Source organism: Streptococcus sp. A12, from assembly GCF_905372335.1.
Lineage (GTDB): Bacteria > Bacillota > Bacilli > Lactobacillales > Streptococcaceae > Streptococcus.
The window spans coordinates 1-56,662 of record NZ_CAJPOU010000004.1; the positions used below are offsets into that span (position 1 = coordinate 1).

57 protein-coding genes and 4 pseudogenes are annotated in these 56,662 nt (G+C 42.3%); 19 read left to right on the forward strand and 42 right to left on the reverse strand.

Going from position 1 to position 56,662, the window contains the following annotated elements; translation table 11 throughout:
* From QZ158_RS00930 to QZ158_RS00980, 11 genes and pseudogenes are all read right to left on the reverse strand, one after another.
* Window positions 1–2,662: pseudogene (locus tag QZ158_RS00930) on the reverse strand (toprim domain-containing protein); the annotation flags it as partial.
* 11 nt (window positions 2,663–2,673) lie between these two features.
* The gene (locus tag QZ158_RS00935; RefSeq protein WP_293873344.1) at window positions 2,674–2,934 is read right to left on the reverse strand and encodes a hypothetical protein; all 261 of its coding nucleotides are present in this window, start codon (window positions 2,932–2,934) and stop codon (window positions 2,674–2,676) included.
* Between the two features lie 115 nt (window positions 2,935–3,049).
* Window positions 3,050–5,419: a MobP2 family relaxase gene (mobP2, locus tag QZ158_RS00940; RefSeq protein ID WP_293873348.1), complete on the reverse strand. Its 2,370-nt coding sequence runs from the start codon at window positions 5,417–5,419 to the stop codon at window positions 3,050–3,052.
* A gap of 18 nt (window positions 5,420–5,437) precedes the next feature.
* Window positions 5,438–5,641 (reverse strand): annotated as a pseudogene (locus tag QZ158_RS00945) (hypothetical protein); the annotation flags it as partial.
* Between the two features lie 17 nt (window positions 5,642–5,658).
* Entirely contained in the window at window positions 5,659–6,108 is a 450-nt protein-coding gene (locus QZ158_RS00950; protein ID WP_293873351.1) for a hypothetical protein, read from the reverse strand.
* A gap of 10 nt (window positions 6,109–6,118) precedes the next feature.
* A complete protein-coding gene (locus QZ158_RS00955) occupies window positions 6,119–6,907 on the reverse strand; it encodes a DNA/RNA non-specific endonuclease (RefSeq protein ID WP_293873354.1) in 789 nt (262 codons plus the stop codon).
* A 2-nt stretch (window positions 6,908–6,909) separates the two neighbouring features.
* Window positions 6,910–7,257: a hypothetical protein gene (locus tag QZ158_RS00960; RefSeq protein ID WP_293873357.1), complete on the reverse strand. Its 348-nt coding sequence runs from the start codon at window positions 7,255–7,257 to the stop codon at window positions 6,910–6,912.
* Window positions 7,250–7,585: a hypothetical protein gene (locus QZ158_RS00965; RefSeq protein ID WP_293873515.1), complete on the reverse strand. Its 336-nt coding sequence runs from the start codon at window positions 7,583–7,585 to the stop codon at window positions 7,250–7,252. Before QZ158_RS00965 ends, QZ158_RS00960 begins: the two co-directional genes overlap by 8 nt.
* A gap of 404 nt (window positions 7,586–7,989) precedes the next feature.
* The gene (locus QZ158_RS00970) at window positions 7,990–8,277 is read right to left on the reverse strand and encodes a hypothetical protein (RefSeq protein ID WP_049550500.1); all 288 of its coding nucleotides are present in this window, start codon (window positions 8,275–8,277) and stop codon (window positions 7,990–7,992) included.
* A gap of 121 nt (window positions 8,278–8,398) precedes the next feature.
* On the reverse strand, window positions 8,399–8,944 hold the full coding sequence (locus QZ158_RS00975) for a hypothetical protein (RefSeq protein ID WP_293873365.1): 546 nt from the start codon (window positions 8,942–8,944) through the stop codon (window positions 8,399–8,401).
* 52 nt (window positions 8,945–8,996) lie between these two features.
* Window positions 8,997–9,998 carry a hypothetical protein gene (locus tag QZ158_RS00980; protein WP_293873368.1) on the reverse strand — a complete coding sequence of 334 codons (1,002 nt, stop codon included), beginning with the start codon at window positions 9,996–9,998 and terminating at the stop codon, window positions 8,997–8,999.
* 65 nt (window positions 9,999–10,063) lie between these two features.
* Between QZ158_RS00980 and QZ158_RS00985 the strand changes: the two genes are divergently transcribed.
* Window positions 10,064–11,023 carry a hypothetical protein gene (locus QZ158_RS00985; protein ID WP_293873371.1) on the forward strand — a complete coding sequence of 320 codons (960 nt, stop codon included), beginning with the start codon at window positions 10,064–10,066 and terminating at the stop codon, window positions 11,021–11,023.
* On the opposite strand, the gene QZ158_RS00990 is transcribed toward QZ158_RS00985, so the two are convergent.
* From QZ158_RS00990 to QZ158_RS01050, 13 genes are all read right to left on the reverse strand, one after another.
* A complete protein-coding gene (locus QZ158_RS00990) occupies window positions 11,009–11,260 on the reverse strand; it encodes a hypothetical protein (protein ID WP_293873374.1) in 252 nt (83 codons plus the stop codon). The genes QZ158_RS00985 and QZ158_RS00990 overlap by 15 nt on opposite strands.
* Window positions 11,261–11,320: 60 nt before the next feature.
* Window positions 11,321–11,545 (reverse strand): multidrug transporter MATE, encoded by a 225-nt coding sequence (locus QZ158_RS00995; protein ID WP_293873377.1) that lies wholly within the window; start codon window positions 11,543–11,545, stop codon window positions 11,321–11,323.
* A 9-nt stretch (window positions 11,546–11,554) separates the two neighbouring features.
* The gene (locus QZ158_RS01000; RefSeq protein WP_293873380.1) at window positions 11,555–11,785 is read right to left on the reverse strand and encodes a hypothetical protein; all 231 of its coding nucleotides are present in this window, start codon (window positions 11,783–11,785) and stop codon (window positions 11,555–11,557) included.
* Window positions 11,778–12,224, reverse strand: a complete 447-nt coding sequence (locus QZ158_RS01005; protein ID WP_293873383.1) for a thioredoxin domain-containing protein — start codon at window positions 12,222–12,224, stop codon at window positions 11,778–11,780. The genes QZ158_RS01000 and QZ158_RS01005 overlap by 8 nt, the downstream gene beginning before the upstream one ends.
* Window positions 12,221–12,643: a hypothetical protein gene (locus QZ158_RS01010; protein WP_293873386.1), complete on the reverse strand. Its 423-nt coding sequence runs from the start codon at window positions 12,641–12,643 to the stop codon at window positions 12,221–12,223. Before QZ158_RS01010 ends, QZ158_RS01005 begins: the two co-directional genes overlap by 4 nt.
* A 15-nt stretch (window positions 12,644–12,658) precedes the next feature.
* Entirely contained in the window at window positions 12,659–12,862 is a 204-nt protein-coding gene (locus QZ158_RS01015; RefSeq protein WP_293873389.1) for a hypothetical protein, read from the reverse strand.
* Window positions 12,863–12,870: 8 nt separating this feature from the next.
* Window positions 12,871–13,032: a hypothetical protein gene (locus tag QZ158_RS01020; protein ID WP_293873392.1), complete on the reverse strand. Its 162-nt coding sequence runs from the start codon at window positions 13,030–13,032 to the stop codon at window positions 12,871–12,873.
* 88 nt (window positions 13,033–13,120) lie between these two features.
* Window positions 13,121–14,623, reverse strand: coding sequence for a primase C-terminal domain-containing protein (locus QZ158_RS01025; protein WP_293873395.1), 1,503 nt, complete (start codon window positions 14,621–14,623; stop codon window positions 13,121–13,123).
* A 97-nt stretch (window positions 14,624–14,720) separates the two neighbouring features.
* A complete protein-coding gene (locus QZ158_RS01030) occupies window positions 14,721–15,221 on the reverse strand; it encodes a modification methylase Sau96I (protein ID WP_293873398.1) in 501 nt (166 codons plus the stop codon).
* Between the two features lie 301 nt (window positions 15,222–15,522).
* On the reverse strand, window positions 15,523–16,941 hold the full coding sequence (locus tag QZ158_RS01035; RefSeq protein WP_293873401.1) for a C69 family dipeptidase: 1,419 nt from the start codon (window positions 16,939–16,941) through the stop codon (window positions 15,523–15,525).
* Window positions 16,942–17,021: 80 nt separating this feature from the next.
* A complete protein-coding gene (locus QZ158_RS01040) occupies window positions 17,022–19,358 on the reverse strand; it encodes an endonuclease MutS2 (protein WP_293873405.1) in 2,337 nt (778 codons plus the stop codon).
* A 96-nt stretch (window positions 19,359–19,454) separates the two neighbouring features.
* Window positions 19,455–20,009 (reverse strand): CvpA family protein, encoded by a 555-nt coding sequence (locus QZ158_RS01045; RefSeq protein WP_293873408.1) that lies wholly within the window; start codon window positions 20,007–20,009, stop codon window positions 19,455–19,457.
* A 10-nt stretch (window positions 20,010–20,019) separates the two neighbouring features.
* Complete coding sequence (locus QZ158_RS01050) at window positions 20,020–20,310, reverse strand: hypothetical protein (RefSeq protein WP_023024429.1); 291 nt, start codon at window positions 20,308–20,310, stop codon at window positions 20,020–20,022.
* Window positions 20,311–20,462: 152 nt separating this feature from the next.
* Between QZ158_RS01050 and QZ158_RS01055 the strand changes: the two genes are divergently transcribed.
* The 4 genes from QZ158_RS01055 to QZ158_RS01070 all read left to right on the forward strand — a co-directional run bounded on the left by QZ158_RS01055 (window position 20,463) and on the right by QZ158_RS01070 (window position 25,062).
* On the forward strand, window positions 20,463–20,942 hold the full coding sequence (locus QZ158_RS01055; RefSeq protein WP_293873419.1) for a glutathione peroxidase: 480 nt from the start codon (window positions 20,463–20,465) through the stop codon (window positions 20,940–20,942).
* 55 nt (window positions 20,943–20,997) lie between these two features.
* Window positions 20,998–21,888, forward strand: a complete 891-nt coding sequence (gene rnhC, locus QZ158_RS01060) for a ribonuclease HIII (protein ID WP_293873422.1) — start codon at window positions 20,998–21,000, stop codon at window positions 21,886–21,888.
* Window positions 21,889–21,891: 3 nt separating this feature from the next.
* Window positions 21,892–22,530, forward strand: coding sequence for a signal peptidase I (lepB, locus tag QZ158_RS01065; RefSeq protein WP_293873425.1), 639 nt, complete (start codon window positions 21,892–21,894; stop codon window positions 22,528–22,530).
* A 93-nt stretch (window positions 22,531–22,623) separates the two neighbouring features.
* Window positions 22,624–25,062, forward strand: a complete 2,439-nt coding sequence (locus QZ158_RS01070) for an ATP-dependent RecD-like DNA helicase (protein ID WP_293873428.1) — start codon at window positions 22,624–22,626, stop codon at window positions 25,060–25,062.
* A gap of 24 nt (window positions 25,063–25,086) precedes the next feature.
* Here QZ158_RS01070 and dinB read toward each other — a convergent pair whose 3' ends face one another.
* Entirely contained in the window at window positions 25,087–26,199 is a 1,113-nt protein-coding gene (gene dinB, locus QZ158_RS01075; RefSeq protein ID WP_293873431.1) for a DNA polymerase IV, read from the reverse strand.
* 225 nt (window positions 26,200–26,424) lie between these two features.
* On the opposite strand from dinB, the gene pflB reads away from it, so the two are divergent.
* The 6 genes from pflB (at window position 26,425) to QZ158_RS01105 (ending at window position 33,077) form a co-directional block, all read left to right on the forward strand.
* Window positions 26,425–28,740, forward strand: a complete 2,316-nt coding sequence (pflB, locus tag QZ158_RS01080; RefSeq protein WP_293873434.1) for a formate C-acetyltransferase — start codon at window positions 26,425–26,427, stop codon at window positions 28,738–28,740.
* Between the two features lie 140 nt (window positions 28,741–28,880).
* Entirely contained in the window at window positions 28,881–29,639 is a 759-nt protein-coding gene (locus tag QZ158_RS01085; RefSeq protein WP_156676985.1) for a threonine/serine exporter family protein, read from the forward strand.
* 4 nt (window positions 29,640–29,643) lie between these two features.
* Window positions 29,644–30,111: a threonine/serine exporter family protein gene (locus QZ158_RS01090; protein WP_293873441.1), complete on the forward strand. Its 468-nt coding sequence runs from the start codon at window positions 29,644–29,646 to the stop codon at window positions 30,109–30,111.
* Between the two features lie 106 nt (window positions 30,112–30,217).
* Window positions 30,218–30,448, forward strand: coding sequence for a hypothetical protein (locus QZ158_RS01095; RefSeq protein ID WP_061564813.1), 231 nt, complete (start codon window positions 30,218–30,220; stop codon window positions 30,446–30,448).
* A gap of 189 nt (window positions 30,449–30,637) precedes the next feature.
* Window positions 30,638–31,816, forward strand: a complete 1,179-nt coding sequence (locus tag QZ158_RS01100; protein WP_293873451.1) for a hydroxymethylglutaryl-CoA synthase — start codon at window positions 30,638–30,640, stop codon at window positions 31,814–31,816.
* Window positions 31,809–33,077: a hydroxymethylglutaryl-CoA reductase, degradative gene (locus QZ158_RS01105; protein WP_293873454.1), complete on the forward strand. Its 1,269-nt coding sequence runs from the start codon at window positions 31,809–31,811 to the stop codon at window positions 33,075–33,077. Before QZ158_RS01100 ends, QZ158_RS01105 begins: the two co-directional genes overlap by 8 nt.
* 46 nt (window positions 33,078–33,123) lie before the next feature.
* Here QZ158_RS01105 and fni read toward each other — a convergent pair whose 3' ends face one another.
* The 7 genes from fni to QZ158_RS01140 form a co-directional block, all read right to left on the reverse strand.
* Entirely contained in the window at window positions 33,124–34,140 is a 1,017-nt protein-coding gene (gene fni / locus QZ158_RS01110; protein WP_293873457.1) for a type 2 isopentenyl-diphosphate Delta-isomerase, read from the reverse strand.
* Complete coding sequence (locus QZ158_RS01115; RefSeq protein ID WP_293873460.1) at window positions 34,118–35,143, reverse strand: phosphomevalonate kinase; 1,026 nt, start codon at window positions 35,141–35,143, stop codon at window positions 34,118–34,120. The genes fni and QZ158_RS01115 overlap by 23 nt, the downstream gene beginning before the upstream one ends.
* Window positions 35,133–36,083, reverse strand: a complete 951-nt coding sequence (gene mvaD / locus QZ158_RS01120) for a diphosphomevalonate decarboxylase (protein WP_293873463.1) — start codon at window positions 36,081–36,083, stop codon at window positions 35,133–35,135. Before mvaD ends, QZ158_RS01115 begins: the two co-directional genes overlap by 11 nt.
* Window positions 36,065–36,943 carry a mevalonate kinase gene (mvk, locus tag QZ158_RS01125; RefSeq protein WP_293873466.1) on the reverse strand — a complete coding sequence of 293 codons (879 nt, stop codon included), beginning with the start codon at window positions 36,941–36,943 and terminating at the stop codon, window positions 36,065–36,067. The genes mvaD and mvk overlap by 19 nt, the downstream gene beginning before the upstream one ends.
* A gap of 119 nt (window positions 36,944–37,062) precedes the next feature.
* Complete coding sequence (locus tag QZ158_RS01130) at window positions 37,063–38,016, reverse strand: serine hydrolase domain-containing protein (RefSeq protein WP_023027285.1); 954 nt, start codon at window positions 38,014–38,016, stop codon at window positions 37,063–37,065.
* Between the two features lie 35 nt (window positions 38,017–38,051).
* Window positions 38,052–38,786, reverse strand: coding sequence for a CppA N-terminal domain-containing protein (locus tag QZ158_RS01135; RefSeq protein ID WP_125329221.1), 735 nt, complete (start codon window positions 38,784–38,786; stop codon window positions 38,052–38,054).
* 105 nt (window positions 38,787–38,891) lie between these two features.
* On the reverse strand, window positions 38,892–40,172 hold the full coding sequence (locus QZ158_RS01140) for a DUF308 domain-containing protein (protein WP_293873479.1): 1,281 nt from the start codon (window positions 40,170–40,172) through the stop codon (window positions 38,892–38,894).
* Window positions 40,173–40,273: 101 nt separating this feature from the next.
* Between QZ158_RS01140 and QZ158_RS01145 the strand changes: the two genes are divergently transcribed.
* The 3 genes from QZ158_RS01145 to QZ158_RS01155 all read left to right on the forward strand — a co-directional run bounded on the left by QZ158_RS01145 (window position 40,274) and on the right by QZ158_RS01155 (window position 43,863).
* On the forward strand, window positions 40,274–42,553 hold the full coding sequence (locus QZ158_RS01145) for a Xaa-Pro dipeptidyl-peptidase (protein WP_293873482.1): 2,280 nt from the start codon (window positions 40,274–40,276) through the stop codon (window positions 42,551–42,553).
* 112 nt (window positions 42,554–42,665) lie between these two features.
* On the forward strand, window positions 42,666–43,181 hold the full coding sequence (locus QZ158_RS01150; protein ID WP_048690819.1) for a DUF536 domain-containing protein: 516 nt from the start codon (window positions 42,666–42,668) through the stop codon (window positions 43,179–43,181).
* An 88-nt stretch (window positions 43,182–43,269) separates the two neighbouring features.
* Entirely contained in the window at window positions 43,270–43,863 is a 594-nt protein-coding gene (locus QZ158_RS01155; protein WP_293873486.1) for a 3'-5' exonuclease, read from the forward strand.
* Between the two features lie 477 nt (window positions 43,864–44,340).
* Here QZ158_RS01155 and QZ158_RS01160 read toward each other — a convergent pair whose 3' ends face one another.
* Window positions 44,341–44,640, reverse strand: coding sequence for a YbaB/EbfC family nucleoid-associated protein (locus tag QZ158_RS01160; RefSeq protein ID WP_293873488.1), 300 nt, complete (start codon window positions 44,638–44,640; stop codon window positions 44,341–44,343).
* A 140-nt stretch (window positions 44,641–44,780) separates the two neighbouring features.
* Window positions 44,781–46,126 (reverse strand): annotated as a pseudogene (locus QZ158_RS01165) (Nramp family divalent metal transporter).
* Window positions 46,127–46,410: 284 nt separating this feature from the next.
* Here QZ158_RS01165 and QZ158_RS01170 point away from each other — a divergent pair.
* The 3 genes from QZ158_RS01170 (at window position 46,411) to QZ158_RS01180 (ending at window position 49,736) form a co-directional block, all read left to right on the forward strand.
* On the forward strand, window positions 46,411–46,941 hold the full coding sequence (locus tag QZ158_RS01170) for a hypothetical protein (RefSeq protein ID WP_006595548.1): 531 nt from the start codon (window positions 46,411–46,413) through the stop codon (window positions 46,939–46,941).
* An 87-nt stretch (window positions 46,942–47,028) separates the two neighbouring features.
* Complete coding sequence (locus tag QZ158_RS01175; protein WP_293873493.1) at window positions 47,029–48,201, forward strand: NAD(P)/FAD-dependent oxidoreductase; 1,173 nt, start codon at window positions 47,029–47,031, stop codon at window positions 48,199–48,201.
* A gap of 197 nt (window positions 48,202–48,398) precedes the next feature.
* Window positions 48,399–49,736, forward strand: coding sequence for a sodium-dependent transporter (locus QZ158_RS01180; protein WP_293873495.1), 1,338 nt, complete (start codon window positions 48,399–48,401; stop codon window positions 49,734–49,736).
* Here the strand turns inward: QZ158_RS01180 and QZ158_RS01185 are convergent.
* The 7 genes from QZ158_RS01185 to tsaB form a co-directional block, all read right to left on the reverse strand.
* Window positions 49,729–49,902, reverse strand: coding sequence for a hypothetical protein (locus tag QZ158_RS01185; protein WP_293873497.1), 174 nt, complete (start codon window positions 49,900–49,902; stop codon window positions 49,729–49,731). The genes QZ158_RS01180 and QZ158_RS01185 overlap by 8 nt on opposite strands.
* 90 nt (window positions 49,903–49,992) lie before the next feature.
* On the reverse strand, window positions 49,993–50,445 hold the full coding sequence (locus QZ158_RS01190) for a hypothetical protein (protein WP_293873499.1): 453 nt from the start codon (window positions 50,443–50,445) through the stop codon (window positions 49,993–49,995).
* 124 nt (window positions 50,446–50,569) lie between these two features.
* Window positions 50,570–50,899, reverse strand: coding sequence for an AzlD domain-containing protein (locus tag QZ158_RS01195; protein ID WP_293873501.1), 330 nt, complete (start codon window positions 50,897–50,899; stop codon window positions 50,570–50,572).
* On the reverse strand, window positions 50,886–51,581 hold the full coding sequence (locus QZ158_RS01200; protein ID WP_293873503.1) for an AzlC family ABC transporter permease: 696 nt from the start codon (window positions 51,579–51,581) through the stop codon (window positions 50,886–50,888). Before QZ158_RS01200 ends, QZ158_RS01195 begins: the two co-directional genes overlap by 14 nt.
* 87 nt (window positions 51,582–51,668) lie before the next feature.
* Window positions 51,669–52,691, reverse strand: a complete 1,023-nt coding sequence (tsaD, locus tag QZ158_RS01205; RefSeq protein WP_293873505.1) for a tRNA (adenosine(37)-N6)-threonylcarbamoyltransferase complex transferase subunit TsaD — start codon at window positions 52,689–52,691, stop codon at window positions 51,669–51,671.
* Window positions 52,681–53,118, reverse strand: a complete 438-nt coding sequence (gene rimI, locus QZ158_RS01210; protein WP_293873507.1) for a ribosomal protein S18-alanine N-acetyltransferase — start codon at window positions 53,116–53,118, stop codon at window positions 52,681–52,683. The genes tsaD and rimI overlap by 11 nt, the downstream gene beginning before the upstream one ends.
* Window positions 53,115–53,798, reverse strand: coding sequence for a tRNA (adenosine(37)-N6)-threonylcarbamoyltransferase complex dimerization subunit type 1 TsaB (gene tsaB / locus QZ158_RS01215; protein ID WP_293873509.1), 684 nt, complete (start codon window positions 53,796–53,798; stop codon window positions 53,115–53,117). Before tsaB ends, rimI begins: the two co-directional genes overlap by 4 nt.
* A gap of 282 nt (window positions 53,799–54,080) precedes the next feature.
* Here tsaB and QZ158_RS01220 point away from each other — a divergent pair, with 282 nt between their 5' ends.
* Together QZ158_RS01220 and QZ158_RS01225 are read left to right on the forward strand one after the other, a co-directional pair.
* The gene (locus tag QZ158_RS01220; protein ID WP_006595537.1) at window positions 54,081–54,311 is read left to right on the forward strand and encodes a DNA-dependent RNA polymerase subunit epsilon; all 231 of its coding nucleotides are present in this window, start codon (window positions 54,081–54,083) and stop codon (window positions 54,309–54,311) included.
* Between the two features lie 3 nt (window positions 54,312–54,314).
* A complete protein-coding gene (locus QZ158_RS01225) occupies window positions 54,315–55,997 on the forward strand; it encodes a ribonuclease J (protein WP_293873513.1) in 1,683 nt (560 codons plus the stop codon).
* A gap of 96 nt (window positions 55,998–56,093) precedes the next feature.
* Here QZ158_RS01225 and QZ158_RS01230 read toward each other — a convergent pair.
* Window positions 56,094–56,662, reverse strand: a pseudogene (locus tag QZ158_RS01230) (type I glutamate--ammonia ligase); the annotation flags it as partial.

The following is a 56,662-nucleotide window of genomic DNA, read 5'->3' on the forward strand; positions in this document are numbered from 1 at the left end:
TGGAATTGCGATTCAATAGTTCGCCCCCAGTGTTAGTCTCTTGATAATTATCAAGGGACTTTTCTTTTTCTTCTGGGACTTCAATTATCTTAATGGGGTGAGTATCAAGACGTGATATTAAGTTATCCAATAATTCTCGATTTAAAATCACTTCTCCCTCTTGTTCTTCCAGATAGTGGAACAATGTGTTTGGTGTTGTCACAAAACCATGGGTAAAGTCTCTTGTTCCTGATTCAATCAATGGATACTCCAGCATTCGCTCAACCGATTGTGATAGATTATCAAGGGTTCTTTTACCAAAATAGGCACCAAAACTGTCACTTGAAAGGCTTTCTATCTGCTTGTTGGTACTGTAGGCTGCTATTGCAAGTTCACCAATAAATCGGGTTGAAATATCTACTCCCAAAGTTCTCTGATGAGGTTTCAATGCTTGATACAAGGAATCTTGCTCAGGAGTCCCTTTTTTCTTGTATAAATCAATCGTTTGATCATCAATAGAGGTCAAAAGTGAATGAATGGGAGACAACACTTCCATTTTTTTATCGCTGAGATATTTTGTAGGATGGCTATTTCCTAACTTTGCAAAGACATCATACAGATAGAAATCTGGTGCAAATTCGATTGATAATTCTCCAGATTGAATCCGATTATTTAAACTCTTTGTTAATGCTTCATTTTCCCGTTTTACCTCTTCATAGCTCATCAATCTTCCAGCATTCTCCTCTGTAGTGGTAATAGATTCTTGATTATCTGGAGTTTGTTTTTCTTCAACCATCTTATCTATACCAGTTGGATCAATGACGACTGTTTTTTTATTTTCTATCGAAAACGTGAGATTGTCCCAATTTTTTTCTAACCACCCTGCTTCGCCTTGATTTTTTTCAATAGGCTCTGGTTGTGGTGAGATTGATTTTTCCTGATTCGAGGGCGTTAATCCTACATTTTCTTGCCTTTGTTTGGCAAGCAATTCATCCACCTTCAGTCTTTCCTCATCTGTTTTCGGATGATACTTGGTTTGTGAAGATAATTGAAACTCTCCTTCTTCAGTCAACTCCAGGGCAACTCTTCGTAATCCTTTTACAAAATACGTATTTGGTTGTTTTTGCCACTGGTTCACTTGCCCCTCATCAATTAAGGATTGAGTTGCTGGTTTAATCCTCGTTTTACCCATTTGTTCAGATATGGCCTCAAGTCTAGTCAACTCTTCTTGATAGCGTTTGAGAGTAGCTTTGGTAAAGAACGACTCCCCACGTTTAGCTTTTTCTAACTCTTCACGGATTCTAGGTATATTTTGAACACTCATCTCCAGACCACTTCCCTGACGATTCAACCCCATTTCTTTCAAATGTTGTTGATGCTCCAGGCGCTCTACTCGCTCTTCCTGTTGCCTAATCTCATCCATCTTTGAGAAGACTTGACCTTCTATTTGTTCTTGCTTACGCATAAAGCTAGCACCGCCTCGCTTATCATTTATGGGTTGCCCATTTGTTAGCGCTTGGTGGGAATACGCTCTTGAAATAGCCTCATCTTGTTCACCTTTAAGTCGTTCCAATTTTCGACGTGCCTGGGCAAGACGACTGTTATCAGATTTTTCTTCCTGTTGATTCTTTAGAGCATCATTCCAGTCCGTTTTATCTTGCCCTGGTCTTAGTTCTGGTAGATCTGAATTGATAACAGCTCCTTTTGCTTCCAATTCTTGAATGAATGTTCTACCTGCTTTATCATTATCTAAAGCTAGGGTGATTAAATCCGCATTTCTCCCATCTTCAAAAAAGTGATGATCAATAGCCACTTGAAGTCCGTCTGCCATTTGTTCAGGTGTCCATCTTAGTGGTTTTCCTGAAATTTCAGCTTGAATTTGAGATAGATGACGGCCAATAGTAGATTCTTTCAAACCATCCATAGAAACTAATCTAACGTCCTGAAGACTATCCTTGTGCAATTCATAGTAGGACATTAAATCAATTGGACTCTCAGTAAAAATCAATCGTTTTGGACTGCCAATATCAACATGAATACCAGTCATAGGATCGGAGTTTTTCATAATCACTTTAGCATATCCATGTTTTGGCCACTTCTCCCAATTCTCCTGGATTCCCTGTAAAGAGGCTCCAACAACTTCACCTGAAGAAGAAAGGGACTTGAATACAATAACTGGCTCAATCGCATTTGTTGAATTTCCGCCATTATCCTCCGCAAAGTAGTCAAGTTTGGCATTAGCCTGGGCTAAAACACCCTGTTCCAAAAAATAATCAATCGTTTCATCGGATAACCCACGTTGATTTCGTAAGTAGTCTCGTCCAGCTGATAATGGTTGCTCGTATTTCTCAAGATAGTATTTAAAATCTTCTTGAGGCCTTTCAACCAGTTGAAACTCTTTAAAATTTCCATCATTTAAAAAATCTACCGATTGGTTAAAATCTACTTCCTTTATTGTCTCAACCAAAGAAATCGCATCACCACCTGTATTTCTAGAAAACCATTTCCATAAATTTTTATCAGGTGAAATAACTAGGCTATCATGTTCTTTCCATCGATAGTCTCGTCCAGATCGAACCAGCTCCATCTGAAGCTCGTTTGCAACATCCAAAATATCTCTAGAACGTGCAAATTCAACACGTTCTCTACGACTTTTCCCACGTCTTGATTCTTGTTCTGTCATATAAAATCTCCTTAAAATCCTTCATACTGTGGTTTGTACGGCTCTTTCTCTGCTTGTAGAAACGTTTCTGGATCTAAGTGAACCAATTCCCCTACTGAAAAAGATTCAAATAGCTCAGGATTTTCCTTAAAGTCTAGAACCATTTCTAAATCAGAATTTCTTCCTTGACCTTCAAAATGCACTTGTTTGTTATCGGCATTCATTGCCGTAATTAACCATTCAGCTGAAAAGTCAAAGGCTTCAACTGCTACATCTGGAAATACTAGCTCCATTTTTCTTCTCCTATCTCTTTTATCCTTCTATTCTATGTAATAATCGAAAAATCACAGTTAAAGGGACAATATAATTCCATTTTCAACAAAAAAGTCATTGCTTTTACAATGACTCTTATATACTTTGTCCTTTTTCCTCAAGTTCTTGCCTCTCATCACTTCTCTCACGTTCCATAAGGGCTTTTTTATTTGCACGTTGGGCCCTTTGAAGAGAATTGGTCAAATTTCTCATAAAATCTGTATTGATGATTGCTTTGCCTTGGGATTGTTGGACGTTTTTTCTTTGCAAGTTCTTCCTTTCTTGCATTTTATGTGAAACAGCTTGAGCTAACTGACTTTTCTGATTGCTTTCTTCCTCTGGCAATATTTTTTGATAGAGTGATTTGAGTTCAGAAAATTCTTTCGCATTCTCCCGTTTTAATTTTTGAATAGTCGTTTGATCAGTCGTTTGTGAAATTTCCTTGTTTCGACTGTAAATCTTATGTTTCAGCTGAAAAATTGAAATATGGGTCTGTAGCTCTTCTATATAGCTATCTTTCGTAACAGGATAGCCCTTTAGAATAGTCAGCACTCCTTCATCTTGAAGAGGTTGAACTGCCGCTAATTCTCCCTTCAGACGTTTAATAGGTGCTTGAATTGCTAATGAATCAGCCTTTTCTACTGAAAAAGAAACACTATCTTCAAATTGGTTAGCAAGAGATTGTTTTAAAGATTGGTCTGCTTCACCTAGTTTATAATTTGGAGTCAGTTGCAATTCAGTCAGCTTCAGTCTTTGTTGAATTTCTTTCTTTTTCAATTCAACAAATGACTTATCGGTTTCAAGTGGTTGAATTTGATCAAAAAGAGTTTTACGAACTAATAAACTACTCTGTTTTTCCTCCAATAAACTCAATTTTAAAGCATAGCGAAATGTTCCTAACTCCTGGCGCTCTTTTAATGATCGATCACTTTTCTTTTTAGCTGCTTCTACAAGATCTTTCAAATCATCTGAAGAAAATAGCGACAAGTCTCTTAAAGTAAGTTGCTTCTCCAGTAAGTCTTCTTTCAGCTGAGTCACATCATAAACTAATTCCGTAACATATTCAGGACGTCCCAAACCTGTTCCGTGTTTATCATAAGCAGCATAGACTGGTTTTGTGATTTCAAGAGGTTTTGCCCCATCTTTCAATTCATAACCCAGTTTTTTCCAAGCATCTAGTGTTTTGATAACACTTGCATTGGGATCCTGTTCTAAAATCATTTGTTGATTCTTTACTGAGAAATTGGCCAAATTTTTTTCCAGCCGAACATCAGCTATCTCAGGGGCATTCTCACGAAATAGGTGCAAGATTCTATTTGCTAATCGTTCTCTCAACTCCTTCTCTCGATTCGCTATTAATTGCTGCAGATGATAGCCTGCAGCTTCCTGTTGTGTTTTCTCAAAACGACCATCAACTTTCCGAATCTTTTCGTAGGTTGATTTTTTTTCAGCTGAATAAGCTCCTCTATAGGTTTCTAGGAAGTCCTTCGTTTCTTTCAGAAATTCTTGATAGAGCTCTTTCCCATCATTTTCTAAATAGGAGTCCAGATAGCGGTCAAGGAAGAATTTACTGACTGCAAAATCTCTTGCATTTGATCCATAGCGCCATTTTTTATCCATAGGCAAATGATTATAAGCCTGCTCCAAAAAATTTTTTTCAGCTGAAGAACGCACCATCTGATCTCTAAATACAGAATTGATCAACTCACTTCTGATATTGGCCAAAATTTGTTCTCTTCTAACAATCATTCCTCTAGTCTGTTCATTTAACAGGCCATGAAAAACATCACTTTTAAAACGCTCAATGGTTTTTTGGGAGAAGTTCCCTCTGTACTCCATTCGTCCACGAGGTCGATAGAAAATTTTTTCTCTTGCAGACTCGACTTCTGATAAACCAAAATGCACATGAATATTATCCGTGTTCAAGTGAATGTTAGCCCACCAAAATGATGAGTCGGATAATCCTTCTTTTTCAATCAACCTTGGCAATGCTTCACGTATGACCGACTTAATAGCTTGCTGATCGACTTTCCCAGTTTCCAGATCATATAATCCCTCTTTGGCCAAAAAATCATTATCAAAAGAGATAACACCCTGCCATAGAAGAGAGCCATTTTGATAAGCCTGTTCTAACTTACTTTTCAATTCAGTTACTTTGCTACGCTGCAAGTAATTGGCCTCTTTTGTAAAAATCGCTGTCATCTCTTCACTTTGATTTTCAGTAGCATAAGAACGATTCATATAATCGATGTACTCCTGGAAATTAAGTTTTGTTTCTGGGACTTCAGCTTGGATTTTTTGTAGTTCATCTTCGGTTAGAGACTCGATATTTTGTCTGTGTGTTTCTAAATTTAATTCGTTATCAACCTCAACAGCTTCGTCTCTATTAGTGTAGTCTACAAAGCCACTATTTGCTTCAGTGTATTGCAGCATGAAAGTAATACTTGGACTAGAAGATACGTTCATTATTTTCCTCTCTTTGAATTAAAATAATCCATTTTTCCTTAAAAGAGCGTAGTCTTTTAATAACGGTTGTAATTCTTCAGGTTCAACTTGAAAATCATTGATCCACCGTCCTGATTGAGAAATATGTAATTCTTTTTGCTCTTCAATAAATTGCATTGGAATCAATAAGATATTTGGATTTTCTAACTCCGAACCACTTTCTCGTTCTAAAAAGGCGACAATCTACCATTTACTGTACCTCAATGAGAATGTTTGATAGTTTGACCACGTGCAATATCTTCTTGAATGACATCATTAATTCTTGCCATTAATTCATGCTGTGTAGGATCCAGTCGTGAATAAATAGATTCCAAATCTTGAACATCAAAATCATCTTTCGTAATAGCATGAAAGTTGGTTAGTGTTAAATAGAGAATTTGATCAAGTTGACGATGAATTGCCTTGTTGTCATTTCCAGAATCAAAGGCATCCCCCAAATTTTTTTCCAGCTGAGTCAGTCGCTCATAGAAATTTTTTCCTTCTCCTAATTCAATAAAGAGTTTATAAAAAACTTCAATCAAAGTGACAAGCGTTGCTGAATTATTTCGATACTGTTTCTGCAAAGCAGACGATTCTTTCAAGTAGGATTTTATTTCCTTAAATTTTTCATGTGTTTTTTCGCTAAAATATAAGCTAAGTCTTGGATTCATTTTTCCCTCCTCAATTTTTCTGAGATGATCCTGTCAAATAATTGATTTTGTATCCTGGTTGAATATTAAAGATATATACATCAAATGAGATCTCATCATCTTCAATACTCTGCGCTTCCATACGAACTCCTCTAGCAACCAATTCCACATTTCTAAATATAGGAGTTACTCGATAGCGGACATGGTGGTTCGTATTTTTTATGTAGTTAGCAATTTTATTTTCATAGTAAACCATTGATGATTGTTCATCTTCAAAATTTGCATTTAAAGCACGTGTACCTGTAAATAAATTTTTAGCATTCGCATTCTCTCCACTTAATTGAAAACCGATTAAGTGAGAACGATTGTATAAATAATCTTCTTTCCCGTTGAAAATTATTTTTTTATTTTTCCATCCTGTGGGTGTGATAGACGAAATAGATTCTCTATCTTCAGTTGGCATCAAATCTTTTCCCAACATCGCTTCAGCAATTCCTACACGATTTAAAAAATCTAGATCAGAATATTTTTCCCAGCTGCCATTTTCTAAACTCAATTCGCTTTTTGTAAATTGTGATTTTTCATTGACAACAATCACTTGATTTTTTCCATCATACTCCTTCGATTTCAAATCATCATTTTTTAGATTAGAATTCAAATTTGAGTTGGGATTTTTTTCTTCAGCTGAATCGGCTATGTTCAATTGATTCGGAATATCATTTTGTGTCAAGCCAGATTTGATAGCATTAAAATTGTTAGGTTGTACGATAAAGATTGCAAGAAAAATGAGAATGATAAACAGAGACTTATTCTTCTTCATTTTCAAACACCACCTGACCGTCGTTCAGCTTCAAGTGCAGATACATCATCCATAAAATGTAACCAATTTGTAGTTAGATCATTTACAATATCTTGTTTAACATTTAAAGCTGAAAGAGTAATTTCATTCTTCAACATCAATTTTAAAATCTGACTTTGTTGTTCTTTGATACCAGATAATGTTTCCGCAAATTGGTTATTGTACAAATTCAATCCGTCATTCATTACGATATTTTGAACTTGCGATAACATAAACTCATTGAAACTTGGATAGTTATATTTTTTTGAAATAGCCTGAAGTTGTTCAAACATATCGTCGGGAACATTTCGAATTAAAAAATTTTTAGTCATCACTTTCCACCTCTCCTTCATACTCTAACCAACGTGAAATATGATCAGCATAACAATCCATTTTTTCTCCAAATTCAGATAGTATCCTGGTCTGTTTTTTCATTTGTTCCAGAACATGGTCCGAAGCTAATTTCATATTTTCCAAATGAGCAACATACAAGTCTTGAGCACGATTAAATTTTCCAAACTCAATTTTTTCACGACAGATTGAAAGCAAAAAATCGTTAAATGAGTTGGCTTTATTTTTTTTCGCAAGAGATTTTAGATAATTAATTTCATCATCAGTAAGGCCTCTAATCTCAATTCGATTTTGTTTTATATTTGCCATCATTTTAAATTTTCCTTTCTAAAAAATAGCGCCCTTCTTTTTTCTTTTGTCGAAGCAAAAGCAAAAAGAAGCAAAAAAGAAAACTTCAACCTCGCAACATCACGAACCGATACGGTTCTATTTTTGCGGTTTTTCAACACACTGACACACACAGAGGGACTAGGGTCCTTTTTAGGTGTGTTGTGGTAGAAAAGAGCATAAGGGAAACTGATATCACGTGCCGTGATATGTTGATAGTATCAACGTTTCCGGTACCGGTAATTTTCTCGGTTTCACCTACTTACACACACATGCCATACTTACCTTTACACACTTTATAGGTGTTATACTTACACTGTTTTTATTCTTTACATACTTTTACATACACCATTTTTGACTTTATTTAGAAGTTCAAAACTCAAAAATTAAGACTGATTTTCAGCTGGAAAGTTTCCTTCTTCACGATTTTTCTTAGCTGCTAAACGTTGTTCTTTTTCATCTTCTTTGATGAGGTTTAATTCCATTTTTAACTCTTCAAGAATTGATTCATACGACTGATTTTTATTTTTCTTCAATTGAATTTGAACATAGATTTTACCAATTTGTTTTTGAAGATTCTCTTCTGCTTCTTTACGTTCCTTTTCCAAAAGGGCAACTCTTTTCTTTGCCTCTTCCAGTTGATTATCAATTTTTGTTAAATCATTTTTAGCCATGATTACTTCTCCTTTTTATTTAATTGATCCTATTGTAATCGAAAATCTCAAATTATTTTTTAAAGGGACAATCATAAAAAATAAATCCCCTTAATTCAAAAATTAAGGAGATTTTTGACTGCTATTTATTGGTAAACACAAACTCGCCTTTCATAGAAAACGCACTCTTTTTACTTACATTAAATTGAATCAGCCTGAAATAAAAATCATGTTTTTTTCCAAATGGGAAGACACTAAATACTGGATGATACCATTCTTCAATATCTACAAATTTTCTTTCAAGAGGAGCTTCAGAACCATTCCATGATTTTCTATGATAGGAAATACCTGTCCGTTTTTCTCTATTCAAAAAACTTAATTCTACAATATCTTGATAATCCTTTTTCACTGCTCGCTGGTTAATCGTAATCATTCGTTGGTTTGCATCACCTTCATCAGCATCCGTAAAAAGATTGATTTTAGGAGGTAACTCATCTTTTAATTTTCGGATTCCAAGGTAGTCCTTGTTTAAGATATTTTTGAATAGATAACGCTGAAAAAGTTTTGCTTGAAACCACTTCATAAACTGATAAATACCAATGCTAAAAAGAGCCATTAAAATCCATAATGAAAATTCATTCTCTTGAAATGGAAAATCCACTGCGATTGAAAAAATCATGCCTAACACAATGCTTTCAAAAAATGAATAAATGAATCTATCAACTTAATTTTACCTTCCTTTAATTCATTTCTACAGTTTCAATAGGGTTTGAAAATTCAAATGTTCCATCTTTGACTGCCTGTTTTTTCTTGTCTAAAGACTCCAATTTAGCCTTCAACTTTTCAATGTTTTTATAGGCTGTTTCAATGGTTCTGTTCTTCGTCTCGATGTTTGTATCCAGCGTAGCAATATTCTTTTGATTGGCTTCGAGATCATCACCTGTTAGATATTTTGCTTCCGCTTGAAGACTCGCTTTTCGTGAATTATCATCTTCAATTGATTCCTTCAATTGAGCAATTGATGTTGTCAATTTTTGAGACTGTTCATTCTGGAAATTGATCTCTTTTTCTATTTCCTGAAGAGTAAATTCTTCTCTGGAGACAACCTCAATAGCTTTAATTTCAAGCTGAGTATTTTGAGGAGTTACAAAGAATTGTACAGTGTCATCTTCTTCAGATTTCTTCTGAGAAACCTTTTTAGAATCACTAGATGGCGATGAAATATTCACATCAATTGAACTAGAAGATACCGTCTGATTTGTCACATCGATCGCAAATGCACCAAAATTTTTCGGAACTCCTTTAATAATAACTGATACTTTATTATCAATGATTGGTACAACATCCATCTCTATTTTTGAGTCTTTATGCTGTGCATAGAGTTTCCATTTTAATCGTTTGGCATCGATGCCCCGATCTATCGAAGTCGTAGCATCTTTAGTCTCAAATTGTAAAACGATAATTCCAGTATCTGGTGAATATTCCTGGCTGACCAGTTTCATCTCACCACTCCCATTCGCAAAAACTTGCTTTGTTTTAAGTTGTTCTGAAGTATATGTTTGCCTTTGTGGTGAGAAAATTGCTCCCATCAAAAGGGTCAGCCAGGTCACAAACAACATTGAGAAAATAACTAGTTTTCTCTTAATAATATTCTCTTGAAACCAAACTTTAATCTTAATAAATGGCTTCAAAATTGGGCTAGATTTTATCTTTTCAATCCAGCGTTTTGCTATCTCTATCATGATAGATTTATCCTTTCTATTCTATGTGATAAAATAAAATAAAAGTTATAGCGAGGTAATTATTTATGTCTTTTCAATCTGCTTATAGTTTAGAATTAAAACAATATGTAACTCCAAAAGAGGCCTTTGATTTTTCTTGCTCTCCAATTGGAACTCCTAATCATCTAACCGATGCAAAAATGTTTCAATGTGGAGAAAAATGCTCCTTCAAATTAACCTTAGCTAACTTCAATAATCCAGACTTTAATAAAACTCCCTACTTTACTCCTGGGGCAAGAAATCAAAAACATGACCCTAATAATTGTCAACGTATGATTGAACATTATCAACAAAGGGAACAAGAAGTAACGTCTGAAAATCATATCTCTTTTTACCGTGAGAAAAATAAACTGATTGTTGACTTAGACCTTGTTAAAGGGATATTGGCTACTGTAACTAAACCTAGACAGAAAGACGAATCCAATTTTTCTTCTGAGTCAAATAAAAATGAAATGCATCATCAGGGCTCTCATTCTTCTTGTACTGATGAGGATAAGAGGACTTTCCGTAGCCATGTGAAACAACTCAGAGACTTAGTCAATTATTTTTTAGAATACCAGTCTGGAGAGAAGTATACATTCTATGATAAATATAAAAGAGAAATCCAACTCGAAAGATACTTTGTCAATCTAAAAGAAGCAAACCAAAGAGGAATAAACCTGGAAGATGTTCATATCTATTATGATACTGCAACAGTAAAATCTATTGACAACAAAGAGAACCCTGAAAAAAGTTATTTTTTAGTTAGATTCCATAGTTTATGCACAATTGAACAAGACTCTAATTATCCAACTATAACGATTAACAAAAGTCTCGCTAGCCATCATGGAGTTAAAGGAAAGCTTAAAATATTAGAAAAAGCATCAAAAGATAAACAACCTCTTAAACTATTTTACTTTGGAAAGTTTGTTAAGCATAGTTCTAAGAAATACATTAATCCCGACGTAAGCTATGAAGATATTTTGGACTATTTAGTCATCAGTTAATATTTCAAAATCTAACAATTCTTGATAATTGAACTCTATAATTTTGTATGAACCAATAAATCTAAAATTCTCTAGAAAATGATTTTCAACAGCTTCCCTAGCTTCCTCAAAACTATTAAAAACTCTTGTACCGCTGATTTCGTCTGACCAAGCTAATTGTCTATTTTTTTGTTGGACTAACCAGACACTTTTTCCAACATTGATTTGCATAAGAACAGCGTAATATTTTTGTTCCATATTCTTATTTTCACCTTTCTAATTCTACATAGTATCCATTTATGGTTTTATAATAATGGCTTATCTCTGATTCCCATGCTTCTTATATCCTTTCCAAATAAATGAAACCTTACTTTTCGGCCAAACACTTTTTAGTAACATTAAGAACGCTAATGGCATCCTTTTCGTTTTGATTTCATTTCCAAAGTTATCACATATGGTTATCTTGAAGAGCGGTACAAACCAGATCGCAATCAAGATAGTTCCAATCACGCCATGCGCAATAGCATTTAAAATTTGATACATACTGCCTCCTTAAATACAACCTAACTTTTCAGGTGCCAAATCCAATGTTAGCCAAAGGGCCTCATCTTGCGAAATATGTGTTAGTCTTCCTCCCTCATCATTAAAACGATGTAGGGTAAACGTTCCATCTGATAATTTTCCTAAAACAACCATTCCTTCATTTGTCCTAGTACGCCATAGTTCCCAATCAGTTTGAAAAGCTGTCTCAGCCCATTTACTTAGTTTTGCCCTTTTAGTCATTCATGGCCTCCTGAATACTTTTCTCATCTGCTACAATCTTTTCCTCTGAATCTCTTAAAGCATATAGATATTTTTTTATTTTTCCCTTACGGATCTTGATGATAGTTGCAGCTTTTTCAACCTGGTATTTTTCTACTAACTTTTGACCTTCTTCTGTCTGAGTATCAATGTAAAATGTAGGATAGGAACCTTTATTAGCTGCATCTACAACTACACTTTTTCCAACCTGACAGTAAGGACAATCTTTTTTATAAAATACTAGATTTACATTTTGATCAAGTACAGTATTCTGGTATTCCTTCTGAGTAAGGTGAGGATCATAATCTAAGATAAAATGATCTTTATACAACCTATATCCTCCTAAAACTGCGAGACTCACAAGTAAAATGACAAGAAGAGCCCCTAGAGCTAACTTAACATGCGTAAAAAGCTCTTTCATCCTATCTCCTCCTCATCCATAAAATCAAATATGGATCCTTGAACATAATCAATCTTGGCCAATTCTTTTATTTCGGATTTCAAGTTAGTGAACGTTGTCATCACTTCTTGAAAGAGTAAAGGATCAAATTCCTTGGAATCCAATACACGGACAATTGGCAACATTGGATAATGATCTCTCAACTCCTCCTGCAGGTAATCTGAAATCATTTTATCATTCGAGATAACACTATCTACTCTAATGATCGCTGGAATGCTAGAAATACTCTCCTCGTTTTGATAAAAAGTTAAAGCCACATCCCCTGCAGAAACAGACTCAAATTTTAAGTTATCCGATGAAAGTTTAAAATAATAAGCCAATGGTTCCTGACCAACCCCTGTTAGGTAGTATCCTCTAATAATTTTGAATAACTCTGACATCGACCTTTCTCCTTTCTAACAAACTTTTAAAAGTCTAAACGGAGCTTGATACACATCAGGATAGTGAATCAATCTCTTTTTTCTTTGTTCAGGAAGTGGTTTACGGTAATGATTTTGAAGATACTGAAAAGCTAGTCCCAAGGTATCAAAAACTAAAACTTTATTCTCCCCATTACAAATATAATCTCCTAATTCAAAACTGAAAATTACGTACTTCATTCTTATTCTCACTTTCTATTTGGGCCAATCATTGCCAGCTGATCTGTCTCTAACTCATCATCATATCCGTTTTCAAAACGCACTTGTTGACGAATCCCTATAAGTGAGAGAACTAAGAAAAATCCTCCAACAAATATAAGGCTAAATAATCCAACTAAAATCAAAATCATATCATTCCTCCATAGATTATTTTAAATACATTTATATACTGGTAGTAATCGTAGATATAAATGTAAGGCAGTCTGCGGGTTTTTAAAATTATCCAATATCAAGCTCAAATAGAGATAGTTGTTGTGTTTGTTTAAAGCCATCTTTAACCCTTTCTATCACTCTTTGAGTGAACTCTATACTTTCTTCAAAGAAAGCAGCAATATTGGCCATATAAGCCTCCTGACGTTCTTTCTTCACCTGGATAAGGGAAAGCAAGATTGCTTTGATAGAGGCTAATCTGATGCCTCCTCCACGACCGTGTTTGACTGTGAAGAATATCTTTTGTTCTGCTTTGAGAACCTTCAATACTTTATCCAATGAACGCTCAGGAATGTTCAACTTCTCTCGTATCTCTTTTTTCGTCGTCTGTATAAATGGATCCTCGGATTGATAGAAACCTTCTAAATAGGCCATTACGTCTGTTTTCCATTCATAGAGATGACTATTCTTCCTGTCAGCACGTTTCTTCTTGAATTTGTACCAACGTTGCTTCACAAAGAGATCTGAAGCCTTGAGTTCCTGATTGACCCATGCTTTACATAAAGCCATCACATAATCACGACTAGCAGCTTCATATTTTCCTGAGTAGGCGCTTGTGATAATCTTATGATATTCAGCTGAAGAGAGTGGCTCGTCTAGATTCGCATTAAAACTAGAAAGAACCTCCTCACACTCTTCCTGATCAATTCCTGAAGAGAAGTTGGCTAAAGCTAGCGTGAAAAGAACGTTGTTTCTTCCCATCAAGGCTTTTCCACCTTTGATATTCCCCTCTCTCATCAGCAATTGATACCAAGGTTCAGTAATCTGTTTCACCCCTTCAGAGCCTGAAATAACCGTCAAATTGGGCTTTTTACTTGGGAAAGGAAGTTCTGATTGCTTCATCGACCAATCTAACCACTCCTGGAACGAATAGGTATAGTCAGGTTCAAAGAATTCGATATTATCAGTTCGAGGAATACGAGCAATCCCAAAATGGTTACAAGTCAAATCTACTGGTAAAGTTTGAGCAAAGTAATTTCTCAAATTTTGAGAGATAGCTTTAGCCACCTTAACGACTCGAAATTTGGAATGAGCTGTAACATAGGCCGATTCTGATAAGACAAAATATGCTTGAAATCCTTTATCTGATTTCAGGATCAACGTCGGCATAAAACCTAGCTCCAGGGAAGTAGTTAAAATGTCTCCTGTCGTCATTTCTTCAGCTGAAGAGGTAATATCAAAGTCAATGTAGAATGTGTTAATCTGTCGAAGATTATCTTCAGAGTGGCCACGTGTAATCCGTCGACCAGCATCGCTATAGCTTCCATAGCAATATACGTTAGGAGTCCAGTGCGTAAACTGATCCTGATTCTCCAGTAATGATTCGACAGAGGTTAAAACAACACCACGTGCTTTCACCATATTCGCTTTTGAACGATAAGCAAATACAGAGCCTCGTCTTCCTTCTTCAGCTGAAGAGATGAGCTGTAGATGGCTATTCTTAAATTTTTGTGTTCTTAATCCGTCTTTTATGATTAAGCTAAAACATTCTTGTAAATTAATCTTCTTCATAGTGTCTGACTTCCCCATTTTTCATCAATACAGGGTGTTTCCCACGTGAATCCACATTTTTGACAGATACCTTTCTTTGACACTACTTTCATGATAATTACTCCTCATTGACTCTCATACTTTTAGGTAACTTTTTACTCGGTAAACAGGAACCTTCAGATAAGTCTCCTTTACTATAAAATTCAGGAGGATGTGTCATTATGTGATCACTTCTTTTCCATCCTCGACGAAGTTGTTTGTAAGATAAAGAAACACGCTTCTCAATCTCTTTAAAACTAAATCCCAATTTCAAGTAGGTTGTTACAATAGTTGTAGCGTGTTCTTTGGACTCTTCGCTTCTTGTTCTTCGCTGAAAGTTAATCTGCTTATCTTCTTCATTTAATGCTATCTGATAATCAATAAACAACTTCCGCATTTCCATAATTTTATGTTGCCAGACCAAACTGTAAGGCTGCCCTGAATATCGATTCACTAAGTCCTTTACGGGTTGTTTAAATTTCAGCTGAAGAGGATCGAATTCGCCAAGGTCAGAAAAGGGATCAATGAAACCTAATGGTTCGTTTTGAATCAATTCATTGTATAGCGCTTCTCTGTCCATCCTAATATATCTCCTTCTGTCAAATGCACGTCATTGAGTCAAATAAGCTTAACTGGATGGTTGTAGGCGCTTGTTCGCTGTTTCCATTCTTATCATGATCGATAACGTCAAAGATTTCTAACGTGTCTAAATTCATTACAATCTCTAATCCTAACATCGTTAAACTCCTTTCAAATAGAATTTTAAGCGAACAAAAAAGAGAACAGATTTCTCTGTTCTCCTAAAAATATTGAATTATTTGATTTTCTAAAAACTCTTACCACTTACAGAAACTATCATGAAATAGTACAACTTAGCCCAACTAGTCACTCAAAGAGAAATGGTTGGTCATCAGGTTACTAGCATCCAACAAGACCTTATCCAATAAGCGATCCGTCGCTTCTTGAATCTGATCACTCATTTCCTGATTTTCTCTTTCGAAGTCAACAGTTTGTCCTGCCGCCAAGGCTTGATCCACTCGTCCAATCCGGGCATGCCCAAGTGCCATAGTGCTTTCTTGGTAATCTTCTAAATCTCCAACATGATGACTATAGTGGGCATCTGCCAGACCAGCAATGATCCGATTGGTCCAATAGAAGGAATCTGTCGTCACTTTTTCTGTCGTATTGGCAAAATAATCCGGTGTCGTATCGACCTGGGTAAAGAATGGAACCGCCGTATTGAAGGGCATAGACCCATAGCAAAGCCATTGAATCCCGGTTGTCTCTTGAGGACGATTTGGTCGCAATTGGAGAATAGCCGTCTGGCTGGTCCGGTTAATGCCAATGGTACGGAAGGTCCGACGACTATGACTATCCCCTTCTAAACCGTAAGGATCATAGGCTGAATCCTGGTAGTGACTGCTGAGGACATATTTGACATCTTCAATCGTAATCTTGCGGTAAGGTTTTTGACACCAAGGAAGGAAGAAAGAACGAGGATCTTGCTCCACTTCTGGGTTGAGGAATCGTTGAATATCCCAAGCCCGTGGTGTATTGTAATGACGATCCTTGTCTCGTTGGCTCCCAAAAGCATAACGAGGGTTAAAGGACGAACCGTCAAAATCCAAGGCCAGGTGATGGCGTTCCACAAAATCTTTCAAGTCTGGATCACATAAAAACTCTTCTGGACGATCAAACTCAAAGCGATCACTTCCCAATTGATTGGGATTGGTCACATAGGCATCGTCTGGCACACGGCGGGCCATCCAGTGATGTCCTCCGATGGTTTCCAACCACCAGATTTCATGGACATCGCTGATAGCCACTCCATTAGACTCATAGGTTCCGTATTCCTCTAGGAGTTTCCCCAAGCGAAGCACTCCTTCTCGGGCAGTCTGGACATAAGGAAGAACCAAGGTCAGCATGTCTTCCTCCCCAATTCCACTTTCCACCAGAGGATCCGCTCCCAAGACTCGGCTATTGGTCGTAATGGTCTCTGTCTCACTCATAGCCACATTGTAACGATTGATCCCCGCTTCTCCCCAGATACCATCCTTAGGAATAGCATCTGGAACAGCTGTGTAACGAACAGGGTTATCAGGCAGGTCTATCTCAAAAGGAGATAGGACCGACCGATAATGACGAGGCTGGTCCTCAGGTTGAACGACGATAAATTTCTTAGGGGTAAACACTCCATTTTGAGAGTCTTCCGTGCGAGCTACAATGGTTGAACCATCATAACTGGCATCTTTTCCGACGAGTATAGTGGTACAAGAATCAGACGAACGATTAGGGGTCATATGCTTTCCTTCTTTCCGTTTAAACTGACTGTATTATAGCAAAAAGCGTGCCTGATTAAAAGGCACGACTGACTCTTTGCTTATTTAAAGGTCACAATTGTCGCTCCGCTTCCTCCTGCATTTTGAGGGGCGTACTCGAAGCTTTTGACATGTTTATTGCGACGGAGGTACTTGGTAACTCCTTCTCGGATGACCCCAGTTCCGATACCGTGGATGATATCGACTTGGGCCATATTATTGAGAAGGGCTTGGTCGATAAAGCTATCCAATTCTTCCATGGCTTCCTCATACCGTTTGCCACGAAGGTCCAATCGAGCCCGAGGCCCGTTGGTGTTGGAGCGTTTGACTACGTGGACCTGGCGTTTTTTCGGTTGTGAAGCATCTTTTTCAGCTTTTAACAGATTAAATTCTTTTTCTTCCAAGGTCATCTTGATCAGTCCCACTTGAGCTTCCCAACGACCATCCTTGAGCTGCTTAGTAAGACTTCCTCGTTGCCCATAGCTAATCACCAAGATCTCGTCTCCGACTTTTGGAGCACGGGCTTTCTTAGCCTGTTTCAAGACCTTGTTTTTCGATAGGTCGACCGTTTCTGGGGCCAATTTCTTCAACTGAGACTTGGCCTCAATAATTTCATGGGGCTTGAGTTGCGATTTGGCATGGAGACCTTGTAAGATCTGGTCGCTCTCTGCTAGAGCAAGATCCACAATTTCTTGCGCTTCTTTACGCGCCTTGTTAAGCTCTGTTTCCCTCTCTCGGGTCAATTCATTGTACAATTTCTTGAGGACGCGGTTGAATTTCAGATTTTCCTGTTCAACATCTCGGATGGACTCGAGTCGTTTGCGACTTTCTAGGGTCTGAGCTTCCAACTTTTCAATGATGCGGTTGACATCCCGATCCTGATTGGTCAACCCCTGCGCTTGACGAACAATCACTTCTGACAAGCCTAGACGACGCGCAATTTCAAAGGCATTGGAACGTCCTGGTACCCCCTGCATAAACCGATAGGTCGGACGCAGGCTGTCCGTATCAAATTCCATGCTGGCATTTTGAACACCAAGTGTCTCAATCCCATAGGCCTTAAGTTCTGGATAGTGGGTAGTTGCCATGGTCTTGATCCCTCGTAAGCGGAGATCTTCTAGGATGGCGATCGCCAGTGAAGCCCCTTCCTGAGGATCCGTTCCAGCTCCCAACTCATCTAGCAAGACCAAGGATTCCTCATCGACCTGCTCCAAAATAGAGACAATATTGGTCATGTGACTGGAGAAGGTAGACAGGCTCTGCTCGATCGACTGCTCATCCCCGATATCAGAGAAGATTTGCGTGAAGACAGCTACCTTACTCCCAGCATCTGCTAGGATTGGCAAGCCCGACTGGGCCATTAATTGGGCTAGTCCCAGGGTCTTGAGCATGATGGTCTTCCCACCCGTATTCGGTCCGGTAATCACAATCTCTGTGAGGTCTTTTCCAAAGTGGATATCATTGGGAACAGCCTGCTCAATCAAGGGATGGCGAACCTGCAAGAGCTGAATCTCCCCTTGATCTGACAAGGTTGGAATAGTTCCTTTTCGGTCCTGTAAAAAGCGATGTTTGGCACGAACGAGGTCAATATGACCGATCAGCCAAGCATTGTTCCGGATTTCCCCCGCATGAGGACGAAGGAGGTTTGAAATTTCTTCCAAGATCCGGAGCATCTCGAAGCGTTCATCTGCACGATGGTTCGCAATTTCTTCATTAAGATTGACGACCGCCCGAGGTTCGATATAGACGGTATTTCCACTGGCTGAAATATCGTGCACCACACCGGCAATCCGATTGCGGTAGGTGTTTTTGACTGGCAAGACATTCCGTCCATTCCGACTCGCTACGACCTGATCAGCCAGCATTTCGGACTTGGTCTTCAACAATTCTTGTAGAATGTCTCGCACTTGGTGCTCATTCTCTTGAATCCGTCGACGAATTTTTGCTAAGGTTTCACTGGCAAAGTTTTCAATAAATCCTGCCTCATTAATGGCATGGAGACCTCCCTGCAACTGTGGAAGGTCGACTAGATTTTCAAATATCCGATCCAGTTTTTCCAAGCGGACATTTTCTAATTCATCATAAAAATTTCGCAATTCATGGGTCACGCGCAGGACTTTCTTCACTGCTAACAATTCATCGATATTGAGCGATGTTTCTAGTTCTAAACGCTTGGTCACTGGACGAATTTCTTGGATGGTGGGCACGCTAAAGTGCGGATGCTCCACAAATATCTGAGCCATATCCGCCATTTCAAGAAAGGCGGTTTCAATTACTTCTTTTTTTGTAAGTGGGGCTAATTCCTGCAACTCCACTTCGCCCTGCTCCGTTTGCAAATAGGGCTCTACTAAGTTTTTGACTTTTTGAAACTCTAAGGTTTCGAGAATTTTTTGATTCATGTTTCTCCACAACAGAAAAGGAGGCTGATTTTGGTCTGAGCCTCCCCTTCCTTTCTATAATAACTCTCATGAACTGTTAGACATGATGAGAAGTGATTACGCACCTAATATCTTTACAACCCAAAGTTGTTTCAAGAGGCCTGCTGTAAGGGGGCTATGCTGCACCATAAATCGAATGAGGAAACTTCCATGGAGTCGATCTTGAATGGCTGCCATGGGGATGGTTGACAAAATCGTGAATCCCATTTGCAGAACAAAGTAGGTTACTAGGACAGCTAACACACCACTGGCAATCTGAAACGGATACTCCTCCCATTTTTCAGGCGTTGGAATCAAGGGAATAAAGAGTCCAATCACTCGACCCATCGCATAGACTAAAACAAACAAGATGAAATAAGCCAAACCAGCGTAAAAAACTTTGTCTAAGTGAAAGAGTTGATCTGCACCATAAAAATAGTTTTTTGAAGCTTGTGTTGCACTCGAAAATGGGATCCATAGACTAATGGTTTTTGCCAAGGACTGATACCCTGATCCTGCAACCAACATGGCCACAATCATAGTTAAAAAATAATATCCCTGAAGCAAAATCCCTCGTGAATACCCAATATAAAAACTCCAAGCTAGGATAAATAAAATCAGGATTGAAAACATGCAACTCCCCTTAATTAGATGATCTACCGACTAGGCCATCTAGGGCCTTGCGACGAAAATCTTCCAATTCTTTTTCCTTATCGTCAAACTCAATCTCACGACTCAATTGTGTTGATAAACTATTGATTGCTAGTAAAATGGCCAGGGTCTCATCATCAGCAGCTGGCATTTGTTCTTTAATAGCTTCATATTTTTCCTTCGCGACCCGTTCAACCTCTTCCATAAAGAGATTATCATGATTGGTTGTAAGAGTCAGCGATTTATTACCGAAAGTAAATTTGTATCTATTTAAGCTGGACATAAAAAATCACCTCACGATATTATATCAAAATCTAGCCCGCTTGTCAGTAGGAAAATCCCCTTCCCATAGGAAATACCGGACACTAGGGCCACGGTTTAACTTTTTTCGACTCAAGCGTGATACAATAGAGAAAGTAGGAAAGGACGTGTAAAATGACTATCTATGACTTCACCGTAATGGCCCAAGATGGGAGTCCCTTCTCCCTCGAAGCATACCGAGGCCAAGTACTCCTAATCGTCAATACTGCAACTGGTTGTGGGCTTACGCCTCAATACCAGGGATTGCAAGAGCTCTATGAACGCTACCATGACCAAGGATTTGAAATCCTTGACTTTCCATGCAATCAATTTATGGGCCAAGCGCCCGGTAGTGCGGAGGAGATTAATCAATTTTGTAGCCTCCATTACCAAACCAGCTTCCCACGCTTCGCAAAAATAAAAGTCAATGGGAAAGAAGCCAGTCCCCTCTACCAATGGTTAAAAGAACAAGCTAGTGGTCCCTTGGGCTCCCGCATTGAATGGAATTTCGCCAAATTCTTGATCAATCGCCAAGGCCAAGTCATCCACCGCTTCTCTTCAAAAACTGATCCTCAAGCAATTGAAACAAGCCTAAAAGAAGTTCTTTCAGACTAAATTTGGCTGGTCTTTTTCTGGCCTTTCATCTAGCTTTTATGATACAATAAGGGCTATGGAAACAATTACATTGTCCCCTCAAAACGAGGACATCCAAGCATTTGTTCGTCAGCACCAAGACCACCTGCTACCTTCAAAAAATCCTTATATCCGTTATTTTTTCAAGGCACCTGGTGCAACCATTTCGATTTACACATCAGGAAAGGTTGTCCTACAAGGTAGTCAGGCGACGCGCTATGCTGCCTTCTTCGGTTACCAACAAGATCCGATAGACCAAGCATTTTCCGGACAAGACTTCCCCTTAATCGGAACGGATGAAGTTGGAAATGGCTCTTACTTTGGAGGGCTTGCCGTCGTGGCTTCACTGGTCAGCCCGGAGCAACATGCCCGCTTAAAAAGTCTCGGAGTTGGGGATTCTAAAACCTTAGATGATCGAAAAATTCGAGCTCTCGCACCGATCCTCAAAAAAGAAATCCCGCATCAGGCCTTACTGCTGACACCTAAAAAATACAATCAGGTCATCGCCTCTGGCTACAATGCAGTTTCTGTCAAGGTTGCTCTCCATAATCAAGCTATTTATTTACTCTTGCAACAAGGGGTAAAAGCTCAAAAGATTGTGGTGGATGCCTTTACGACCAAGAAAAACTATGATCGCTATGTTCAAGCAGAAGCGAATCAGGTCCCACAAGTCGTCACCCTAGAAGAGAAGGCCGAAGGAAAATACCTGGCGGTAGCTGTGAGTTCCATTATTGCCCGAGACCTCTTCCTCCAAAATCTGGAAGATTTGAGTCAAGAACTCGGCTACACCCTTCCTAGTGGAGCTGGTACACCCTCAGACAAGGTAGCTGCTCAACTATTAAAGGCCTATGGCATTCAAGCCCTTGACTACAGTGCCAAACTTCATTTTAAGAATACAGAAAAAGCAAAAAAATTGATAGAAAGATAAAGCATGAAACGTTCAAAAAAATCAACTAATCCTGTCCTTTCTTTCCTGAAGGAATGGGCGCTCTTCGGCCTCATTATTGGGGGCATTATTCTCTCTCGTATTTATCTGTGGACGCCTGTCCGTGTCGATGGCCATTCTATGGATCCGACCTTGGCAGATAGCGAATACCTACTCGTTATCAATAAACTACCTGTCGACCGTTTTGATATTGTGGTCGCTAGTGAAACAGAGAATGGTAAAACCAAAGAAATCGTGAAACGGGTCATTGGACTCCCTGGTGAAACCATCGAGTACAAAAACGATGTCCTCTATATCAACGGCAAAGAAACTGACGAGCCTTACTTGAAAGACTACATTCAAAAATTTAAAGAAGATAAATTGCAATCAACCTATTCTGGAAAAGGGTTCGAAGAAAATGGAGAGCTCTTCCGCCAAATGGCACAGATAGCCGAAGCTTTCACCGTTGATAAAGATGGAAATACCACCTTCTCTATAACACTGAAAAACGACGAATACCTCCTCCTTGGAGATGATCGGATCGTCTCAAAAGATAGCCGCCAGGTGGGGGCTTTCAAGAAGGAACAAATCAAAGGAGAAGCCGTTCTTCGCCTCTGGCCACTCCTTCCATTCCAGACTTATTAACCCATGATGAGGTTGGGACTCTTGTTCCAATCTCTTTCAATATCTTCGTGAGAGATAAACTCTCTCAGACCATTACTTAAAAGGAAACTCTGCATGGAATACTATTTCTCAGGAACCATTGAGCGGGTCATTTTTGAAAATCAAAGTAGTTTTTTCCGTATCTTATTGTTGGATATCAATGATACAGATGCAGAGGACTATGATAACTTTGACATTATCGTTACTGGAACGATGGCAGATATCGTCGAAGGAGAAGATTATACCTTCTGGGGAGAACTGGTCCATCATCCGAAATATGGCCAACAGTTGCAAATGAATCGCTATGAACGAGCCAAACCCACTAGCAAAGGCTTGGTGAAATACTTTTCTAGCGACCATTTTAAAGGGATCGGACTCAAAACGGCCCAAAAGATCGTCGATCTCTATGGTGAGGATACCATTGATAAAATTCTGCAAGCACCTGAAAAGCTAGCCTCCATCTCCGGACTTTCTAAAAAGAATCGCGAGGCCTTTGTCGAAAAACTACAGCTCAACTATGGTACGGAACGGGTCCTCGCCCAACTTGCTAACTATGGCATCCCTAATAAACTAGCCTTCCAAATTCAAGATTTCTACAAGGAAGAAACCTTGCAAATCGTCGAATCGGCTCCTTATCAACTGGTCGAAGATATTCAAGGGATGGGCTTTAAAATCGCCGACCAATTAGCAGAAGAATTAGGGATTTCCAGTGATGCTCCTGAACGCTTCCGAGCTGGACTGGTTCATAGTCTTTTAACCCTCTCCTTAGAAACAGGGGACACCTACGTTGAAGCCAAAGAATTGCTCCAAGCCACCATCCAACTCTTAGAAGCATCTCGTCCAGTCGAACTCGATCCAGCCAGCGTCGCCCAAGAATTGGCCAGTCTCATCGAAGAAGACAAGGTGCAAAATATTGACACTAAGATCTTCAACAACAGCCTCTTCTTTGCGGAAGAAGGGATCCGAAGCCATATCGGTCGCCTGCTAGAAAAAGGAAAGCAAGAATCTTTCGAAGCAGAAAAAATCGAACAAACGATTGATGACATTGAAGATGAACTCCACATTCACTACGACCCCATCCAACGGAAGGCTATCCAAGAAGCCATCCAGCAAAAGGTCTTTGTCCTTACAGGTGGACCAGGAACAGGGAAAACAACCGTTATCAATGGAATTATCGGAACCTATGCCCGCCTGCACCAATTGGACCTTCGAAAGAAATCTCAATTACCAATCCTCTTAGCTGCTCCAACCGGTCGAGCAGCCCGTCGAATGAGTGAACTGACAGGTCTTCCGAGCGCCACCATTCATCGTCACTTAGGAATGACTGGAGACGATGACACGAGTCACTTGGACGATTATCTCGATGCGGATTTTATCATTGTCGATGAATTCTCTATGGTGGATACTTGGCTGGCCAATCAGCTTCTCAGCAATATCTCCTCCAATACCAAACTCTTAATCGTTGGAGATGCCGATCAGCTTCCTTCTGTGAGTCCTGGACAAGTCTTGTCCGATCTCCTACAGATCCCAATCATTCCTCAAGTCAAACTGGAACATATCTTCCGTCAAAGTGAAGATTCGACCATCGTCACTTTGGCCAGTCAGATTCGTAAAGGCCACCTGCCTTCTGATTTCACAGAGAAAAAACCTGATCGTTCCTACTTTGAAGCGCCGAGTGAGCTCATCGCTCCCATGATTGAAAAAATCACCAGCGCTGCCCTTCGCAACGGCATTCCGGCCCGAGACATCCAGGTCCTCGCTCCGATGTATCGAGGTTCTGCAGGCATTGACCAGATTAACAGTCTCATGCAAGAGCTTCTCAATCCATTAGAAACGGATGCTCTATTCTTTCAAGCACTGGACTGCCAGTATCGAAATGGTGACAAGGTCATCCACCTGGTCAATGATGCTGAAAGCAATGTCTTTAACGGAGATATTGGCTACATCACCGACCTTTTACCGGCTAAGTATACCGAATCCAAACAAGATGAACTGACCATCCAGTTTGACGGCAATGAATTGGTCTACCCCCGCAATGAATGGTACAAGATTCGCCTGGCCTATGCTATGAGCATCCACAAGTCACAGGGAAGCGAATTTCCTGTGGTCATTCTGCCCTTGACCAATCAGAGTCGGCGCATGCTCCAACGCAATCTGATCTACACGGCCATCACCCGTTCCAAAAGCAAGCTCATTCTCTTAGGAGAATACACTGCATTTGACTTTGCGACAAGGAATACTGGAACTGCTCGCAAAACCTATCTGATTGAGCGTTTTTCGGATGGAACCTCTCAAGGTAGAGACTCTGCCTCACAGAGCCCTGTCCACCTGGAAGAGCCCATAAAAAAAACAGAGCCCCAAAGGGAGCCCGTCTCAGTTGAAAACCACTCTGACTCACCTGCTTCCCTAGCTTCTCAGCAAGGCTATCGATTAACAGAGGACAATTACTTAAGCATTGATCCCATGATTGGCCTCACAGAGGAAGAAATTCAACAGTTCTTCAAAACTAATTAAAAATTCCCCGTAGGTCAAGTATACCTACGGGGTTTCTTCTATTAGAGATCCTTCACGGGTTTCCCGAGACTCGGAAAAAAAATTAGTGAGGGTCACCCCTAAAAGGCGAATACCTGAGGAGTTACTTTCTAGGCTCTGGTAGAGCTCCTGGGCCAGTCTCTGAATGACTTCAGGGTCTCTGGTTGCTTCCTCTAAACTTCGTCTCTTAGTCAAGGTCGTAAAATCAGCATAACGAATCTTGAGCACCAAGGTCTTACCAATTTTCTGATGATTGGCCAAACTGTTCGCTACCTTTTCAGATAGGTTGGCTAATTCTTTTAGCACATCATCCTCGGCCACCAGCAATTTTCGGTAGGTGCGTTCCTTCCCAATGGACTTACGAATGCGATTGCTCTTGACCGGACTGTTATGGATTCCTCGAGCCTTTCGATAGAGATCAAAACCAAAGCGACCGAAGTGATCGATGAGAGTCATTTCCGGTACTTCTAAGAGATCTGCACCAGTATAAATTCCCAAATCATGAAGTCGCTCCACTGTCCGTTTTCCCACACCATGAAACTTAGCTACATCCAGCTGACTTAAAAAGTCTTGAGCTTGCTCGGGTAAAATGACGGTCAGTCCCTGAGGCTTCTGGTAATCACTGGCAATTTTTGCTAGAAACTTATTGTAGGAAACTCCGGCAGAAGCAGTTAAGTGCAATTCATTCCAAATATCATGCTGAATCAAGCGAGCTACCTTGACAGCAGACTGAAGACCAAGCTTATTGTTGGTCACATCCAGATAGGCTTCATCAATGCTCATGGGCTCAATCAGATCGGTGTAGCGTTTAAATATTTCTCTGACTTGGAGACCGACTGCCTGGTACTTCTCGTAGTTGCCAGGGATGAAAACTGCCTGAGGACACCGTTCATAGGCCTCTTTGGAACTCATAGCCGAATGGACACCATATTTTCTGGCTTCGTAATTACAAGTCGACACCACTCCTCTTCCGCCAGACAAACGGGGATCATGGCCAATAATGACAGGCTTTCCTTTTAATTCGGGATGGTCACGCTCTTCAACGGACGCAAAAAAGGCATCCATATCGATATGAATGATTTTACGGCTCGTATCATTTACTAAAGGAAATATGAGCATGGGCAACCTCCTCTTTCATTATATCCCTATCAACGATTTTTTCCTACTAATTCCTACCTCTTCTAAGACAAAAATATAATACAGTTTATTCGTATTTACCCTTCTGTATTATAAAAGAATCCAAAATCTTTTTGCTATTCCCTTTGTGAAACCGATTTCTATGTGGTATACTACTATTGTAAGTGCAACAGATTTGTTGCTAGAAAGACAAAAGAGGATTTAAACATGGTTGTTAAAACAGTTGTTGAAGCACAAGACATTTTTGACAAAGCCTGGGAAGGCTTCCAAGGTGAAGACTGGAAAGAAAGAGCCAGTGTCTCACGCTTTGTACAAGCTAACTACACTCCATATGATGGAGACGAAAGCTTCCTAGCTGGCCCAACAGAACGTTCACTTCACATCAAGAAGATTGTTGAAGAAACAAAAGCACACTACGAAGAAACTCGTTTCCCATACGATACTCGTCCAACTTCTATCGCTGATATCGCAGCTGGATACATCGACAAAGAAAACGAAGTGATCTTCGGTATCCAAAACGATGAATTGTTCAAATTGAACTTCATGCCTCGTGGTGGTATCCGTATGGCGGAAACTACTTTGAAAGAAAATGGATATGAGCCAGATCCAGCTGTGCATGAAATCTTCACTAAATATGTAACAACAGTTAACGACGGTATCTTCCGTGCTTATACTACAAACATCCGTCGTGCACGTCACGCTCACACAGTAACTGGTCTTCCAGATGCATACTCACGTGGACGTATCATCGGGGTTTATGCTCGTTTGGCCCTTTACGGAGCTGACTACTTGATGGCTGAAAAAGCAAACGACTGGAACGCGATTACTGAAATCGATGAAGAATCAATCCGTCTTCGTGAAGAAGTAAACCTTCAATACCAAGCACTTCAAGAAGTTGTTAAATTGGGTGACCTTTATGGTGTAGACGTACGTCGTCCTGCCTTCGATACAAAAGAAGCAATCCAATGGACAAACATCGCCTTCATGGCTGTCTGCCGTGTGATCAACGGTGCTGCTACTTCTCTTGGACGTGTGCCAATCGTTTTGGATATCTACGCTGAACGTGACTTGGCTCGTGGTACTTACACTGAGTCTGAAATCCAAGAATTCGTTGATGATTTCGTTATGAAATTGCGTACTGTTAAATTTGCTCGTACAAAAGCTTACGACCAATTGTACTCAGGTGACCCAACCTTCATCACAACTTCTATGGCTGGTATGGGTAACGACGGTCGTCACCGTGTTACTAAGATGGACTACCGTTTCTTGAACACTCTTGACAACATCGGTAACTCTCCAGAACCAAACTTGACAGTTCTTTGGACTGACAAATTGCCATACAACTTCCGTCGCTACTGTATGCACATGAGCCACAAACACTCTTCTATCCAATACGAAGGTGTAACTACTATGGCTAAAGACGGATACGGTGAAATGAGCTGTATCTCATGTTGTGTATCCCCACTTGACCCAGAAAACGAAGAACAACGCCACAACATCCAGTACTTCGGTGCTCGTGTAAACGTTCTTAAAGCTCTTCTTACTGGTTTGAACGGTGGTTACGACGATGTTCATAAAGACTACAAGGTATTTGACATCGATCCTATCCGTGACGAAGTTCTTGAATTCGAATCAGTTAAAGCAAACTTCGAAAAATCTCTTGACTGGTTGACTGACACTTACGTAGATGCTTTGAACATCATCCACTACATGACTGACAAGTACAACTACGAAGCTGTTCAAATGGCCTTCTTGCCAACTAAACAACGCGCTAACATGGGATTCGGTATCTGTGGATTTGCTAACACTGTTGATACATTGTCAGCTATCAAGTACGCTACAGTTAAACCAATCCGTGACGAAAATGGCTACATCTACGATTACGAAACAATCGGTGAATACCCACGTTGGGGTGAAGATGACCCACGTTCTAACGAATTGGCAGAATGGTTGATCGAAGCTTACACTACTCGTCTTCGCAGCCACAAACTTTACAAGAATGCAGAAGCTACAGTTTCACTTTTGACTATCACTTCTAACGTTGCTTACTCTAAACAAACTGGTAACTCACCAGTCCACAAAGGGGTATACCTTAACGAAGATGGTTCTGTGAACACAAGCAAATTGGAATTCTTCTCACCAGGTGCTAACCCATCTAACAAAGCTAAAGGTGGATGGTTGCAAAACTTGAACTCACTTGCTAGCCTTGACTTTGGTTATGCAGCTGATGGTATCTCATTGACAACTCAAGTTTCACCACGTGCTCTTGGTAAAACTCGTGACGAACAAGTTGATAACTTGGTAACAATCCTTGATGGTTACTTCGAAAACGGTGGACAACACGTTAACTTGAACGTTATGGACTTGAACGATGTTTACGAAAAGATCATGAGCGGTGAAGACGTTATCGTTCGTATCTCTGGATACTGTGTAAACACTAAATACCTCACTCCAGAACAAAAAACTGAATTGACACAACGTGTCTTCCACGAAGTTCTTTCTATGGATGATGCATTGAGCTAAGATTCAAATAGATTTTTCAAACCAGTCGGAAACGGCTGGTTTTTTCTTGTCCTGTCTTGACTAAATCCGTGGTAACACTAGTACAAATCAGTGAAATTTTGATATAATGGAGACAATCTATTAACAGAACAGGAAGAACAATGGAAGCGTCTAAAGATATGGACCGCGTGATTGACGTCCTCATGTTGGCAGGAACCCTCCTTTTAGAGAGTGGTTCTGAAATCCATCGGGTGGAGGATACCATGATCCGGATTGCTCATTCTCAAGGAATCGATGATTGCAATGCCTTAGCGATGCCAGTCGCTATTTTCTTTTCAATCGAAAATGCCAATATCACGCGGATGAAGCGGATCCTGCGGACCAATTACAATATCGAGAAGGTCTGTGATGTCAATCAGATTTCTCGCCAATTAGTCTCTGGGCACATCAATCTCGAAGAAGCCTACCAAGCCTTGAGCCAATTAAAACGGAAACGAGTCCCTTATACCAATCTACAGTTAACCATTGCGGCTACTCTAAGTGCTCCTTTTTTCTCCATTATGTTTGGCGGGAATTTTTATGATGCGATAGGAGCAGGTATTGCGACTGTCTTTGCCTATGCTTTCTCTCTAGTCGTTGAGAAATACGTGCGCATCCCTTTTGCCACTGCTTTTGCGGCAGCCTTTGTCTTTGGATTTTTAGCCCATATTTGGGCCCGCTATAGTGGTTTTCCTTCCAATACTGATCTCATTATTGCCGGTTGTGTCATGCCTTTCGTTCCTGGGATTGCCATGACCAATGCCGTCAGGGATCTGATGAACAACCACCTCAACTCTGGGATGAGTAAACTCTTTGAGACCCTGCTCATTACTCTTGCCCTTGGTGCCGGAACGACCGTCGCTCTTGTCCTTATGAAATAGAATCATGAATCTAATCGAATTTTTAATCCAAGCCGTGGCGAGTTTGATTGCCATCATTACCTTTTTAATCGTCCTCAACGTGCAACGTTCCATGCTACTCCCTGGAGGAATTTTAGGGATGGCTATTTGGTTGCTCTACTATATCTTGAAAGGGCCTACCAATGTTATCATTGCGACTTTTATCGCCGCCATTGTCGGTTCTTGTATCAGTCAAATTTTAAGTATCATCTACAAGACGCCTGTCGTTGTCTTTATGCTAGCTATTCTCGCTCCCTTGGTTCCTGGATATATTTCCTATCGGACCACCTCCTTCTTTGTTAGTGGCCAATATCAGCAAGCCGTGACCAGTGTGACCCTAGTTGTTATTCTGGCCTTGGTCATCTCTATCGGGATGGCTAGCGGGTCTGTCGTCTTGAAACTCTACCATTCTTACCAACGCTATCAAAAAAGAAAAATAACCAATGCCAACTAGCATTGGTTTTTCAAAACTTATCTATGTAATCGCTTGCATTTTTGTTTAAAAGGAGTACAATGATAGTGAAAAAACAAATCCTTTAAAGTATGTGAGGTGTTGCATGATGGGAAACAAGTATATCAAGTATCTCCCTTGGGGGATTTTAGGAGCAATCAACTCCTATCTAGAAGCAACTAACTATGCACGCAATTCATTTGACCTGTTCTTTCTGACCTTGAACTTTCTGATTGTGTACATCGCTATACTCGTCTTCTACGAAAATGTTCTAAAAGATAAATGCAAAGAACTCTTCATACGGGTTATGAGTAACCCTAAGAAAGATAAGCAAGCATAAGAGTTGAAAAGCCATCTAAGGATGGCTTTTTTGATTTTCGTCCTCTTTTTTTCAAAAAATCCCCTTGCCCAACTCGGTCCTAAGAATGATTTCCATACTGTTCTGGATTTTTCAAGGGAGTTTTGCTCTCAAATATGGTAAAATAGTAACGAAATATACTAGTAGATATCAAATTAAAAGAGGTTATTTATGACAATCGGTATTGATAAGATTGGATTTGCGACCAGCCAATATGTCTTGCGCTTAAGTGAGCTAGCGGCTGCTCGAAATACTGATCCAGAAAAACTCAGTAAAGGGCTCTTATTGAAAGAACTAAGTATTGCCCCTATTACAGAGGATATCGTCACACTTGGAGCAAGTGCCAGCCATAGTATTTTAACCGAAGAAGAAAAAGAAGAAATCGATATGGTCATCTTAGCGACCGAGTCAGGAATTGACCAGAGTAAGGCTGCTGCTGTTTTCGTTCACGGTCTCCTAGGAATCCAACCCTTTGCTCGGAGCTTTGAAATGAAGGAAGCCTGCTATGCTGCAACGGCCGCTTTGGACTATGCTAAACTTCATGTTGAAAAGTTCCCACAGAGCAAGGTCTTGGTCATTGCCAGCGATATTGCAAAATATGGGATCGACACCCCTGGAGAGCCGACTCAAGGAGCTGGATCTGTCGCTATGCTGGTGACGCAGAACCCACGTATCCTAGCCTTTAACGATGATAATGTAGCTCAGACCCGAGATGTCATGGATTTCTGGCGTCCCAACTATTCCAGCACACCCTTTGTCAATGGGATTTATTCGACCCAACAGTACTTGGATTGCTTGAAAACAACTTGGACAGAGTATCAAAAACGGACTGGCTTAACCTTGGATGATTTTGCGGCGGTCTGCTTCCACCTGCCTTATCCCAAGCTCGCCCTCAAGGGCTTAAAAAAGATTCTTGACAAGGGTCTTTCTCCTGAGAAACAAGCCCAATTGCAATACAATTTTGAACAATCCATTCTCTACAGCCAAAAGGTTGGGAATATCTATACGGGTTCCCTCTTCCTAGGTTTGCTTTCTCTCTTAGAGAATCAGCCTCAACTAGTGGCTGGCGACCGGATCGCCCTCTATGGATATGGAAGTGGCGCAGTCGCTGAGATTTTTAGTGCTCACTTGGTCGAAGGATTTGAGCAAATGCTCCATCCAAACCGTATGGCAGAATTGGATCAGCGAAAAGCTCTTACGATTGACGAATATGAGAAGATCTTCTTCGAAGAGGCACAATTAGATGCTGAAGGCAATCAAATCTTCCAAGGTTACCAAGATCAAACCTATGCCTTATCAGAAATCAACGAACACCAACGAACCTATGTAAAGGTAGAACACCATGGTTAAATTAACTGGTTTTTCAAAAGCAAGTCCAGCAGAGCGCATCGAGAAACTGGCTCAGGCCGGACTCCTTTCAGAAGAAGGTCTACAAACAGTAAGGGACAATGAACCATTGCCCCTTTCTCTTGCCAATGAAATGGTCGAAAACGTCCTTGGCACCTTGACTTTACCCTTTGGTCTAGCTCCTGGCTTCCAGATAGATGATCAGGAAATCCAAGTCCCAATGGTGACGGAAGAACCTTCTGTCATCGCTGCTGCTTCTTACGCTGCTGGACTAATCAAGCGCTCAGGTGGGTTTCAGACCCAGGTTCACAAGCGTCAAATGATCGGTCAAGTGGCTCTCTATGACGTTAGCCATAAAGAAAAGGCCAGTCAGGCGATTACAGAAGCTAAAGAAGAACTGCTCCAACTGGCCAATCAAGCCTATCCTTCCATCGTTAAACGGGGAGGTGGGGCACGAGATCTCTGGACAGAGGTGAAAGGGGACTTTCTCATTTGCTACCTATCTGTCGATCCAAAAGAGGCCATGGGGGCTAATATGCTCAACACCATGCTAGAAGCCCTGGTCAACCCTTTAGAAGATTTATCCGAGGGCCAGGGATTAATGGCCATTCTGTCTAACCTAGCGACAGATGCCCTGGTCACGGCAAGTTGTCACATAGACTACCGCTTCCTCAGTCGCGAACCCAAGGAAGCGGCCGAAATCGCTCAAAAAATAGCTCTGGCCAGTCAACTAGCGGCTGTTGATCCTTATCGAGCAGCGACTCACAACAAGGGAATTTTTAATGGTATCGATGCTGTCGTCTTGGCAACTGGGAATGACTGGCGGGCGATTGAAGCGGGTGGCCATACCTATGCTAGTCGATCTGGACAAGCTCAAGGACTATCTAGTTGGATAGCTCATCCAGATCAGCAAGTCCTAGAAGGCCAGTTGACTCTTCCCATGCCTATCGCTACCAAGGGAGGCTCCATCGGACTCAATCCAAGTGTTCAAGTGGCTTATGACCTACTTGGAAATCCCGATGCCCAAACTCTTGCGCGGATCATTGTTTCCGTTGGCCTGGCTCAAAACTTTGCAGCGCTTAAGGCCTTGGTCAGCACCGGTATTCAGCATGGGCATATGAAACTCCAGGCTAAGTCACTCGCCCTACTTGCCGGCGCTAGTCCGTCGGAGGTGGCTCCAGTGGTTCAAGCCCTGTTAGAAGACAAACCTTTTAACCTAGAAAAAGCCCAAGCTATTTTAGAGAACATTCGTCAAAGCAATTAAAAAATCCCTCCGTTCACACGGAGGGATTTTTGCTAGTTTCTTCAAGTTAATCATGGATAGAGGAGATTTGTTCGTATCCTTCTTTTACGCGGCCATAAAGAAGATAGGGAACCTTTCTCAAATCGGCAAGTGTCTGACAAGAAAGAGCACACATGATCAGGCGTAAATCCTCTTTCCAAGCATTGACTTGGGCGATGACCTCTTCAATCGGCTGTGTCTCTACCAATTCTAAAATGGTCCGAGAAAGACCGACCCCCTTGGCTCCTAGAACCAGTGCCTTGATCATATCCAAAGGATGACGAACGCCACCAGAGGCGAGAACCTCAACCTGATCCATCAGTGGTTGAGCCCCAAGCAAGGCTTGAACCGTTGTTTGTCCCCAGTCATTGAGATAGGAACGATTGCCTCCCCGACGGTTTTCGATATAGGCAAAACTGGTTCCGCCTCTACCAGAAATATCAACGGTCCTGACACCTAATTCGATGGCTCTTTGGATAGTTCCGGCGTCCATACCAAAACCAACCTCTTTTAGCACCAATGGCACAGGTAGATGCTTTGCATAGTCTGCTAAGTGGTCTTGCCAGTTTCTAAAGCTTCGTTCCCCTTCGGGCATGAGAAGCTCCTGCATGAGGTTGACATGGAGTTGGAGAAAGAGAGGCTGGGTCTCCTCAATGGTCTGCAAGCCCAGTTCAAGCGGTTTGTCAATCCCGATATTGGTCGCAAAGAGAAGGTCCGGATAAAGGTCCTTGACTCGATAGGAGCTGTCCTGGGGATCTTTTAAAGCTGCACTATAGGAACCCGTCACAAAGAGAATGCCACAGGCTTCTGCCACCTGGGCTAACTTCCGATTGATCTCTCCTCCCTTGGCACTGCCACCTGTCATGGCATTGATATAAAAAGGGTAGTCCCAGTCACGACCCGCAAAATGGGTCTTCAAATCCACCTCATCTAAATCGATAGTTGGTAAAGAGGAATGAATCAACTCAACCTCATCAAAGCTATTGTAATCCGGAGTTTGCTCCAAGGCCAAGCGAATATGTTCATCCTTTCGGTTGGTCGTCATACTCTCCCATCCTTTCTGAATATAATAAATCAATCCCTGCTTCTTGCCAGCGTCTGACGATTTCTTGGGCAGCATCCTCCTTAAATGCGAGGGCTATCCCACAATCTCCTCCTCCAGCTCCACTAGATTTTGCAATAACCGCTAATCCTTCTTCTGCCCTCTTTAATTGGGCCAGTTTTTTGGTATAAATCACCTCATTGAGAGATCGAAGTAAGTCACTAGCCCGACTGATAGAAGACCAGGCCAAGTCTCGATCTCCCTCTTGAAAGGCAACTAAGAGGTCTTGTACAGCCTGCTCCGTCCCCTCTAAGAAGACAGGATCAATAGCTGAACGAACCTGGTTAATCAAGTCTCTTGAAATAGCGGGTTCCTGGGTCCAGCCCACCAAGAAAGTATAGGACAACTGAGGGGCAAGAGGCTGGATTTCATATCCCCAATCCAGGGCTAAGATCTGGTCCAGATCCTGATCTTGTAATTGCTCAGCTAGCGCCCGTCGGTCAAAAGAGCGGTAGCTAACCAAGCTTTCATAGGCAATACAAGCTAGGTCTCCCATAGAGCCATTGTCTCCACGTCGAATCAAGACCAAACAGGCCAAACGAAAGAGCAAGTCTGCTGACAGGGGAAAATCATAAAGAGCTGCCATGGCTTTAAGGGTCAACAAGACCACACTGCCACTAGAGCCGATTCCGAATTTCTTACCTTCTCGCTCAAATTTCCCCTCAATACCTAAATCAAAGGGAGCAAGTGCCACTCCTTGTGACTGGAGGTAGGCGTTCATCAGATGCACGGTTTCTTGAATCAGGGCATAGTCTGCCTGCGGAGTCAAATCAACCGCAAAGGAAAACATGTCCGACTGAATCCGATAAGTAGATGACGGTTGAATTTCTGCCTGCATGTAAATGGGAATAAACTGAATAATGGCTGTTTGTCCCGGGGTTAAGATAGAATATTCCCCAGCGATATACAGCTTCCCACCTGCTCGAACTGCTTTCTTATTCTTCATGGGATAGATCCTTGGTCTTGGAAACAATGATACGATAATCTTGTTCAAAAAGTGGAACTAACTGGTCCAGATCCTCTTCTAGACAGAGAACCTTCACATTCGGTCCTGCATCCATGGTGAAGTAGCACCGTTTCCCTTCGTTACGAAGAGAGCGCACGAAATCCATGGCCTCATAGCTCTTTTCCGTCAAATAGGAGAAGGAGGGGCTAGCAGTCTTGGTTGTAGAATGCATAAAAAGAGCATTCCGCTCGGTCAATTCCCCTACTTTTTCAAAGTCATTGTCCTTTAGATAAGCCAGCATATCTTGGTAATCCTGAGCTGACTGGCGGATCCATTCTTGGAAATTGCTAGAGGTTTCCGTGCACCGTTTCATCCCTTCCCGGCTAGAAAGAATTTTTTGTTGGTCGTTTAACACTAGCATGATCATAGCCAGTTTGAGGTCCGTTTCCACCTGGTAAATTTCCCCAGTATCCTTGTCCCAAGCAGCTAAGGGGCCAAAGAAGGAACGAGAAGACGAACCGGAGGCAAACTTAGCCGCTTGAGCTTGTTCTGCCTGCGTCATTCCCAGTTGGTAATAGCGATTGCAGGCTTTTACCAAGGCAGATAAGCCACTGGAACTAGAAGAAAGTCCTGCAGCTGTCGGCATATTGTTGCTGGTATCAACCCGCACAAAGCCTGTCTCCCCTTCTGGTTTAAAACGGTCGATGACTGCTCCAATCTTGGCCTGCTCCGCTTCATTCTGGAAGACCCCATCAATAAAGAAGGCATGGGACTTGGCTTCAGGCCCCAAAGGACTAAGTCGAGTCTCCGTATACATATTTTCCAAGGTCAAGGAAATGGAACTAGTTGATGGCACCATTGCTTCACTGTTTTCCTTGCCCCAATACTTAATAATGGCGATATTGGCATACGATTTCACGCTTACAGGTTTTCGATCCATAACTCCTCCACTCCTTTATTTCTTAGTTCTTTTGCGATCATCTCTGCTTGTTCCTGGTCTGCAGCAAGGGCAATGATACAGCCACCGAGCCCACCACCACTCATCTTGGCTCCCAAGGCTCCACTCCCTAAGGCTAGTTCCACCAATTGATCCGCTTCTGGACAACTCACTCCCACTGCTTGCAAATGATGATGGCAGTCTGTTAAGATGCGTCCCAAGGTGGGAGCATCTTTTTGAGCAAGAGCTTTTTCTGCGTACTCAGTTAGAAGTCCAATTTCATGGAAACTAGCGAGGGCTGCTGTTCCCAACTCCTTGACCTTCTGAATGGCTTCTTTGGTATGGCCATGGATACCTGTATCTGCAATGACCAGCTTGGCACCCAAATTAACCTCTAATTCACTGAAGCCGACATTTCGAATGAATTTAATCGGCTGATCGCTGAGACAGGTCTTGGCATCCAGCCCACTTGGATTCACATGGGCAATCATTTCCGCTCGATTAACCAAGATTTCCAAAGTCTCTTGACTCAAATCTCGCCCAAAGTAATCAAAGACTGCTCGAATTGCCGCAATACTGACAGCAGCCGAGGACCCCATCCCCCGCTGGGACGGAATCATGGAGTCAATCCGGCAAGCGATAGCCGCCTCCTCAATCCCCAAATGCTCTAAAGAAGCGTAAACGGCCATAGATAAGCTATCATTCTCAAAAAGGACCCACGGACGCTCCGCAGGTACAATCTGACAAGTGACCTGAATGTTAAGGAGGGGCAGGGCAATGGCTGGATAGCCATAAACAACCGCATGCTCTCCTATTAAAATAATCTTGCTATGTGCTTGTCCGACACCTATCGATTTCGTCATACGTCTCTCAGTTATCTTCGTTCTTTCTGCTATAGATTGCTTAATACAATCCTCTCTCCTTCCATTTTAATATAAAAAAAGAAAAAAAGCGATGGCTAAACCACGCTTCTTTCTCCGTCTTAGGAAGGATTTTTTCCGGTTCCTTCCATTTCTCTTTTGATGAGCTCCATGAGTTGATTCCGATCCAGGATCCATTGGGCCCGCTCATCTTTTTCATAGGTCCGATTGGATAGGAAAATAGCTGCCAATTGGAGCTTGCGATTATAGAGAAGGAAGGTTCCTGTATAACCTGTATGGTCCAACCAGTCTCCTTCCAGATTCCAGGCCAGAGAGCGCATCTTCCCTTTTTCTAAAGCATAGTTCTGCGATAAAATCTCTGCAAAAGGATCCTGTAAGTAATGCTCCAGGAAAATTTCCATATCTCTAATGGTCGAAAACAGACCTGCACTTCCGGCATGGACTCCCAGTACACGCGCTTTCGGATCATGGACGACACCAGCTGGAACGCCACGAAGGGTTGGCACCGCTTGAGAAACCGGGCCAAAAGTAGTCTCCTTCATTTGCCAAGGTGCAAAGACTTGCTCCTGAAAAATCTGGGCCAAATCCTGACCATACCACTTCTCCAGAAGAAAGCCCAACAAAAGAAAATTGACATCTGTATAGTGGAACTGGCGATTGTCCTTGAGCTTCAAACGGTGCAGGGCTTCTTTTAAGCCCTCAGCATCCAAGTCATCTCGTCTAGGGATGAAAGGATCCAGCCCAGAAGTATGGGTTAAAAGCTGACGGATGGTCACCTCTGCCTGCTCCATATCCGGATAGTGAGAAGCTAAGGGACGATCGATATCAATTTGCCCTTGTCGGACCAGAAAAGCAAGAACCGTTCCAACTCCGACGACCTTACTCACACTGGCTAAATCATAGGTCAAGCCAGGAATAACTGGCTCTTGCTTGTCTGGATCAGCTAGTCCCAAGTAATACTCCTGCCAGCTTCCTTTCTGATAGAGCGCAAGAGAGGCACCTGGGTAGATGCCTGCTCCTATTTGCTCTTGAATTTTTTGGATGATTTTTTCCATTTTTCTTCACTCATTTCAATCAGCCAAAGACTTGCTTAGGCTTCGAACCACCATTCAATCTTGCTTGGATCCTCAACCAAGACAAATTGTTGCCTTTTTGGTACAAAAGTCACCTGATCTCCAAAGCAAGAGGCCACTTCACTTGCTACAAATGGCTCTAGAATGACCTTGACCTGACAAAGGTCCCAAGTCTGTCCATTAGCTAGTGTGAGGTCCGGACCATCTGATGCTTCTAAGTCTAAATACTCTTCTAAGCCAGGTAGTTGTTGATAGAAAGCTGTAGAAGTCTCTACATTAGGTACACGAAGAACTATCTTTTCTACGAAAAACTCCGTCAAGGTTGTAAACTCTTCATTCGCTTGAAAATCTGGAACTTCCTCAATTTCAGTTAAACTGTCCACTTGCTCTTCCGCATGGAGCAAGATACGATCTCCTTCTGGCGAAAGAGCTTCAAAGGCATAGCCATTTTCCCCTCTGAAGAGGCGATCAACTTGATGACCACGAGCCAGAAGCCACTCAATTTCTTGCGGGTTGGTCACGCGAATCTTTAAGCAAGCCAAGCGTTTTGGTCCCTCAACCTTACGGGTTCTCATACTAGGGGATTCCTCTAAATAGAGGCGGTCTGTCTTCGATTGATCTCCAAGGGATAATAAAGCCCCATCTTCCAACAGGGTTTTCATTCCTAAGACCTTTTCAAAAAAATCTTGATTGACATTTCGATTGTTTGTTTTTAATACAGGTGAAATACTACTAATTTTATTTATGCACATAATTCCTCCAAGTCTTTTATATTTTAAAAGATTTTCTTTTTTTTTACAAGAAATCTTGTGCAAAAAAGACAGATTTCTCAAAATTTTGAATCTGTCTTTCTTTACTTAATATACTGTTCGTGTATGGACCCGCCCGTTTGGAGCTTCAAATTCGTATTCTAAGTAATCCTGATAGGTCCCTGGTGCAATCACTCCACGCACATCTAATATAGCCGTTCCCGCTTGTCCCACAATTGAATCTGCTAACAGGCAGCAATTCGTAGACAGAACAAAGTAAGATTTAAAACGCGAAGAAGTAAATTTATATAGCTCAGCCCCTAAATCATATTTCAATTTGTAAGCGTAGGTCGGCTGACCGTCTTCCAGTAACCTACTAGGTGGATCCCAAGGTTCTAACAACTGATCAATTTCAGCTAGACGCTTCTCTACTGCCTGATTCTCTTCTTCGGTAAGGGATAGGCTGTAGCCAAACAGCGTCTTTTGACTCTCTTTTTTACATAGTTCGATGTATGGTTCCTTATCCACTTTAAACAGTACGCCATCCCCAATCGTCCCAAATAGACGCTCTGAAAAGGGATCGTAACTTCCGTAAGAAATGACCTTCCCCTGATAACAAATATCTACATGCCCAATCGCTCCAAATAAGTTGCTGTCAGAAGTATGAACCAAAATTTCTAATTCCCTTGCCTCTTCTTCTTTTTTCACCAATCGATAAGGGCCTGTGTGTCCCGCCGAGCTCCCTTTTTGAAGAAACTGGTTAAACCGTTTTAACTCCTTAGCAGGGATAAAGGCTGCAAAGATAACCGGTAGGCTAATACGAAAGCGACGTTTTAACTCTTGGCCTTGTTGGTCTTTGTCAAATAAAATACCATCTCGAATATTAGAAATCCCCAACAAGACCAGATAAGCCCCCAAGAGGATAAATTGGAAGTGCCCATCTGAACCAGGTTCCAAGACAGTTGCTAGACCAATCCCACCGTTTAAAAGCGCATCCCATAAATAGAGCCAGCCTCCTTTTACCCGATTGGCCTTATAAAGCCAAAATGTGATCCCATAGACAATGGCACTCCCCAACTGATATGCCCCTAAACAAATCACAACTAAGTTTACGGGCAGACTACTCAGTCGATTCAACCAGATCAACGCAAGTGAAAGAAAAATAAACCAAATAGAGTGGCTATAGGAAATAGACTTGCTACGTAACAAAAAGCGAAGAAGAAAGCTTCCTAGTCCATCAACTAAAAAGTAAATGGCTAATAGATCCAAGGAAAATTTTGTGAAACCAACACCGTTTCGAAAAATGAGGATCCCAAAAATGACGGCAAGAACCCCAAACAATAAAGTCCGTCTTCTTGCAACTTCTTCAACAGATAATTTTCTCACCATGACACCCTCCTTCAGAGATCAAAGGTCTTTAGACAAATACTATTTTATCACGTATAATATAAGAAGTAAAGAAACAGTGAAGCTGATAAAAGGAGCATCCTATGAAATTCAATCAATATAGCTATCTACCAGTCGACCAAGCAGACATTCTAAAGGAACTGAAAGAAATCGGGTTTGACCTTCCCCTTCATCTTACAGAGAAAGAACTGTTTGAATGGTTTGTTCGCAAGGTTTATTTCACCTACAAAAATACAGATTATCCTCTCTCTAACCTAGTGGCGGATGCTGAAACAGATCTCCTGAGCTATTTCCAATCTGACCGCGAATGGTCTCCAAATATTTTCTACACAGTGGCCCTCCAATTGCTCGGTTTCCGCTATTTTATTGACTTTGAAAATACGGACAGCTTCTTAAAAGAAGTCCAAATTCCGATTGAGTATGGAAACTTGGTTGAGAACCTCTATCACCTCCTCAATACTCGAACAGTCAAAGGGAATTTACTCATTGAACAGTTGGTCAGTGATGGCTTGATCCCTGAAGACAATCGCTACCACTTTTTCAACGGAAAAAGTCTAGCTACCTTTAACTGCCATGATGTGATTCGTGAGGTGGTCTATGTGGAAAGTCGGATTGATAGCGACCAAGATGGCCTTCCAGATTTGATCAAGGTCAATATTATTCGCCCTCGCTATGAAGGAAAAATTCCAGCCGTCATGACTGCCAGCCCTTATCACCAAGGAACCAATGACAAGGCCAGTGACAAGGCTCTCTATAATATGAATGTGGACCTGGAGAAAAAAGAAGCAAGAAGCATCCAAGTCAGTCAACCCACGCTCGAAACCGTTGACCCAGTTGGAGAAGCCCGACTGGTCTCTGAGGCTGAAGAAACCCTCACTCATATCAACAGCAGTTATACTCTCAATGACTACCTTCTCGCCCGTGGCTTCGCCAATCTCTACGTCTCCGGTCTAGGAACCAAGGATTCCCAAGGCTTGATGACTAACGGGGATTACCGCCAAATCGAGGCCTATAAAAATGTCATCGACTGGCTCAACGGACGCTGTCGTGCCTTCACAGACCATAGTCGCCAACGCCAAATCAAGGCTGATTGGTCTAACGGCAAGGTTGCTACGACGGGCTTATCCTACCTAGGAACCATGTCCAATGGACTGGCTACCACAGGGGTTGATGGCCTAGAAGTGATCATCGCAGAAGCTGGTATTTCCTCTTGGTACAACTACTACCGCGAAAATGGCCTTGTCACAAGTCCTGGTGGCTATCCTGGAGAGGATTTTGATTCGCTCGCTGAGTTGACCTATTCACGCGCCCTTCGGGCTGGAGACTATCTCCGCCACCATGCAGCCCATCTAGCGGATTTGGAACGGCTTAAAGAGCAAATAGATCGCAAAACAGGGGACTACAACCAATTCTGGCATGACCGCAACTATCTCCTTCAGGCAGACAAAGTCAAGGCAGAGGTCGTCTTCACCCATGGTTCCCAAGACTGGAACGTGAAGCCCCTCCATGTATACCAAATGTTCCAAGCCCTTCCAGCCAACATCAAGAAACACCTCTTCTATCACAATGGGGCCCATGTCTATCTCAACAACTGGCAGTCCATTGACTTCCGTGAGAGCATGAACGCCCTCCTTTCTAAAAAATTACTGGGCTATGATTCAAGTTATGAATTGCCAACCGTCATCTGGCAGGACAATACAGGAGAACAAAGTTGGACCTCCTTGGAAGACTTTGGCAATCAAACAGCCCAACGGGCCTTCCCACTCGGAGATGGTGAGAAAGTCATCCAAAACCGCTATGCGACAGAAGACTATGAGCGCTATGGCAAGGCCTATCCAACTTTCTTAACCGACCTCTACCAAGATAAGGCCCAACAAGTAACGATCGATCTTCCAATCGAAGAGGACCTGCACCTCAACGGAAAAGCTCACCTTCACCTGCGGCTCCAATCTAGCACAAACAAAGGCTTGCTCTCAGCCCAACTCATGGAGCTAGGAAGTAAGAAATACCTCCAACCCTATCCAGCTGTCCTATCCGTCCGTACACTGGATAACGGTCGCTACCATATGCTGGACAACTTGACTGAATTGCCATTTAAGGAAGCCGGCCAACGAGTGATTACAAAGGGGTATCTTAACCTCCAAAACCGTCATGATCTCTTACAAGTCGAACCTGTGACCCCTGGAGAATGGATGGAATTCGACTTTGAACTCCAACCAACCATCTACAAACTGGAGAAAGGGACCACTCTTCGTCTCGTCCTTTATACAACCGACTTCGAGATCACTGTCCGCGACCAAACAGACTACCAACTCACCATTGATCTGGCCAACTCCAGCTTAACCCTTCCTGAGATGGATTAAGGAATTTCATGCTTTTTCCTTGTCGTCCCTTCCCTTGCTTGATTTGACAGCCTTGCCTACTTATGATAATATCTAAGAGAGTATTTCATAGAAAAAGAGTTTAGAGGATATTATGGCTATCGAAAAAACAGTCAGCGAAATTGCTGAAATTCTAGGAGTTAGTCGCCAAGCGGTCAATAACCGTGTCAAGGCCCTAGATCCTGAAGATACAGAAAAAAATGATAAGGGAGTTACCGTCGTAACCCGTAGTGGCTTGATTAAGCTAGAAGAAATCTACAAAAAGACCATCTTTGAAGACGAGCCCGTCAGCGATGATGTGAAACAGCGTGAATTGATGGAAATTTTGGTAGATGAAAAAAATGCCGAAATCGTCCGTCTCTACGAACAACTAAAAGCAAAAGACGACCAGCTAAAATCCAAAGATGAGCAATTAGCTAAAAAGGATGAGCAGTTGCGTGTCAAAGATGTTCAGATTGCTGAAAAAGACAAACAGCTCGACCAACAACAACAGCTAACCCTTCAGGCTATGAATGACCGTGAAACATTGAAATTAGAATTAGATCAAGCCAATGAAAAGGTTCAAGAACAAGAGAGTAAAGGCTTCTGGAGACGCGTCTTTGGTCGCTAAAAACTGACTTCGGTCAGTTTTTTCTATGCCTTTGCCTCCCCTCAATAATTAGAAAATCCAAAAACACCCAATAGATGAAGGAGTTCCCTTGAAAGAATTAAGCCACTATGTCTCCTTTGATTTAGAATTTAATCAATTTGAAGGAAAGTACCACATTATCCAAGTTTCTGCTGTCCGCTTTGCAGATGGCCAAGAAGTTGCCCACTATGATTCCTATGCCTATACGGATAAACCACTAAAGAGCTTTATCAATGGCCTCACCGGGATCACATCTGATAAAATCCTCCAAGCTCCCCCACTCGAGCAAGTCCTAGCGGAGTTCCGAGATTTTGTTGCAGATAGTCCCATCATTGGATACAATGCCATCAAGAGTGACCTCCCTATCCTAGCGGAAAATGGGCTAGAGTTCACAGACCAATATGCTGTTGATGTCTTTGAAGAAGCTTCTAAACGCCGCCCTTCTGACCTCCATGGGATTAAAAACTTGCAGCTCCATACAGTTGCTCAGTTTTTAGGAGTAGCTGGAAAATCGCATGATAGTCTAGAAGATGCCCGGATGACTGCTCTTGTTTATGAAGCCTTTCTCGAATCAGACCGGGCCCGGCAACTCCTAACCGAACAAGAATCCTTTTCTACCTCTCCTTTTGGTGGATTGGACCTCTCCAATTTTTTTAACGACTAAAAAAACCTCTATCGATGATAGAGGTTTTTGAATATAGATAAACTAGTGTTTTACATAAAACAGCTAGATGACTTTCAAAAAATGACTTATATTTTTTAGTCATTTAAGAAGATGAAAAACTTTCCGCTGTGAGAAAAGTGCTAGAAACACTATTGTTTCTAGCACTCGGGAGTTTTGAGAGTAAAACAGTTTGGGAAACTGTTTTAGCCTGAGCCCGGAAATTAAAGAGCGAGGGGGTTCAAAACGAATTGAACACGGGCTGCGGATTGTGTCAAAAAGATAAGTTTTCCTAGAACCGAAAGATTCTGCGTCAAACTTCCTATTTTGACTTTATCCGCAGACGCCCTTTGTATCTTAATAAGTCATGGAACTTCTTCGAAGTTCGCTGACGTCCGTACTCACCTAAGGAAAGTTTTTCATAAGACTTTATTTTCAATCTAAAACCTCTATAATCTGATAGAGGTTTTCTCTATATGTTTAGAATGGTAATTTACCAGCAAAAGCTCCCAATTTTTTCTTGGTTGCCGCATCAATTTCTTCGATGGCCGCATTGATAGCTTGAACGGTCATATCAGAAAGACTTTCTGTATCTTCTGGGTCTACGACTGCCGGGTTAAATTCGATGGATACCACCTTTTTATCACCCGTCAAGGTAGCGACGACCAAGTCCTGAGCAGACTTGCCAACAAATTGAGAAGCAGCCAATTCTGCCTGACTTTGTTCCATTTGTTTCTGAAGCTTTTGTGCTTGCTTCATCATATTCTGCATATTCATCATAAGATTTTCTAGATTCCTTTCGTATCAAGGGGTTAGGACCTCTTGTTTAATGGTTACTGCCCACTTCTGCCTATTTTCTAGCTAGATGGGAACTTCCCTTCTATTATAGCATGTTTTCCTCGTCCGACAAAGCTGATTTTTTATTTAAAGAGCGTCGTCACAATGAGTTGGACGTTTAACAGAGTTAAAAGAGTCGCTACTCCGTAAGCTAAGTAGGTATTCCATTTTGCATTGACAAATTCTCCCATGATTTTTTTATTGGAGGTAAAGTAAACCAAGGGAAAAATTGAAAATGGTAGAGCCAGAGACAAGAAGACTTGAGAATAGACCAACAAATCATCTAGAACACTTTCCTGGTCTCCAAAGAGAAAGGCGACTATCAGGACAGGAGTGAGGGCCAGCATCCGTGTAAAGAGGCGGACAAGCCATTGAGGAAGGCGGAATTTAAGGAAACCTTCCATGACAATTTGTCCTGTTAGAGTTCCTGTAATTGTTGAATTCTGACCACTTGCTAACAAAGCAACAGCAAACAAGGTGGATAGAAAAGGACTTGCAATAGCTCCTGCAATAGCATTGTTTTGCAAGGCATCATACATACTAGAGAAGGCTCCAATTTCTTCTGCGTGTCCAAAGAAGAGGGCCGCTCCGAGAATCAACAAGAGAGAGTTGACAACAAAAGCCAGGGTCAATTCAATATTAGAGTCCAGGTCATGAAACGCACAGCCCGACGAACATCTGCAGGATCCTCATAATCGACCTTGCGTGTCTGTGAAATGGAGGAATGCAAATAGAGATTATGGGGCATGACGGTTGCACCAATAATCCCCAAGGCCAGCGTCAAGGCTTGTGATCCCTTAGGAAGACCGATACCTACAATTTCTTTCTGAGGAAGAAAGCCAGCAAAAATGCCACCTATATCTGGTTTTGATAGGACCACAAGATAGATAAAAATCCCCAGAATGGTCAAAATCAAGGTGGAGACAATAGCCTCAATCTTACGAAAACCTAAGTGAATGAGTCCAAGGAGGAGGAAGACATCCAGGATGGTGACCAAAATAGAAAAGAGCAAGGGCCATCCGAACAGCAAATGTAGTGCAATCCCGGAACCAATGACTTCTGCTAAATCTGTCGCCATCAAGGCTAATTCAATCACTATCCAGAGAATATAGCGGAGCCACTTGGGCAAATGCGTCGCTGTTGTCTGGGCCAAATCCTTCCGATGGACAATCCCTAGTTTCCCAGCCATCTGTTGCAATTGCATGGCAATCAAGGAAGACAAGAGAACCACCGACAAGAGCAGGTAACGATAGTGAGCCCCTCCAACAACGCTGGTGATCCAGTTCCCAGGATCCATGTAGCCCACTGCTACTAGGCTCCCCGGACCTGAAAACAATAACAAGGTCCTCCAAAAAGAAGTTCCCTTGGGAACCTTGACGGATTGATTAATCTCTTGGAGCGATTTCCGCTCTAACTGTTCTAAACTCATGATACCCCTCTTTCCATGACGTCACTTCCCCTTGATTATAGCACAAATGAAAGATTTCGGTAAATTTTCTTTGCGTTTTCAAAAAATGCCCTTCTTCGTCCCCACTTCCCCATTTTCTTCGTATTCCTTTAGCGATTTTTTCTCCTTTGCTCCTCCAAAATGAACCGAATAGCTTCAAAAATGAACCAAATAGATTTTTCCCCCTATCTGACTTCAAAAGCTTGTATACTATTCGTAACTGAAAGATAGCTCAGTTATTTACTCAATAGCAAAGGAAAGAAACTATGATCTATGTCATTGAATACAATTATCCCTCTAAGATGTTGGTCGAACATATTAACAACTATCTAGAGAAAAAACGGGTTCGTAATCTACCAGTCAAGCTGGTCTATAATGGAAATATCTCCTATATCGACTATGACTTGAAAAACATCTACTTCTTCTCCTGTCAAGGAAATTCTGGAATCAACGCCTACAAAGAGCTGGAACGCATCCGAAGAAATGATCCCTTCGGACGCATTATCGTTCACTCTAACAAGGTAGACGGACGTAGACTCATGGACCATAAGCTACAAGTCTATGGTTTGATGGAACTCAGCCTTAGTGACTACGGAAAGCCAGACCTTTATTATCAAGAGCTCGACTTCTTACTAGGCGATCTCTACGAAGAGCTCTGGGAAATGGCGGCAGAAGCCAAGTACGCTGCTGGGAAGAAAACTAATCAGCTCTTCCCACGCTGGGGTCCTGAAATCGGCATTTACCCACCTAAGCGTTATTCCATCCACCTCCGTCAAAATCCAGACGAAGACAATTAACTCATAAAAAGTGGAGCCTGGGGACAGGGTCCATTTTTTATGTTACAATGAACTGGAAATAAAACGAGACGAGAAAAAGGAGACCTTATGAACCACTACGATACCATTGTCATCGGAGGAGGCCCTGCTGGTATGATGGCCACCATCTCCAGCGCCTTCTACGGGCAAGCAACCCTCCTCTTGGAAAAGAACCGCAAACTAGGGAAAAAACTAGCTGGGACTGGTGGAGGCCGGTGCAATGTGACCAACAATGGAAGCCTGGACGATCTCCTAGCAGGCATTCCAGGAAACGGACGTTTCCTTTACAGTGTCTTTTCTCAATTTGACAATCATGATATCATCCGCTTCTTCACAGAAAACGGGGTCAAGCTCAAGGTCGAAGACCATGGTCGTGTCTTTCCAGCTTCAGATCGTTCCCAAACGATTATTCAAGCTCTGACAGATAAGATTGCCGAGCTTGGCGGTCAAGTCCGCTGCCAGGTAGAGGTAACCTCTGTGAAGAAAATCGATGGACAATTCGTCATCAAATCAAAAGACGAGACCTGGACGGCAGATCGCTTGATTGTGACAACTGGTGGAAAGTCCTACCCTTCGACGGGCTCTACCGGCTTTGGCCACGATATCGCCCGTCACTTCCACCACACTATTACAGAACTAGAAGCTGCTGAAAGCCCGCTCCTGACAGATTTCCCCCACAAGGCCCTTCAAGGGATTTCCTTAGATGATGTGACCCTCCACTATGGCAAACACCACATTACCCATGACCTCCTCTTTACCCACTTTGGCCTGTCTGGCCCGGCCGCCCTTCGCATGTCAAGCTTTGTCAAAGGAGGAGAGATCCTAACACTAGACAGTCTCCCTCACTATTCTAAGGAAGAACTCTCAGCAATCCTAGAGGAAAACCGGGAAAAATCTCTAAAGAATGTTCTGAAGGCCTATCTGCCAGAACGCCTGGCGGAATTCTTTGCCCAGGATTTTCCCGAAAAGGTGAAGCAACTCTCTCCTAAAGAAATCGATGCCGTACTAGCGAAAATAAAGGAACTCCCTATCCCTGTAACTGGAAAGATGTCCTTGGCCAAATCTTTTGTAACCAAAGGTGGTGTCAGCCTCAAGGAAATCAATCCCAAGACCTTAGAAAGTAAATTGGTCCCCGGTCTTCATTTTGCTGGGGAGGTCCTGGATATCAATGCCCATACAGGAGGATTTAACATTACTTCTGCCCTCTGTACCGGTTGGGTGGCCGGAAGTCTCCACTATTGACAGCTTTTTCAAAAGATGTTAGGATTATTTTTAGAACAAATCCAGCAACAAACATAAGAGTCGTCTTCTTAGAGATGTCACTTGGAGTTTTTATGGCTATTTAGTTCGTACTAAATAGCCTTTTTCTTTTGTCTATGAAAGAGCCTTTGCTGGCCTTTGCTTTCTTCCTATATTTGAATTAGAAATGGAGAATCCATATGGAAAAATCTCAATGGGGTTCCAAAATTGGCTTTATCCTAGCCTCTGCAGGTTCTGCAATTGGGCTTGGGGCTGTTTGGAAGTTCCCCTATATGACCGCCGCTAACGGGGGCGGAAGTTTCCTTCTTGTTTTTTTGATAGCAACTCTACTTATCGGTTTCCCGCTCTTACTAGCTGAATTTACTCTAGGACGTGCAGCTGGTGTCTCTGCCATTAAAACCTTTGGAAAACTCGGTGGCCGTCGCCTCTATGATGGGATCGGTTGGATCGGTGCCTTTGCCCTATTTATCCTCCTCTCCTTCTACAGTGTCATCGGTGGTTGGATCCTGATTTATCTAGGTGTTGCCTTGGGAGAGTTATTCCAACTTCTCTCAGTTAGTGACTATACCCAGCTCTTTGGAGAGATTATTTCAAATCCCTGGTTGGCTCTTGGGGCCCAGGCCATCTTCATCCTCCTCAATGTCTTGATTGTTTCCAAGGGGGTAGAACAAGGAATTGAAAAGGCCTCAAAATTCATGATGCCTCTTCTCTTCATTATTTTCTTAGTCATGATTGGTCGTTCCTTGACCTTACCTGGCGCTTGGGAGGGTGTCAGTTATTTCCTCAAGCCAGACTTCTCCAAGATGACTAGCCAAGGTCTGCTCTACGCTTTGGGGCAATCGTTTTTCGCTCTCTCGCTAGGGGTGACAGCCATGTTGACTTATGCTTCTTATTTGGACAAGGACACTGACCTGGTCCAATCCGGGATTTCCGTCGTCTTCATGAATATCGCCGTTTCTATCATGGCGGGCTTGGCGATCTTCCCAGCCATGTCAGCCTTTCAAATCCCTTCTACTAGTGGACCGGGACTCCTCTTTGTAGTCCTGCCACAAGTCTTTGACAAGATGCCTTTTGGTACCCTCTTCTACCTGCTTTTCCTTCTTCTCTTCCTCTTTGCGACCATTACCTCATCCGTCGTCATGTTAGAGATTAATGTCGGGAACGTCACCAACCAAAACAACAAACAGCGGGCTAAATGGAGCCAAATCATTGGTCTTCTGACCTTTGTCTTTGGGATCCCATCTGCCCTTTCCTATGGAGTACTCTCCAAGTGGACCCTCTTTGGAAAATCCTTCTTTGATTGTATGGACTTTTTGGTTTCCAACCTCCTCATGCCTTTTGGAGCTCTCTGCCTCTCCCTATTTACAGGCTATATCTTTGATCAAGTTCTAGCCCAAGAAGAACTCAAGGTGGGAGAAGAGAAAACCAAGCGCTTCTTCTTCAAGCTCTGGGTTTTCTTGCTTCGCTTTGTGATTCCAATCGTCATCCTCATTGTCTTTATTACACAATTTATCTAAAACAAAATCCACGACTCCTTAGGGATTCGTGGATTTGTCTTTTTTTTGTAAGGGAAACACGGAAATCATTGTATTTGCTATAATCAAAGTCTTCATTAAGCCCTGTTACAAATACAATCGGTGTATAGTGGCCCTCTTCTAAAATGAAACCGGCTTTTACCTTCATATTGGCTCTCCCAAGTCCAGCAATCCCTGGAAGAAGGGCATCAAAAGCGCCAGGTTCGTCTGTTTCCCAGTAATAGACATTACCAGATGCTTAAACTGCCTTGGCTTTCGTTGTTGTAGTACGAACAGGATTCAAATCAGCTTGATAAAAGTTCGCTGTCGTAGTGACCGTACCGTTCGCAGACACGGTCATTTGGACATCTTTGGCAATTTCAGTTGTTCCTGTCCAAGTCCCTACCAGCTCTTCTGGCACCACTTGAGACGAATCTGTGGCCTTGTTAGTGCTTGCTGCACCAGATCCTGCATCAGTTTGACCTGAGTTTCCTGCATCTTGAGAAGCAGCTTGTGCCCCTTCTTGCGCATCCGTTTCAGTAGCTTTTGTCTCTTTCTTACCAGAAGCTGCCTTTGCTTTTTTCTGATTAGACTTCACCGTCGTTTGTGCTTCTTTGGCAGAAGAGTTGTTCTCCTCTTTATTTGAACCACAGGCTACAAGTAGGCTTGCAGAAGTTAATCCTAAAAGTGCTAAACTTGTCCATTTTTTCATCATCATGATCCCTCACTTCATTTGATAGAAACTATTATATTACAACATTACACAATGTCAATTTTTTTGAAATATTTTTGTAATATTTGCAATAAATAGTAATCTATCTAAAAATTCAGGAGATTCAGGCGACAAGCCATCGTAAGAGAGCAACCAAGACAATCCCAAATAGAACCGTTCCCATTAGGTTTTTGTAGCGAAAGGCCACTATCATGGTCGGAATGGTTGCGACCAGATCCACCCACCGGACCTGAGGGAGCTGGCCTACTTTCCCCTCTACCAGACTGGAAAGGATTAGGGCAAAAATGATGGCAATGGGAAGGTACTTTAGAAAACGCAGAACTGGATCTGGCAGCCCCCGGTATTTGACCAAAACGAAGGGCAAAATGCGTGGAATCCAGGTAACCACTGCGGACATCAAAATAACCAAGAAAATCCAACTATTCATGCGCATCGTACATCACCCCCACGAAACAACCTGTTAAAGTGGCCACTAAAACGGCCAAGGATTGGGTCAAAAAGAAGGTCAAGAGGAAAAAGCTAAAGGCCACAGCACCTAAAACAAGGAGTAAGGTAGCCATCTTCTCCGTCAAACGCATGCCTTGAAACTGACCTGCAAAAATCCCAATAAACATAGCAACTAAGGCGAAGTCCAGGCCGAAGGCACTAGGATTGGGCAAGAGAGACCCCAGGGCTGTCCCCAAAATAGTTGATGAGCCCCAGGCCAGATAACCGACCACATTATTGCCATGCATCCAGGGAACAGTGATCCGGTCACTTTTCAATTTTTCACTCAAATAAACCCCGTAACTTTCATCTGTCAACAAACTACCAATTCCAATATTATGGACCAGGCTAGCCTCCTTAAAATCAGGGGAGGTATGCAGACTCATAAGCATATTGCGCAAATTGATGAAAAAGACGGTTAAGGCAATATTCATGAGGGACGAATGAACCGCAATCAAAGAGATCATAGCAAACTGAGAAGCCCCTGCGTAAACCAAGAGACTCATCAATCCCATTTCTAAAGGGGAGAGATAGGGAGACGCCACCACACCACAGGCTAAGCCAATACTGATATAACCCAAGGCCGTCGGAAGGGCATCCCTGACCCCCTGCTGAAAATTCTTTTCCACTCTTTCTTCCTTTCTTTTTTGATGCTATCTATTATAACAAAAAAAGGGACGGGAATCGTCCTCCCGTCGTTTATGTTCGTTTTTTAACTAATCTAAGTTCTCTTCTATCGGATCAAAAGCAAGGCTAGGCTTAGCATTGAGATCTAAGCTAGCAAAATTTCCCTTATTCCATTCGCTGACACTGGCATAGGCAATCATCCCCGCATTGTCCCCGCAGAGGCGCAGAGGAGGAATGATGACCTTAACATCTGTGATCTCAGAAGCCAGGCGTTCACGAAGACCTTGATTGGCCGCGACTCCTCCCGCCACCACCAGGGTCTTAACAGGGTATCTTTCTAGGGCTTTTTTGGTCTTGGCCATCAAGATATCCATCACCGCAGCTTGGAAGGAAGCCGATAGGTCTTCCTTGGACAGGCTCTCGCCTATTTGCTCGGCATTGTGGTGGAGATTGATAAAGGCAGATTTGAGCCCTGAGAATGAGAATTCCAGATTGTCTTCCTTGATCATGGCGCGTGGGAAATCGTAGATATCCTGACCCTTATGAGCCAACTCGTCAATCTCACGACCGGCTGGATAGGTCAAGCCCATGACGCGGCCGACCTTATCATAGGCCTCTCCGACAGCATCATCACGTGTTTCCCCAACGATCTTATAATCACCCGCCTCCGAGACATAGACCAACTCGGTATGTCCTCCGCTGACCAGCAAGGCCAAGAGCGGAAATTCTAAAGGCTCAACGCTTTGAGCGGCCATCAAGTGGCCAGCCATATGATTGACAGGAATCAAAGGAACCCCATGGGCCCATGCAAAGGCCTTGGCTGCAGCAAGACCGACCAAAAGAGCTCCAACCAGACCTGGTCCGTAAGTTACCGCAACCGCTGTGACTTCTTCTTCTGTAATTCCCGCTTCTTCTAGCGCTTCCTCAATACAGGCCGTAATGACTTCGACATGGTGGCGACTGGCAACTTCTGGAACCACTCCCCCGAAGCGTTTATGGCTTTCAATTTGGCTGGCAATGACATTGGACAAGAGCTCTGTATCGTTCTTTAAGACGGCGACACTGGTCTCATCACAAGATGTTTCAAATGCCAAAATATATCTATCCTTCATTTGCTTCCCTTTTCATCATAATGGCGTCTTCGGTAGGTGCATGATAATACCCTTTCCGGCAACCAATTTCTTTAAATCCTTGTTTCTGATAGAGAATTCGAGCCGGAGTGTTTCCTTCTCTCACCTCTAAAAAGACCTCTTTCTCCTGAGGAACAGTTTCTAGTAGCTGACCAGCAATCCCGCGCCCTTGCCACTCTTTTCGAACAGCAATTTGGACGACTTCTAACTCATAGAGGTTTTCTTGCATGGCCAAGAAGCCGACCAATGCTTCCCCACTATAGGCCAAGGCATACCAATTTTGAGCTTGACCGAGATCCGCAAGGACTTGCTCCAAGGTCCAAGGACTTTGTCCATAGACATCGTCTAAGATTTCTACCAACTGAGGGGCTAGGTCTAATCGCCCCGCATCCTTCTCGATACGAATCATAGGCGTTTGATGTAGGACTGACCGGACTCTTGATGGTCCTTGAGCCAGTTTTCCTCAGCTTCTACCCGCTTGAGGTAGTTGGGCACAAAACCATGAACGGAGACAGCTTCTTTTGTAAGTCCTAGTCGACCGATCCGTACCGCATCCGGTAGGGTTTCTACCATCTGAGCACTCGGCAAGCCTTCTTGTATCTGCTCACGAAAAGCTTCCACTTCCCCAAGGAAGGTCACCTTTTCAGCTCCCTTTGCTCTTTCTAATACGGCTTCAAAAGAAAGATGCCCCTCCGGGTAGACCAGCTGATCTTCTTGGTAAAAGCCCGCATAGACATGGTTACGGCGCGCATCCATGACTGGAATGGCCAGACCTTCTATCTCTTCTGGCACCAAGGCTAGTAAGCTCGACACCCCTACTAAGTCAATCTTCAGCGTTTGAGCCAGGGTTTTAGCCGTTGCTACCGCGATCCGTAAGCCAGTATAAGATCCAGGCCCTTCTGCTACTACGATACGGTCTAAATCCGTCGGTTTCCAATCAATGCTGGCCATCAAAAATTCAATGGTGGGCATCAAGGTAATGCTGTGGTTTTTCTTGATCGTCAGTGTCAACTCTGCTAATCGGTTTTCTTCCTCCAAAAGGGCAACGGATAGGGCCTTACTGGAGGTGTCAAATGCTAATACTTTCATGTTTTCTCCTCGTTGTCTGCTTCATATTATACTACAAATAGACGCCAAACGGTAGAGGAAGCACCCCCAGACTGTGAAATCACCTGCTCTCTATCCCTCTAAAAAAGCGCTTCCTTCTGCCCTCAGAACCTGCTTGCATCTTTTCCTTAGAGCCTATTTATGGTATAATGAATAATAATTGTATCGAATCAGGACAAAGGAAAGCAAGAATAGGTGTCTCAGCTAGCTACTAGCTGTTTCTTTTCTGCTACAGTCCGAACAAGTGAAAGGAACCGAAACGAAATGATTTACAAAGTTTTCTACCAAGAAACAAAAGAACGCAACCCTCGTCGTGAAACGACTCATGCCCTCTATCTCGATATCGATGCGAAGAATGAGTTAGAAGGACGCATTGAAGCTCGTCGCCTTGTTGAAGAAAATACATCTTACAACATCGAATTTATCACTCTCTTGTCAGACCAACACCTAGAATATGAAAAAGAGTCTGGCGCATTTGAAATTACGGAGTTCTAATCCATGGCATATACCTTAAAACCTGAAGAAGTTGGTGTTTTCGCCATTGGAGGTCTCGGGGAAATCGGTAAAAATACCTATGGGATTGAATACCAAGACGAAATCATCATTGTGGATGCTGGGATCAAGTTCCCTGAAGATGATTTGTTAGGGATCGATTACGTGATTCCTGACTATTCCTATATCGTTGAAAATATCGACCGTGTCAAAGGTGTCTTGATTACCCACGGACACGAAGACCATATCGGAGGAATTCCCTTCCTCTTGAAGCAAGCCAATGTGCCAATCTATGCTGGACCTTTGGCCCTAGCCCTAATTCGTGGAAAATTGGAAGAGCATGGTCTCCTTCGTGGTGCCAAACTCTATGAAATCAACCAAAATACAGAGTTGACCTTTAAGCATATTAAAGCGACCTTCTTCCGGACGACTCACTCTATTCCAGAACCTTTGGGGATTGTTCTTCATACGCCTCAAGGAAAAATCGTCTGCACGGGAGACTTTAAATTTGACTTTACACCTGTTGGTGAGCCGGCCGACCTTCACCGGATGGCTGCACTAGGAGAGGAAGGCGTCCTCTGTCTGCTTTCTGACTCAACCAATGCGGAAGTCCCAACCTTTACCAACTCTGAAAAAGTCGTTGGCCAATCCATTATGAAGATTATTGAAGGCATTCATGGACGCATCATCTTTGCTTCCTTTGCATCCAACATCTTCCGTCTCCAACAGGCTGCAGATGCCGCTGTCAAAACTGGCCGCAAGATTGTTGTCTTTGGACGCTCGATGGAAAAAGCCATTGTCAACGGAATTGAGCTTGGCTATATCAAGGTACCACCTGGAACGATTATTGAACCAAGTGAAATCAAAGACTACCCGGCAAATGAAATCCTCATTATGTGTACAGGTAGCCAAGGGGAACCTATGGCGGCACTGTCTCGTATCGCTAACGGAACCCACCGCCAGGTGCAATTGCAACCGGGTGATACCGTTATCTTCTCATCTAGTCCAATTCCTGGGAATACAACTAGTGTGAATAAATTGATCAATATCATCTCGGAAGCAGGAGTCGATGTCATCCACGGTAAGATTAACAACATCCATACCTCTGGACACGGTGGCCAACAAGAACAAAAGCTCATGTTGCGCTTGATCAAACCCAAATACTTCATGCCTGTCCACGGTGAGTACCGCATGCAGAAGATTCACGCTGGACTCGCGCGTGATTGTGGAGTAGAGAAAGATAACATCTTCATCATGAGCAACGGAGATGTTCTTGCCCTGACGTCTAACTCAGCTCGTATCGCAGGAAGTTTCAATGCCCAAGATATCTATGTCGACGGAAATCGCATCGGAGAAATCGGAGCGGCTGTCCTTCGTGACCGCAAAGATTTATCAGAAGATGGGGTTGTCCTAGCTGTTGCGACAGTTGACTTCAAGTCGAAAATGATTTTAGCTGGACCAGATATCCTCAGCCGTGGCTTCATCTATATGAGAGAGTCCGGTGACCTGATCCGTGAAAGTCAACGCATCCTCTTCAACGCTATTCGGATCGCCTTGAAGAATAAAGATGCCAATATTCAAACCGTACACGGTGCCATTGTCAACGCCCTTCGTCCTTTCCTTTACGAAAGCACGGAACGTGAACCTATCATCATCCCGATGATTTTGACACCAGATGAAGAAAATTAAGTAAAAAGAATGGATGAGACCGGTCGGTCCCATCCATTTTCTTTGTATGAAAAATGAGCCAGGTCATCAAACCTAGCTCATTCTATATTTCTCAGCTTAGTAAAGATCTAAGTAGTTATCAATTTCCCATTGTGAAACAAAGGTTGCGTAGCTTGCCCACTCGATCCGTTTGGCTTCCAAGAAGCTGGTATAGATATGTTCACCAAGAGCATCCTTAACAACTTCATCTTCGGTCAAAGCTTTCAAAGCATTGTGAAGAGTAGATGGGAGGTCAGTGATTCCAGCTTCTTTACGCTCTTCTGCAGTCATGATGTAGATGTTTTCTTCGATAGGAGCTGGTGCTTCGATTTTGTTTTCAATACCGTGCAAACCAACTTCCAAAAGAACAGCCATAGCAATATATGGGTTGGCCATTGGGTCTACGGAACGCAATTCCAAACGTGTTCCCATACCGCGTGAAGCTGGTACACGGACCAATGGTGAACGGTTGCGGCCAGCCCAAGCGATGTAAACAGGTGCTTCATAACCTGGTACCAAACGTTTGTAGGAGTTAACGGTTGGGTTCATGATGGCTGTGTAGTTGTAGGCGTGCTTGATCAAACCGCCAAGAAAGTGATAAGCTGTTTCTGACAACTGCATTCCTTTTGGATCATTTGGATCAAAGA

Coding starts and splice junctions, on each gene's coding strand:
- QZ158_RS00935 (WP_293873344.1), bottom strand. CDS start 2,934: ATGGAGCTAGTATTTCCAGATGTAGCAGTTGAAGCCTTTGACTTTTCA.
- mobP2 (WP_293873348.1), bottom strand. CDS start 5,419: ATGAACGTATCTTCTAGTCCAAGTATTACTTTCATGCTGCAATACACT.
- QZ158_RS00950 (WP_293873351.1), bottom strand. CDS start 6,108: ATGAATCCAAGACTTAGCTTATATTTTAGCGAAAAAACACATGAAAAA.
- QZ158_RS00955 (WP_293873354.1), bottom strand. CDS start 6,907: ATGAAGAAGAATAAGTCTCTGTTTATCATTCTCATTTTTCTTGCAATC.
- QZ158_RS00960 (WP_293873357.1), bottom strand. CDS start 7,257: ATGACTAAAAATTTTTTAATTCGAAATGTTCCCGACGATATGTTTGAA.
- QZ158_RS00965 (WP_293873515.1), bottom strand. CDS start 7,585: ATGGCAAATATAAAACAAAATCGAATTGAGATTAGAGGCCTTACTGAT.
- QZ158_RS00970 (WP_049550500.1), bottom strand. CDS start 8,277: ATGGCTAAAAATGATTTAACAAAAATTGATAATCAACTGGAAGAGGCA.
- QZ158_RS00980 (WP_293873368.1), bottom strand. CDS start 9,998: ATGATAGAGATAGCAAAACGCTGGATTGAAAAGATAAAATCTAGCCCA.
- QZ158_RS00985 (WP_293873371.1), top strand. CDS start 10,064: ATGTCTTTTCAATCTGCTTATAGTTTAGAATTAAAACAATATGTAACT.
- QZ158_RS00990 (WP_293873374.1), bottom strand. CDS start 11,260: ATGGAACAAAAATATTACGCTGTTCTTATGCAAATCAATGTTGGAAAA.
- QZ158_RS00995 (WP_293873377.1), bottom strand. CDS start 11,545: ATGTATCAAATTTTAAATGCTATTGCGCATGGCGTGATTGGAACTATC.
- QZ158_RS01000 (WP_293873380.1), bottom strand. CDS start 11,785: ATGACTAAAAGGGCAAAACTAAGTAAATGGGCTGAGACAGCTTTTCAA.
- QZ158_RS01005 (WP_293873383.1), bottom strand. CDS start 12,224: ATGAAAGAGCTTTTTACGCATGTTAAGTTAGCTCTAGGGGCTCTTCTT.
- QZ158_RS01010 (WP_293873386.1), bottom strand. CDS start 12,643: ATGTCAGAGTTATTCAAAATTATTAGAGGATACTACCTAACAGGGGTT.
- QZ158_RS01015 (WP_293873389.1), bottom strand. CDS start 12,862: ATGAAGTACGTAATTTTCAGTTTTGAATTAGGAGATTATATTTGTAAT.
- QZ158_RS01020 (WP_293873392.1), bottom strand. CDS start 13,032: ATGATTTTGATTTTAGTTGGATTATTTAGCCTTATATTTGTTGGAGGA.
- QZ158_RS01025 (WP_293873395.1), bottom strand. CDS start 14,623: ATGAAGAAGATTAATTTACAAGAATGTTTTAGCTTAATCATAAAAGAC.
- QZ158_RS01030 (WP_293873398.1), bottom strand. CDS start 15,221: ATGGACAGAGAAGCGCTATACAATGAATTGATTCAAAACGAACCATTA.
- QZ158_RS01035 (WP_293873401.1), bottom strand. CDS start 16,941: ATGACCCCTAATCGTTCGTCTGATTCTTGTACCACTATACTCGTCGGA.
- QZ158_RS01040 (WP_293873405.1), bottom strand. CDS start 19,358: ATGAATCAAAAAATTCTCGAAACCTTAGAGTTTCAAAAAGTCAAAAAC.
- QZ158_RS01045 (WP_293873408.1), bottom strand. CDS start 20,009: ATGTTTTCAATCCTGATTTTATTTATCCTAGCTTGGAGTTTTTATATT.
- QZ158_RS01050 (WP_023024429.1), bottom strand. CDS start 20,310: ATGTCCAGCTTAAATAGATACAAATTTACTTTCGGTAATAAATCGCTG.
- QZ158_RS01055 (WP_293873419.1), top strand. CDS start 20,463: ATGACTATCTATGACTTCACCGTAATGGCCCAAGATGGGAGTCCCTTC.
- rnhC (WP_293873422.1), top strand. CDS start 20,998: ATGGAAACAATTACATTGTCCCCTCAAAACGAGGACATCCAAGCATTT.
- lepB (WP_293873425.1), top strand. CDS start 21,892: ATGAAACGTTCAAAAAAATCAACTAATCCTGTCCTTTCTTTCCTGAAG.
- QZ158_RS01070 (WP_293873428.1), top strand. CDS start 22,624: ATGGAATACTATTTCTCAGGAACCATTGAGCGGGTCATTTTTGAAAAT.
- dinB (WP_293873431.1), bottom strand. CDS start 26,199: ATGCTCATATTTCCTTTAGTAAATGATACGAGCCGTAAAATCATTCAT.
- pflB (WP_293873434.1), top strand. CDS start 26,425: ATGGTTGTTAAAACAGTTGTTGAAGCACAAGACATTTTTGACAAAGCC.
- QZ158_RS01085 (WP_156676985.1), top strand. CDS start 28,881: ATGGAAGCGTCTAAAGATATGGACCGCGTGATTGACGTCCTCATGTTG.
- QZ158_RS01090 (WP_293873441.1), top strand. CDS start 29,644: ATGAATCTAATCGAATTTTTAATCCAAGCCGTGGCGAGTTTGATTGCC.
- QZ158_RS01095 (WP_061564813.1), top strand. CDS start 30,218: ATGGGAAACAAGTATATCAAGTATCTCCCTTGGGGGATTTTAGGAGCA.
- QZ158_RS01100 (WP_293873451.1), top strand. CDS start 30,638: ATGACAATCGGTATTGATAAGATTGGATTTGCGACCAGCCAATATGTC.
- QZ158_RS01105 (WP_293873454.1), top strand. CDS start 31,809: ATGGTTAAATTAACTGGTTTTTCAAAAGCAAGTCCAGCAGAGCGCATC.
- fni (WP_293873457.1), bottom strand. CDS start 34,140: ATGACGACCAACCGAAAGGATGAACATATTCGCTTGGCCTTGGAGCAA.
- QZ158_RS01115 (WP_293873460.1), bottom strand. CDS start 35,143: ATGAAGAATAAGAAAGCAGTTCGAGCAGGTGGGAAGCTGTATATCGCT.
- mvaD (WP_293873463.1), bottom strand. CDS start 36,083: ATGGATCGAAAACCTGTAAGCGTGAAATCGTATGCCAATATCGCCATT.
- mvk (WP_293873466.1), bottom strand. CDS start 36,943: ATGACGAAATCGATAGGTGTCGGACAAGCACATAGCAAGATTATTTTA.
- QZ158_RS01130 (WP_023027285.1), bottom strand. CDS start 38,016: ATGGAAAAAATCATCCAAAAAATTCAAGAGCAAATAGGAGCAGGCATC.
- QZ158_RS01135 (WP_125329221.1), bottom strand. CDS start 38,786: ATGTGCATAAATAAAATTAGTAGTATTTCACCTGTATTAAAAACAAAC.
- QZ158_RS01140 (WP_293873479.1), bottom strand. CDS start 40,172: ATGGTGAGAAAATTATCTGTTGAAGAAGTTGCAAGAAGACGGACTTTA.
- QZ158_RS01145 (WP_293873482.1), top strand. CDS start 40,274: ATGAAATTCAATCAATATAGCTATCTACCAGTCGACCAAGCAGACATT.
- QZ158_RS01150 (WP_048690819.1), top strand. CDS start 42,666: ATGGCTATCGAAAAAACAGTCAGCGAAATTGCTGAAATTCTAGGAGTT.
- QZ158_RS01160 (WP_293873488.1), bottom strand. CDS start 44,640: ATGATGAATATGCAGAATATGATGAAGCAAGCACAAAAGCTTCAGAAA.
- QZ158_RS01170 (WP_006595548.1), top strand. CDS start 46,411: ATGATCTATGTCATTGAATACAATTATCCCTCTAAGATGTTGGTCGAA.
- QZ158_RS01175 (WP_293873493.1), top strand. CDS start 47,029: ATGAACCACTACGATACCATTGTCATCGGAGGAGGCCCTGCTGGTATG.
- QZ158_RS01180 (WP_293873495.1), top strand. CDS start 48,399: ATGGAAAAATCTCAATGGGGTTCCAAAATTGGCTTTATCCTAGCCTCT.
- QZ158_RS01185 (WP_293873497.1), bottom strand. CDS start 49,902: ATGAAGGTAAAAGCCGGTTTCATTTTAGAAGAGGGCCACTATACACCG.
- QZ158_RS01190 (WP_293873499.1), bottom strand. CDS start 50,445: ATGAAAAAATGGACAAGTTTAGCACTTTTAGGATTAACTTCTGCAAGC.
- QZ158_RS01195 (WP_293873501.1), bottom strand. CDS start 50,899: ATGCGCATGAATAGTTGGATTTTCTTGGTTATTTTGATGTCCGCAGTG.
- tsaD (WP_293873505.1), bottom strand. CDS start 52,691: ATGAAGGATAGATATATTTTGGCATTTGAAACATCTTGTGATGAGACC.
- rimI (WP_293873507.1), bottom strand. CDS start 53,118: ATGATTCGTATCGAGAAGGATGCGGGGCGATTAGACCTAGCCCCTCAG.
- tsaB (WP_293873509.1), bottom strand. CDS start 53,798: ATGAAAGTATTAGCATTTGACACCTCCAGTAAGGCCCTATCCGTTGCC.
- QZ158_RS01220 (WP_006595537.1), top strand. CDS start 54,081: ATGATTTACAAAGTTTTCTACCAAGAAACAAAAGAACGCAACCCTCGT.
- QZ158_RS01225 (WP_293873513.1), top strand. CDS start 54,315: ATGGCATATACCTTAAAACCTGAAGAAGTTGGTGTTTTCGCCATTGGA.